The sequence below is a fragment of the Sporosarcina quadrami genome (assembly GCF_014836615.1).
GTDB lineage: Bacteria > Bacillota > Bacilli > Bacillales_A > Planococcaceae > Sporosarcina > Sporosarcina quadrami.
The window spans coordinates 57672-115342 of record NZ_JACSQN010000005.1; the positions used below are offsets into that span (position 1 = coordinate 57672).

General features: G+C 39.9%; 60 protein-coding genes (1 of these 60 only partly in view). 6 read left to right on the top strand and 54 right to left on the bottom strand.

What is annotated here, in order from left to right:
• Positions 1–108: 108 nt before the first annotated feature.
• The 12 genes from H9649_RS06720 to citZ all read right to left on the bottom strand — a co-directional run bounded on the left by H9649_RS06720 (position 109) and on the right by citZ (position 14024).
• A complete protein-coding gene (locus H9649_RS06720; protein ID WP_191693967.1) occupies positions 109–1131 on the bottom strand; it encodes a glyceraldehyde-3-phosphate dehydrogenase in 1023 nt (340 codons plus the stop codon).
• A 125-nt stretch (positions 1132–1256) separates the two neighbouring features.
• A complete protein-coding gene (coaE, locus tag H9649_RS06725; protein WP_191693968.1) occupies positions 1257–1853 on the bottom strand; it encodes a dephospho-CoA kinase in 597 nt (198 codons plus the stop codon).
• A gap of 14 nt (positions 1854–1867) precedes the next feature.
• Positions 1868–2740, bottom strand: coding sequence for a bifunctional DNA-formamidopyrimidine glycosylase/DNA-(apurinic or apyrimidinic site) lyase (gene mutM / locus H9649_RS06730; RefSeq protein ID WP_191693969.1), 873 nt, complete (start codon positions 2738–2740; stop codon positions 1868–1870).
• A gap of 9 nt (positions 2741–2749) precedes the next feature.
• Positions 2750–5377, bottom strand: coding sequence for a DNA polymerase I (polA, locus tag H9649_RS06735; protein ID WP_191693970.1), 2628 nt, complete (start codon positions 5375–5377; stop codon positions 2750–2752).
• 103 nt (positions 5378–5480) lie between these two features.
• Complete coding sequence (hflC, locus tag H9649_RS06740; protein WP_191693971.1) at positions 5481–6482, bottom strand: protease modulator HflC; 1002 nt, start codon at positions 6480–6482, stop codon at positions 5481–5483.
• Positions 6482–7450, bottom strand: a complete 969-nt coding sequence (gene hflK, locus H9649_RS06745) for an FtsH protease activity modulator HflK (RefSeq protein WP_191693972.1) — start codon at positions 7448–7450, stop codon at positions 6482–6484. Before hflK ends, hflC begins: the two co-directional genes overlap by 1 nt.
• 85 nt (positions 7451–7535) lie before the next feature.
• Positions 7536–8933, bottom strand: a complete 1398-nt coding sequence (gene pnpS, locus H9649_RS06750; protein WP_191693973.1) for a two-component system histidine kinase PnpS — start codon at positions 8931–8933, stop codon at positions 7536–7538.
• Between the two features lies 1 nt (position 8934).
• The gene (locus H9649_RS06755) at positions 8935–9630 is read right to left on the bottom strand and encodes a response regulator transcription factor (protein WP_318241663.1); all 696 of its coding nucleotides are present in this window, start codon (positions 9628–9630) and stop codon (positions 8935–8937) included.
• A gap of 32 nt (positions 9631–9662) precedes the next feature.
• A complete protein-coding gene (locus H9649_RS06760) occupies positions 9663–10136 on the bottom strand; it encodes a MaoC/PaaZ C-terminal domain-containing protein (protein WP_191694178.1) in 474 nt (157 codons plus the stop codon).
• Positions 10137–10283: 147 nt separating this feature from the next.
• Complete coding sequence (mdh, locus tag H9649_RS06765; RefSeq protein ID WP_191693974.1) at positions 10284–11222, bottom strand: malate dehydrogenase; 939 nt, start codon at positions 11220–11222, stop codon at positions 10284–10286.
• A 343-nt stretch (positions 11223–11565) separates the two neighbouring features.
• Entirely contained in the window at positions 11566–12825 is a 1260-nt protein-coding gene (gene icd / locus H9649_RS06770) for an NADP-dependent isocitrate dehydrogenase (protein ID WP_191693975.1), read from the bottom strand.
• A gap of 83 nt (positions 12826–12908) precedes the next feature.
• Positions 12909–14024, bottom strand: coding sequence for a citrate synthase (citZ, locus tag H9649_RS06775; protein ID WP_191693976.1), 1116 nt, complete (start codon positions 14022–14024; stop codon positions 12909–12911).
• Between the two features lie 180 nt (positions 14025–14204).
• On the opposite strand from citZ, the gene H9649_RS06780 reads away from it, so the two are divergent.
• A complete protein-coding gene (locus H9649_RS06780; RefSeq protein WP_191693977.1) occupies positions 14205–15176 on the top strand; it encodes an AI-2E family transporter in 972 nt (323 codons plus the stop codon).
• On the opposite strand, the gene H9649_RS06785 is transcribed toward H9649_RS06780, so the two are convergent.
• From H9649_RS06785 to H9649_RS06820, 8 genes are all read right to left on the bottom strand, one after another.
• Complete coding sequence (locus tag H9649_RS06785) at positions 15169–15552, bottom strand: FxsA family protein (protein WP_191693978.1); 384 nt, start codon at positions 15550–15552, stop codon at positions 15169–15171. The two genes, H9649_RS06780 and H9649_RS06785, sit on opposite strands and share 8 nt — an antisense overlap.
• A 121-nt stretch (positions 15553–15673) precedes the next feature.
• Entirely contained in the window at positions 15674–17434 is a 1761-nt protein-coding gene (gene pyk / locus H9649_RS06790) for a pyruvate kinase (RefSeq protein ID WP_191693979.1), read from the bottom strand.
• 27 nt (positions 17435–17461) lie between these two features.
• A complete protein-coding gene (gene pfkA / locus H9649_RS06795) occupies positions 17462–18424 on the bottom strand; it encodes a 6-phosphofructokinase (protein WP_191693980.1) in 963 nt (320 codons plus the stop codon).
• 69 nt (positions 18425–18493) lie between these two features.
• On the bottom strand, positions 18494–19447 hold the full coding sequence (locus H9649_RS06800; RefSeq protein WP_191693981.1) for an acetyl-CoA carboxylase carboxyltransferase subunit alpha: 954 nt from the start codon (positions 19445–19447) through the stop codon (positions 18494–18496).
• Complete coding sequence (accD, locus tag H9649_RS06805; RefSeq protein ID WP_191693982.1) at positions 19440–20309, bottom strand: acetyl-CoA carboxylase, carboxyltransferase subunit beta; 870 nt, start codon at positions 20307–20309, stop codon at positions 19440–19442. Before accD ends, H9649_RS06800 begins: the two co-directional genes overlap by 8 nt.
• A complete protein-coding gene (locus H9649_RS06810) occupies positions 20287–20952 on the bottom strand; it encodes a FadR/GntR family transcriptional regulator (RefSeq protein WP_191693983.1) in 666 nt (221 codons plus the stop codon). Before H9649_RS06810 ends, accD begins: the two co-directional genes overlap by 23 nt.
• A gap of 203 nt (positions 20953–21155) precedes the next feature.
• Complete coding sequence (locus H9649_RS06815; RefSeq protein WP_191693984.1) at positions 21156–24221, bottom strand: DNA polymerase III subunit alpha; 3066 nt, start codon at positions 24219–24221, stop codon at positions 21156–21158.
• Between the two features lie 25 nt (positions 24222–24246).
• The gene (locus H9649_RS06820) at positions 24247–25182 is read right to left on the bottom strand and encodes a DHH family phosphoesterase (RefSeq protein ID WP_191693985.1); all 936 of its coding nucleotides are present in this window, start codon (positions 25180–25182) and stop codon (positions 24247–24249) included.
• A 96-nt stretch (positions 25183–25278) separates the two neighbouring features.
• On the opposite strand from H9649_RS06820, the gene H9649_RS06825 reads away from it, so the two are divergent.
• Positions 25279–25599, top strand: a complete 321-nt coding sequence (locus H9649_RS06825) for a YtpI family protein (protein WP_191693986.1) — start codon at positions 25279–25281, stop codon at positions 25597–25599.
• 29 nt (positions 25600–25628) lie between these two features.
• On the opposite strand, the gene H9649_RS06830 is transcribed toward H9649_RS06825, so the two are convergent.
• Positions 25629–26936 (bottom strand): DRTGG domain-containing protein, encoded by a 1308-nt coding sequence (locus H9649_RS06830; protein WP_191693987.1) that lies wholly within the window; start codon positions 26934–26936, stop codon positions 25629–25631.
• Between the two features lie 99 nt (positions 26937–27035).
• A complete protein-coding gene (locus H9649_RS06835; RefSeq protein WP_191693988.1) occupies positions 27036–27716 on the bottom strand; it encodes a metal-dependent hydrolase in 681 nt (226 codons plus the stop codon).
• Positions 27717–27820: 104 nt separating this feature from the next.
• Between H9649_RS06835 and H9649_RS06840 the strand changes: the two genes are divergently transcribed.
• Positions 27821–28918: a M24 family metallopeptidase gene (locus H9649_RS06840; RefSeq protein WP_191693989.1), complete on the top strand. Its 1098-nt coding sequence runs from the start codon at positions 27821–27823 to the stop codon at positions 28916–28918.
• A gap of 44 nt (positions 28919–28962) precedes the next feature.
• On the opposite strand, the gene ald is transcribed toward H9649_RS06840, so the two are convergent.
• Entirely contained in the window at positions 28963–30078 is a 1116-nt protein-coding gene (gene ald / locus H9649_RS06845; RefSeq protein WP_191693990.1) for an alanine dehydrogenase, read from the bottom strand.
• 275 nt (positions 30079–30353) lie between these two features.
• On the opposite strand from ald, the gene H9649_RS06850 reads away from it, so the two are divergent.
• On the top strand, positions 30354–30806 hold the full coding sequence (locus H9649_RS06850) for a universal stress protein (RefSeq protein WP_191693991.1): 453 nt from the start codon (positions 30354–30356) through the stop codon (positions 30804–30806).
• 132 nt (positions 30807–30938) lie between these two features.
• Here H9649_RS06850 and H9649_RS06855 read toward each other — a convergent pair whose 3' ends face one another.
• The 28 genes from H9649_RS06855 to ezrA form a co-directional block, all read right to left on the bottom strand.
• Complete coding sequence (locus H9649_RS06855) at positions 30939–31475, bottom strand: GNAT family N-acetyltransferase (RefSeq protein ID WP_191693992.1); 537 nt, start codon at positions 31473–31475, stop codon at positions 30939–30941.
• A gap of 40 nt (positions 31476–31515) precedes the next feature.
• Positions 31516–31836 (bottom strand): GNAT family N-acetyltransferase, encoded by a 321-nt coding sequence (locus H9649_RS06860; protein WP_191694179.1) that lies wholly within the window; start codon positions 31834–31836, stop codon positions 31516–31518.
• Positions 31833–32177 (bottom strand): cell division protein FtsK, encoded by a 345-nt coding sequence (locus H9649_RS06865; RefSeq protein WP_191693993.1) that lies wholly within the window; start codon positions 32175–32177, stop codon positions 31833–31835. Before H9649_RS06865 ends, H9649_RS06860 begins: the two co-directional genes overlap by 4 nt.
• The gene (locus tag H9649_RS06870; protein WP_191693994.1) at positions 32174–32635 is read right to left on the bottom strand and encodes an NUDIX hydrolase; all 462 of its coding nucleotides are present in this window, start codon (positions 32633–32635) and stop codon (positions 32174–32176) included. Before H9649_RS06870 ends, H9649_RS06865 begins: the two co-directional genes overlap by 4 nt.
• A 62-nt stretch (positions 32636–32697) precedes the next feature.
• A complete protein-coding gene (locus H9649_RS06875) occupies positions 32698–33318 on the bottom strand; it encodes an AAA family ATPase (RefSeq protein ID WP_191693995.1) in 621 nt (206 codons plus the stop codon).
• Between the two features lie 135 nt (positions 33319–33453).
• Entirely contained in the window at positions 33454–33930 is a 477-nt protein-coding gene (locus H9649_RS06880; protein ID WP_225229741.1) for a DUF5412 family protein, read from the bottom strand.
• 144 nt (positions 33931–34074) lie between these two features.
• The gene (locus H9649_RS06885; protein WP_191693996.1) at positions 34075–34251 is read right to left on the bottom strand and encodes a hypothetical protein; all 177 of its coding nucleotides are present in this window, start codon (positions 34249–34251) and stop codon (positions 34075–34077) included.
• Positions 34252–34301: 50 nt separating this feature from the next.
• On the bottom strand, positions 34302–34484 hold the full coding sequence (locus H9649_RS06890) for a hypothetical protein (protein WP_191693997.1): 183 nt from the start codon (positions 34482–34484) through the stop codon (positions 34302–34304).
• Between the two features lie 14 nt (positions 34485–34498).
• Positions 34499–35515, bottom strand: a complete 1017-nt coding sequence (locus H9649_RS06895; protein ID WP_191693998.1) for a protein kinase family protein — start codon at positions 35513–35515, stop codon at positions 34499–34501.
• 16 nt (positions 35516–35531) lie between these two features.
• Positions 35532–35780 (bottom strand): hypothetical protein, encoded by a 249-nt coding sequence (locus H9649_RS06900; RefSeq protein ID WP_191693999.1) that lies wholly within the window; start codon positions 35778–35780, stop codon positions 35532–35534.
• Positions 35781–36005: 225 nt separating this feature from the next.
• Positions 36006–36611, bottom strand: coding sequence for a hypothetical protein (locus H9649_RS06905; RefSeq protein ID WP_191694000.1), 606 nt, complete (start codon positions 36609–36611; stop codon positions 36006–36008).
• 175 nt (positions 36612–36786) lie between these two features.
• Positions 36787–37824, bottom strand: a complete 1038-nt coding sequence (locus tag H9649_RS06910) for a beta-carotene 15,15'-monooxygenase (protein WP_191694001.1) — start codon at positions 37822–37824, stop codon at positions 36787–36789.
• A gap of 519 nt (positions 37825–38343) precedes the next feature.
• The gene (locus H9649_RS06915) at positions 38344–38787 is read right to left on the bottom strand and encodes a GNAT family N-acetyltransferase (RefSeq protein ID WP_318241661.1); all 444 of its coding nucleotides are present in this window, start codon (positions 38785–38787) and stop codon (positions 38344–38346) included.
• Between the two features lie 228 nt (positions 38788–39015).
• Entirely contained in the window at positions 39016–39345 is a 330-nt protein-coding gene (gene csaA, locus H9649_RS06920) for a chaperone CsaA (protein ID WP_191694181.1), read from the bottom strand.
• Positions 39346–39451: 106 nt separating this feature from the next.
• The gene (locus H9649_RS06925) at positions 39452–40051 is read right to left on the bottom strand and encodes a kinase (protein ID WP_225229728.1); all 600 of its coding nucleotides are present in this window, start codon (positions 40049–40051) and stop codon (positions 39452–39454) included.
• Between the two features lie 84 nt (positions 40052–40135).
• A complete protein-coding gene (locus H9649_RS06930; protein ID WP_191694004.1) occupies positions 40136–40330 on the bottom strand; it encodes a hypothetical protein in 195 nt (64 codons plus the stop codon).
• Positions 40331–40374: 44 nt separating this feature from the next.
• On the bottom strand, positions 40375–41139 hold the full coding sequence (gene udp / locus H9649_RS06935; RefSeq protein ID WP_191694005.1) for a uridine phosphorylase: 765 nt from the start codon (positions 41137–41139) through the stop codon (positions 40375–40377).
• A 224-nt stretch (positions 41140–41363) separates the two neighbouring features.
• Positions 41364–42275 (bottom strand): class I SAM-dependent methyltransferase, encoded by a 912-nt coding sequence (locus H9649_RS06940; RefSeq protein ID WP_191694006.1) that lies wholly within the window; start codon positions 42273–42275, stop codon positions 41364–41366.
• 118 nt (positions 42276–42393) lie between these two features.
• Positions 42394–42903 carry a thiol peroxidase gene (tpx, locus tag H9649_RS06945; RefSeq protein WP_191694007.1) on the bottom strand — a complete coding sequence of 170 codons (510 nt, stop codon included), beginning with the start codon at positions 42901–42903 and terminating at the stop codon, positions 42394–42396.
• A gap of 34 nt (positions 42904–42937) precedes the next feature.
• Complete coding sequence (locus H9649_RS06950; RefSeq protein ID WP_191694008.1) at positions 42938–43522, bottom strand: RDD family protein; 585 nt, start codon at positions 43520–43522, stop codon at positions 42938–42940.
• A 12-nt stretch (positions 43523–43534) separates the two neighbouring features.
• On the bottom strand, positions 43535–44542 hold the full coding sequence (gene sppA, locus H9649_RS06955; RefSeq protein ID WP_191694009.1) for a signal peptide peptidase SppA: 1008 nt from the start codon (positions 44540–44542) through the stop codon (positions 43535–43537).
• Positions 44543–44631: 89 nt separating this feature from the next.
• The gene (gene rarD, locus H9649_RS06960; RefSeq protein WP_191694010.1) at positions 44632–45540 is read right to left on the bottom strand and encodes an EamA family transporter RarD; all 909 of its coding nucleotides are present in this window, start codon (positions 45538–45540) and stop codon (positions 44632–44634) included.
• Positions 45541–45658: 118 nt separating this feature from the next.
• A complete protein-coding gene (gene mbcS / locus H9649_RS06965) occupies positions 45659–47236 on the bottom strand; it encodes an acyl-CoA synthetase MbcS (RefSeq protein ID WP_191694011.1) in 1578 nt (525 codons plus the stop codon).
• A gap of 186 nt (positions 47237–47422) precedes the next feature.
• Positions 47423–47626, bottom strand: a complete 204-nt coding sequence (locus tag H9649_RS06970; RefSeq protein WP_191694012.1) for an alpha/beta-type small acid-soluble spore protein — start codon at positions 47624–47626, stop codon at positions 47423–47425.
• A 198-nt stretch (positions 47627–47824) separates the two neighbouring features.
• Complete coding sequence (locus tag H9649_RS06975; protein WP_191694013.1) at positions 47825–48028, bottom strand: alpha/beta-type small acid-soluble spore protein; 204 nt, start codon at positions 48026–48028, stop codon at positions 47825–47827.
• Between the two features lie 83 nt (positions 48029–48111).
• The gene (gene thiI, locus H9649_RS06980; protein ID WP_191694014.1) at positions 48112–49320 is read right to left on the bottom strand and encodes a tRNA uracil 4-sulfurtransferase ThiI; all 1209 of its coding nucleotides are present in this window, start codon (positions 49318–49320) and stop codon (positions 48112–48114) included.
• A gap of 3 nt (positions 49321–49323) precedes the next feature.
• Positions 49324–50454, bottom strand: a complete 1131-nt coding sequence (locus tag H9649_RS06985; protein ID WP_191694015.1) for a cysteine desulfurase family protein — start codon at positions 50452–50454, stop codon at positions 49324–49326.
• Between the two features lie 111 nt (positions 50455–50565).
• The gene (gene ezrA / locus H9649_RS06990; RefSeq protein WP_191694016.1) at positions 50566–52260 is read right to left on the bottom strand and encodes a septation ring formation regulator EzrA; all 1695 of its coding nucleotides are present in this window, start codon (positions 52258–52260) and stop codon (positions 50566–50568) included.
• Positions 52261–52483: 223 nt separating this feature from the next.
• Between ezrA and H9649_RS06995 the strand changes: the two genes are divergently transcribed.
• Positions 52484–52966 (top strand): GAF domain-containing protein, encoded by a 483-nt coding sequence (locus tag H9649_RS06995; protein WP_191694017.1) that lies wholly within the window; start codon positions 52484–52486, stop codon positions 52964–52966.
• Between the two features lie 38 nt (positions 52967–53004).
• Here H9649_RS06995 and megL read toward each other — a convergent pair whose 3' ends face one another.
• Both megL and H9649_RS07005 read right to left on the bottom strand, forming a co-directional pair.
• Positions 53005–54216, bottom strand: a complete 1212-nt coding sequence (gene megL, locus H9649_RS07000) for a methionine gamma-lyase (protein ID WP_191694018.1) — start codon at positions 54214–54216, stop codon at positions 53005–53007.
• Positions 54217–54308: 92 nt separating this feature from the next.
• Positions 54309–56156: a sensor domain-containing diguanylate cyclase gene (locus H9649_RS07005; protein ID WP_191694019.1), complete on the bottom strand. Its 1848-nt coding sequence runs from the start codon at positions 56154–56156 to the stop codon at positions 54309–54311.
• Positions 56157–56500: 344 nt separating this feature from the next.
• On the opposite strand from H9649_RS07005, the gene rpsD reads away from it, so the two are divergent.
• Complete coding sequence (gene rpsD / locus H9649_RS07010; RefSeq protein WP_191694020.1) at positions 56501–57103, top strand: 30S ribosomal protein S4; 603 nt, start codon at positions 56501–56503, stop codon at positions 57101–57103.
• Positions 57104–57189: 86 nt separating this feature from the next.
• On the opposite strand, the gene H9649_RS07015 is transcribed toward rpsD, so the two are convergent.
• Positions 57190–57671 carry the final stretch of a DNA ligase D gene (locus H9649_RS07015; protein WP_191694021.1) on the bottom strand. It continues 1354 nt past the right edge of the window, so the window shows 482 of its 1836 coding nt (coding positions 1355–1836); the start codon falls outside the window, past its right edge; it ends in the stop codon at positions 57190–57192.

Here is a 57671-nt window from a genome sequence, read left to right on the forward strand (position 1 = left end):
CATGAACAAATCGTACTGATTTAAATTCAGCCTACTGCTTGCTGCTCTAGAAAAAGAAAATGGCCATGCAAGTTATCGAAATAAACTTGCACAGCCATTTACCATTATTCAGGCATTCACTTTAGTATTTAATGCATTTCCGACTTTCTTCGTTAGTTCAACGACTCTGGCAGAATAGCCCCACTCGTTATCGTACCAAGCAAGAACTTTCACTTTGCGATCGCCCATAACCATTGTCGTGAGACCGTCAATTGTCGCAGACTCAGTCGTTGTATTGAAATCAATGGAAACAAGCGGCTCAGTTGTGAAGCGAATAATGCCTTTTAACGGGCCTTCAGCAGCCTTCTTGAAAGCATTGTTCACATCTTCCGCTGTCACATCTTGTTTCACATCGACTACAAGGTCAACGAGCGAAACGTTAGGTGTAGGAACGCGTAGCGCTAATCCATGAATTTTCCCTTCAAGTTCAGGCAAGACAAGCGAGAGTGCCTTTGCCGCACCCGTTGAAGTTGGGATGATCGATTGAGCACATGCACGCGCACGACGAAGATCCTTATGCGGATTGTCCAAGTTTTTCTGATCGTTTGTATAAGCGTGAACCGTTGTCATAAGACCATTTTCAATACCGAATGAATCATTCAGCACTTTTACGACCGGCGCAAGACAGTTTGTCGTGCAGCTAGCGTTTGAAATGATATTATGTTTGTCAATGTCCAGCTTGTCATCATTGACGCCTAAAACAATTGTTACATCCTCATTTTTACCCGGTGCTGTCAAAATCACTTTTTTCGCTCCAGCTTCCAAGTGTAGTGCAGCTTTATCGCGCGCATTGAATACGCCAGTCGCTTCAATTACAACATCGACACCTAGCTTTTCCCAAGGTAATTTCAATGGATCGCGTTCAGAAAGCAATTCAACACGCTTCCCATTTACTACAAGAGCATTCTCCACCACAACGATCTCACCATCAAACACACCATGATTTGTGTCATACTTAATCAAATGTGCTAACGTTTCAGCGGGGTACGTTGCGTTCACTGCCACCACTTTCACGTCATCCTCCATGATAATTTGGCGGAAAACCATACGTCCGATGCGTCCAAACCCGTTTATCGCTATAGAAGTAGTCATGAAATAAATCCTCCTGAATAATGTTATACTTTTTATAGTTTATCCGTTGATTAGTATAGCACATTTTATTTATGTAGAAAGAGTTTGTGAACAAATTAACAATGTTCAACTTTTCAGAGTTTATATTACAATTTAACATTCCACCCAAAAAGAATTGAGTCGAGCTGTTTTTCTGTCTCTAACAAAGAACCGTCATTATGGATGACAGCGTCGGCTTGCTTCTCTTTTTCACTTACAGGTATTTGAGAAGCAATACGTGCGTCCGCTTCTGATTCCGATAGATTATTCCTCGCAATAAGACGCTCCCGTTGGATAGCCGGTTTTGCAGAAATGACGATGATCTTATCAACATACGACTGGAGTTTGCTTTCAAATAACAACGGAATATCCATGACGACTGTTTTCGCACCTTCATCAAGCCATTGTTGCTTTTGTCTGATCATCTCAGATCGGACAGCAGGATGCATAATAGCGTTCAATTTCCCGCGATCCTCTTCATTAGTAAATATGCGGGCTCCTAATTTTTCGCGATCCAATGTTCCGTCAGGACATATTACATCTTCACCAAAAACAGCAGCAATCTCTTTAAGCACCGCACTTCCGGGTTCCACGACGAGTCGGGCTATCTCATCGGCATCGACTATCGGAAATCCCTTGTTTTTCAACATCCGTGAAACAGTACTTTTTCCCGTTGCAATACTTCCAGTCAACCCAATGATCATTCAGAGCACCATCCTCACTTTTGACATTTCGTGCAGTAGACAGATGTCCTGCCTGCTATTTTCATAGTCTTCGTCTCATATCCGCAAGTTGGACAATTTTTCTTTCCATACATTTTCAACCTATCCTGCATTGAACCTGCTTCGCCGTTAATATTACGATAGTCGGAAATCGAACTTCCACCCGCTTCAATGCTTTCAAGGAGTACATCGACGATTGTCTGGAATAATTCTCTCAACCGTTTTTCACTAATTCTTGAGGCGGCCCGAGCGGGATGAATATTCATTCTGAAAAGTGCTTCTGTCGCGTAAATATTGCCGCAACCTGAAATGATCTGTCCATCCATGATCAATTCTTTAATCGGTTTACGTGCGTACTTAGTTTTTGAGGTCATCTCAAGAAAATGCTCGACAGCTAGAGTATCAAAAGGCTCAGGCGCCATTTTCAATAAAGGCAAATAATCGCCTTCTTCTCTAAGCAGTCGTAACTCTCCGAATCTCCGGATATCTGAATAGACGAGCAGACCACCGTCTTCCATCGTTAACACAACATGAATATGATCTTTAAACCGTTTTTCGGTCACTTCATCAACAGTATTGACAACAAACCACGCGCCTGTCATACCAAGATGGCTGACAAGCAAGTAGGTCTGTCCAAACTTCTCCATATGGAAATAAATATATTTACTTCTTCTCGATACATTATTAATTGTCATACCTGGCAACGCGTTAACTAAGTCTTCTAAAGCAATCCCTTTAACAATCGCTTCTTTACCAAGTTCTTTTGACTTTCTGATGACATCAGAAATGTATACTTTCGAAATAGTCCTTCCTGAAGAGGCCGGCGATAATTCTCTGACGACCCCTTCCACTTCAGGTAATTCAGGCATTGCAATTCCTCATTTCGTTTCATACCAGGATAAGCCGAACGCTGACTCCACTTTCAACGGAACGTCAAGATTTAAAGCTGACTCCATTACTTCCGGCACGATTTTGTTCAACTTGGCGATTTCATGTTCAGGTGCTTCAAAGATTAATTCATCATGAACTTGTAGAAGCATTCTCGCTTCCATCTTTTCAGCCTTTAATCTTGCATCCATGTCAATCATCGCTTTTTTAATAATATCAGCTGCTGTTCCTTGAATTGGCGTGTTCATCGCAGTTCGTTCTGCAAAGCTTCGCAAATTAAAGTTTGAGCTCGTTATTTCAGGCAAGTACCGTCTTCTGTTCATCATTGTTACGACATAGCCTTTCATTTTAGCATCAGAGACGATATCTTCCATATATTGTTTAACGCCAGGGAATGTCGCCAAATACGTATCGATAAACTTCTGCGCTTCCTTACGAGTAATATTTAAACTTTGAGAAAGCCCGTAATCACTTATTCCGTACACAATCCCAAAATTGACCGCTTTTGCAGTACGTCTCATATCAGAAGAAACGCTTTCTTTATCGACCCCGAAAACGTCCATTGCTGTTTTCGTATGGATATCCTCGTCTTCGCGAAATGCGGAAATCATTTTCTCATCTTGCGACATATGCGCGAGAACACGCAATTCGATTTGCGAGTAATCCGCTGCGTACATAATCCAACCCACTTCTGACGGGACGAAAGCTGAACGGATTTTACGCCCTTCTTCAAGTCGTATCGGTATATTTTGCAAGTTCGGGTTTATGGAACTTAATCTCCCTGTTTGTGTTAAAGCTTGCTGGAAACGTGTATGAATCTTACCATCTTCATGAATTTCTTTTGACAGTCCTTCGATGTATGTCGAATTCAGTTTGCCAAGCTGACGATACGTTAAAATGAATCCGATAATTTCATGTTCACTTTCAAGTTTTTCTAGAACATCCGCTGCAGTCGAGTAACCTGTTTTCGTCTTTTTAATAGGCGTCAAACCGATCTTCTCAAATAAGATCTCACCCAATTGTTTCGGTGAATTTATGTTAAAAGATTGTCCAGCCATCTCAAAGATAATCGACTCAAGTTCAGACAATCTCGCGGTAAGTTCAATCCCGATTTGTTGTAAAATGCTTAAGTCTGTTTTGACGCCTGTCGATTCCATCTTGCCAAGAATTTTCGCAAGCGGCATTTCAAGCTCCCGATACAATTCAAATTGCTCATTGTCCCGTAGCTTTTTTTCCATAATCGACTTCAGTTTCCAAACTGCCTGCGCTTTTCTCCCTGCATGATCAGCTAATATGCCCTCTTCTGGTAATTTTTTCTTTGCACCTTTACCATAAACGGCTTCATCGCTTTCGATATCGGAATAACCAAATTCCTTCGCAACAGATGCAACATCAGTATAGGAAGAAGAAGGATTCGCGATATATGTCGCGAGCAATAAATCGAATTCAAATCCATTCACTTCAATTCCGCATCTCAACATGGACGCATAAGCAGCTTTGGAATCAGATGTATATTTCTTCTTGCTTTCATCCACGAACCATTCTTTTAACTTTGCAGATTTTTTCACTTGTTCAATTGGTATATAGATAATTGACTCTCCGTCTGTCATACTGACACCTGAAACGTCTGATGCTAAATAGTTTTCATCATACATTTCAACATGGAAAGCCATTGCATCTGATAAATTTAAGATCTCAGTATCCATTTCAATCCGGACATTGATATCTTCAATTTGAACGTCCTCTTCATCACTAGTAGACATTTTTTCAAGAAGTGTTTTGAATTTCAATTCTTCATATAGCGTTTTCACATTTTCGTCGTCCGGTCCGTTGTACTGCAAATCGTCAATCGTAATCGTAATGGGTGCTTCGACTTCAATAGTGGCGAGTTTCTTACTCATGTAAGCCTGTTCTTCATTGTTCGTCAAATTTTCTTTAAGCTTTTTCCCGGAAATCAAATCAAGTGACTCGTACACTTTTTCTACAGAACCGTATTCTTTCAATAATTTAAGTGCAGTCTTTTCTCCGACACCAGGAACACCAGGGATGTTATCCGAAGCATCGCCCATCAGACCTTTCATATCAATGATTTGCGGAGGAGTAATACCATATTTTTCCATAATGTGTTCCGGAGTATACATTTCAAGGTCTGTAATCCCTTTTCTCGTAATGCAAACAGTCGTATGCTCGCTTGCAAGTTGGGTCAAGTCTTTATCTCCTGAAATGACGACCACTTCAATGCCTTTTGCGTCGCCCGCTTTGCTCAAAGTGCCGATAATGTCATCCGCTTCATATTGGTCGAGTTCATATTGTGTAATTTGAAAAGCATTTAGCAATTTACGCATGTAAGGGAATTGCTCAGACAGTTCAGGTGGGGTTTTCTGTCTGCCGCCTTTGTATTCGCCGAACGTTGAATGACGGAAAGTTGTCTTTCCCGCATCCCATGCGACGAGCATATGCGTTGGCTTTTCCTCATTTAAAATATTTTGCAACATCATTGTAAATCCGTAAATCGCATTTGTATGAATACCACTATCATTCGTTAGTAACGGCAACGCAAAAAACGCACGGTATGCTAAACTGTTGCCATCTAAAAGCACAATTTTTTCTTTTGACAAGTTCGATTCACTCCTTAAAGTAGGCAATAGATTATTCCAATAAAAAACGTCATCTCCATCCATCTTACCACGTAGGTCAGATGAATAGAAATGACGTCACTTGTCACTCCAAGTATCCTGTCAGTACTTTCGCATATGGCGAATCCGCTGGCATGATGATCATCGTATCATCACCAATCGTTTTCGAATAGGATTGCAATGTTCTGTACAGATTGTAGAACTCTGGATCTTTGGAGAATGCATTATTGTAAATTTTAGCAGCCTCCGCTTCCCCTTCAGCGTGGATAATTGCAGCATCTTTTTTCGCTGTTGCAAGCATTTCCTGAACTTCTCGATCCGTATTCGCTTCAATCTTTTTCTTTTCAGCGTCCCCTTCAGATAAATATGTCTGTGCAGTGGAATCACGTTCTGAAATCATTCGAGTATAGATGGAGTGTTCGTTTTCTTCTGGCAAGTCGATACGCTTCATACGTACATCGACAACCTCGATACCGAAGTTTCCTTCTTCAAGGAATTCATTCACTTTCGCTGTGACACGGTCATTCAAGCTACCACGAGAAGAGTTCTCATCGTTGACAACGTCCACATAATCCAATTGCCCCATCTCATTTCGAATGACGGAATAGATGAATTCTTCCATTCTGGATTCTGCATTTATAATATTTCTGGCGTTGGAAATCATTTTACCTGGATCGTTTATTTTCCAAATCGCATAATTATCAATGATAATACGCTTCTTATCTTTTGTATTAATTTCCGCTTCAGAAACATTGTATGTCATTTGGTTTTTCGGCAAACTTGTCACAGACTGAATGAACGGGATTTTCATATTCAATCCAGGTTCTTTGATGATTCGGGTAATTTCTCCGAACTGACGAACAACACGATATTCATCTTCTTTGACGATAAACGTATTGGCAAGAAGAATGACCGCAATTGCAAATATAACCGTCACTGTTATAGCAGCTTTAACATATTTCTTCATATTAAAAGGACGTTTTGGCGTCACGACCTTACCAGTTCCAGTTGCGGTTTTCTGTTTAGCGCGTTGACGTTCCAAAAACTTCTCTTCTATGCTCTTAAAAGGATTATTTTCATTAGACATCAGTTTCCGCCTCCTTCCGTTTTATCACTGACAGGTGGCGGAGTTCCACTCTCCAATTGGTTTAAAGGTAAGTATTTCAATGTTTCGCCGTTATCATTCATTATATAGATCTTAGCTTTAGGCAAGATTTGTTCAAGTGTTTCAATGATAAGTCTTTGACGCGTAATCGACTTATTCTTTTCATACTCCGCACTAAGATCATTGAATAATGCCACATCACCTAATGCTTGTTCAATTCTCGCAGTCTTTTGTCCTAATGCCCTCGACTGGATGGCTTCCTTTTCACCGACCGCTTCACTTTTCAGCTGATTCATATATTTTTTAGCTTCGTTAATTTTCGTCTGTTTCTTTTCCCGTGCATCTGTAACAGCTGTAAACGCTGCACGGACATCTGCATTTGGCAGTTCTACATCTTGTAACTTAACACCTTGTATTCCAATTCCGATATCATATGTTGCGATAAGATTTGTTAACAGCTCTCGTGCTTTCGCTTCAATTTCCGCTTTACCATCCGTCAGCGCTGAATCGATTTTTGAACTACCGATAACAGAACGAATCGATGCTGACGTTGCATCATGCAGTATTTCTTGTGGATTTTGAGAATTAAAAAGATATTTTTGTGGATCTATAATTTTCCACTGTACAATGAGATCGGCAAGGACAATATACTCATCACCCGTAATCATTTTTGTCTCTTTATCAAAAGAAACTAAATCTCCATCCGCATCTTGTTTGTAACCGAATTGGAGACTGAATGTCTCCTTGGATAATTTTTCAACTTGTTGAATTGGCCATGGCAACTTGAAATGCAGCCCTGAATCTGTAATTGGCGCATCCGCTTTACCGAAAGTAATGACAACAGCCTGTTCAGATTCATCAATAGTGTACCAAGTCGTAAAGGCGATGATCAGTAGCAAAATTCCTGCAATGACCATACCTGCAGCTACTGAGGCTCGGCGTGTACTCATAATTGTATTTCCCCCTTAATATATGTATCTATTAGGTATACGGACAGGGGCCTTAGAAGTTTCAAAAATTACAGATTCACTCTTTTTACATTTTACGTTCAGGAAAGAAAAAAGTGAATTTTGTTCCGATATCCTTCTCGCTTTCCACCTTTACTGTACCTCCATGAGCTTCTATTAAGTGCTTAACGATTGCAAGACCAAGACCCGTCCCCCCCGAATCCCTACTTCTTGCGCGGTCCACCCGATAAAAACGTTCAAATAGACGAGGGAGCTCTGCTTTGTCGATACCAATTCCCTCATCTTCAACAACAATTGTCGTACCTTCCATTGTTGCCGAAACTCCAACTCTAACTGTTGTCTCCTCTTTGGAATAATTGACAGCATTCGTTAAAACATTCACCATCACTTGGATAAGCCTATCTGAATCAGCAAGGATCATCGCAGTTTCGTCCACTTCGCTAATGATTCGCATTTTTTTCTTTTCCACAGCTCCAGAAACAATCTTTTTTGCATCTTCAATGATTGATGAGAGCGACACTTTTCTAATGTTTAGATCGAATCCTTCTTGTTCAATTCCCGAAAGCTCTAGCAAGTCATCAACAAGAAGATGCAAACGATCACTCTCTTTCTGAATAATTGTAAGGAAGTCTTTCAATATTAACTCGTCACTCATGGCACCATCCAACAAAGTTTCTGTAAATCCTTTAATGGACGTTATGGGTGTGCGGAGTTCATGGGAAACGTTTGCGACAAAATCTTTCCTTACTTTCTCCAATCGAATTAGTTTTGTAATATCATGGAAAACGACAATAATTCCTAACCAGTTGCCATGTCGACCGATGACAGGTGCGCCGTAAACACTTACATATGATTCATTTATCTGGATTTGACATTCATGTACTTGCTCAGTTAGAAAAACATCTTCAATAAGTCGTTCAATCCCCTCAGGCAAGCCGACCTCCTTGAACGTTTTCCCGATAATCTCCTCACGTCGGAAGGAGAACGTATTTTCAAAGACCCCATTTACTAAGTTTACTGATCCTTCTCTTCCAAACATAAGAAGGCCGCTTCCCATACTTTCAATCAAAGTTTTAAGTCGTTCTTTTTCCATTGCTCGCAAAATCGATATTTCTTGCAAGTTTCTAGCAATCTGATTGACAGCGACACCAAGGTCATTGCTATACCTATCATCAATTGGCGTTCTCGCCAGATTATCACCGTTTGCGATCATCTGTGCAGTATATGTTACTTGATCAATTGGATTCGTATATTGACGGATCACACGTGTTCCGATAAAAAGTGTAAGTAAAAATGCAACTGTAAGTATGAACGACAGGAAATACCAATATTTCAATTGGATTTGTCCTGTTATTTCAACGTCAATCAAATGGAAAAACTGGCCGAGGACAATGCCTAGACCAGCAAGAAGAATTGCTAATATCGTTGCAAAAGCGATTGATAATCGGGTATAAAGACTTTTCATGTCAATTTTTCTCCTCAAATTTATAGCCAATTCCTCTAACCGTCTTTATATAATCGGGTTTCCGAGTATTTTCTTCAATTTTTTCACGCAAATGACTTACATGTACGTCTACGATACGTGTATCACCCGCAAAGTCATAGTTCCAAACGGCACTTAGCAGTTGATCACGATTCAACACACGGTTCTTATTTTGCATGAAATAGACAAGTAGTTCGAATTCTTTTGGTGTAAAATCAAGTGATTCCCCTTTTAACTGCACTTCATACTGCTCAGGGTGTACCGTAAGCTCTCCAGACGTCAATACTTGTCCGTTCTCAATGGCATTTTCAGAACGGTCGCCCGTGCGGCGCAGCACCGCTTTAACTCGTGCAATTACTTCTCTCGGACTAAACGGCTTCGTCATATAATCATCCGCACCGATTTCTAGTCCAATCACTTTATCCGTCTCTTCACCTTTAGCTGTTAGCATTATAATCGGTGTGTTAATATTTCGTTGCCTAAGAGTTTTACATACTTCTACACCATCCATCACAGGCAACATAAGATCAAGTAAAATCAAATCCGGATTTTCAGATTCAACCATAAGAATAGCTTCTTTTCCATCCGCCGCCATGACAGTTTCATAGTTCGACTGTTTTAAATTATAGTCTAGTAATGTACGAATCGGTTGCTCATCGTCTACAATTAAAATCTTAATAACTGTTCACCCATTTCCCTCTATTTGTCTCTTTAGAAATTATCCATTGCATGAGATGTCAATTGCTCTTTAATGGCTGGCGGAATGACCGTAACAGTTCCCGAGATAACTGTGTCTCCCTTTTCGTTTTCCGCTTCAACCATAATGATAATAGATTTGTTTTCCAGTTCCACTCGAATGACTTCAAATTGAAAATTAATCGTCTCATAGTGGTAAACATGGTTAGGGAAAATCAAATGTTGCTCAGTGACATGCGAACCTGGTCCAGGCAAATATTTAGAAATCGCCGAAATGACAATACCCGTCAACATAACAGCAGGAACAATCGGTTTTTCGTAATCAGTTTGAGAGGCATAATCATGTTGAATATAGAGCGGATTCGAATCATTTGTTAGTCCTAGATATAATAGCAAATCCTTATCTTCGATTTTTTCCGTAAGCTTCAACTTTTCACCAACACTTATTTTATCCACTTCTCGTCCAAGTCTTCGCTTTTTACCTAATATCAAATTTCTTCCTCCTTCATTCATGGGGATTAACATTCGTATTATACAAAGTGTAACAATATTCACTCGAAAAGAGCAAGCAACGAGTCTAGCAGATTGCATGGAAAAACCCGAACCGCTAAAAGGCAGTCCGGGTGAATTAGTTATTTATTCTAGCACTTTCATGACAGTTTTAACTGATTCGACTGATTTTGCCAATCCTGCTTTTTCATCATCCAGCAAATCGAGTTCAATAATCTTTTCGATGCCGCCAGCACCAACTACAGTCGGTACACCTAAATAGATTCCATGCAAGTCATATTCGCCTTCAAGGTAAGCAATAGTTGGCAACACTCTTTTTTGGTCTTTTAAAATAGCTTCAGTCATTTCAACGAGTGAAGCGGCAGGTGCATAATAAGCAGAACCATTACCAAGCAAATTGACAATTTCCGCTCCCCCCTTACGCGTCCTCTCAACAATCTCTTCCAATCTAGCCGGCTCAATTAATGACGTAAGAGGAACTCCACCCGCTGTTGAATAACGAACTAAAGGCACCATGTCATCCCCATGACCTCCGAGAACAAATCCCGTCACGTCTTTCACTGAAAGATTCAGTTCTTGCGCTACAAACGTACGGAAACGGGCTGTATCCAACACGCCCGACTGTCCGATGACACGTTCCTTAGGGAAGCCGGATTCTTTGTAAACAGTATAAGTCATTGCATCAACAGGGTTTGTCAAAACAATGATTGTCGTCTGTGGTGAATGTTTTACAATATCGTTCGTCACTGCTTTCATGACTTTTTGGTTCGTTTGAACAAGATCATCCCTACTCATTCCAGGTTTGCGGGCAATTCCTGCTGTTATAATGACAATATCGGAGTCTTTTGTATCTTCGTAGTTTGAGGTACCTGTTATGTTTGCATCAAACCCAAGGACAGGTCCCGCTTCAAGCATATCAAGGGCTTTTCCCTTTGTCGGATTTTCCATTTGTGGAATGTCGACAAGTACTACGTCACAAAGTTCTTTTTGGGCGAGTAGAAATGCTGTTGTGGCACCTGTGAAACCCGATCCGATTACTGAGACTTTTTTTCGTTTCATCGTCATGAAAACCTCTCCTTTGTCGTTTCGAATAGATATAACAGTTAATCCTATCTGCTGTTAGTCTAACATAAATGAATTGGGACTTGTGCAAATTGGTTCAGACATTGCAGAATGTTGATTTGCGCTTAAGGCGGACGCTTTCCGAGGGGCGTGCGTTGAGCCAATCGAACAACAAAGGGTTCGATTGGAAAGCGTCCGGCCGGAACGCAAATCATCGTAAAAGAAAGCAATGCAGACTATTAAATTCAATTTATAGAATTGCATCTATACTCCAACAATTATTATAGAACCATATTAAAAAAATCTCCCCCACTGAATGTTCAGAGGAGGAGACTTTTGTTAGAGATTATAGGTTTTTGATCAGTTCATCTGCAAATTCAGATGTTTTCACTTCAGTTGCGCCGTCCATTAGACGTGCGAAGTCATATGTTACGACTTTTGAAGCGATTGTCTTTTCGATTGAAGCAGTGATCATGTTAGCTGCTTCATTCCATCCCATATGTTCAAGCATCATAACGCCTGAAAGCAATACTGAAGATGGGTTTACTTTATCAAGACCAGCATACTTAGGTGCTGTACCGTGAGTAGCTTCGAAGATTGCATGACCAGTTAGGTAGTTGATGTTAGCTCCTGGAGCGATACCAATACCACCAACTTGTGCTGCAAGTGCATCAGAAACATAGTCGCCGTTCAAGTTCATTGTTGCAACAACATCGAATTCTTTTGGACGAGTCAAGATCTGTTGCAAGAAGATGTCTGCGATTGAATCTTTTACGATGATTTTGCCAGCTGCTTCAGCATCTGATTGAGCTTTGTTCGCTGCATCAGTTCCTTCTGCATCTTTGATTTGATCGTATTGGTTCCAAGTGAACACTTTGTCGCCGAATTCTTGTTCAGCCACTTCGTAACCCCAGTTTTTGAAAGCTCCTTCAGTGAACTTCATGATGTTACCTTTATGAACAAGTGTAAGTGATTTACGGCCTTCATTGATTGCGTAGTTAAGCGCTCCACGTACAAGGCGTTTTGTACCTTCTTCAGAAATTGGTTTAATACCGATACCTGAAGTTTCAGGGAAGCGGATGTTTTTAACGTTCATTTCATTTTGAAGGAAATCGATCATTTTCTTCGCTTCTTCAGTGCCTTCTTTGTACTCGATACCAGCATAGATATCTTCTGTGTTTTCACGGAAGATGACCATATCGCAGTCTTCAGGACGTTTTACAGGTGAAGGAACACCTTCGAAGTAACGTACTGGACGCAGGCAAGTATATAGATCTAGTTCTTGACGAAGAGCAACGTTCAATGAACGGAAACCTCCACCGATTGGTGTAGTCAATGGTCCTTTGATTGCGATAAGGTATTCTTCGATTGTGTCAAGAGTTGCTTGTGGAAGCCATTCGCCAGTTTCGTTGAATGCTTTTTCACCTGCAAGAACTTCTTTCCATTCGATTTTCTTTTCACCATCATATGCTTTTTCAACTGCCGCTTCCAATACGCGAGAAGCTGCATGCCAAATGTCAGGGCCTGTACCATCACCGATGATGAACGGGATTGTCGCTTCGTTTGGAACGTTTAATACTCCATTGGATACTGTAATTTTAGCCATTTTAAAATTCCTCCATTTCAATATGAGAGGGCAAGTATACGATATACCGCCCCGGTTTGCCATACGTTTCCGTTACGGCATTATTATCTTTCTTCGATTGGCACATATTTCTGCATATCTGGTCCGATATACTCTGCGCGCGGACGGATCAATCTGTTGTTGGAGTATTGCTCCAAGATGTGCGCTACCCAGCCTGAGATACGGGATACTGCGAAAATAGGTGTGAAAAGGTCATGATCGATATCAAGTGAATGATATACCGAAGCTGAATAGAAATCAACGTTTGGCGGAAGATTTTTCTCACCTGTAACAATTGATTCGATTTTTTCGGACATGTTATAATACTTTTCCTCACCGCGAAGTGTCGTTAACTTCTTCGACATTTCACGAAGATGTTTTGCACGGGGATCACCTTTACGGTAAACACGGTGACCGAAGCCCATGATTTTTTCTTTATTATCAAGTTTTTCTCTGATGAATGATTCTACGTTTTCTTCAGAACCGATTTCCATGAGCATTTTCATAACTTGCTCATTTGCTCCACCATGAAGAGGTCCTTTAAGAGCGCCGATCGCTGCAGTAACGCCTGAATACATATCTGAAAGAGTTGCTACACAAACGCGTGCAGTGAATGTCGAAGCATTCAATTCATGGTCTGCATGAAGAACAAGCGCTTTATTGAAAGCTTCTACTGCAATATCTTCTGGCATTTCACCAGTTAACATATAGAGGAAGTTAGCCGCATAGCCAAGATCTGTTTTAGGAGCAATAGGTTCTTGTCCTTTACGGATACGCGAGAACGCTGTGACGATTGTTGCAATTTTTGCTTGTAGCTTAATCGCTTTCTGGTAATTAGCTTCGTCTGACATATCTTCTGCACTTTCATCGTATAATCCTATAAGAGAAATTGCTGTGCGCAATGCTGCCATCGGATGCACTTCATTAATAGGATACATTTTAAAATGATCTAGTACAGGCTGTGGTATGGACATATTGTCCGCTAGTTGTTGTTTGAGTTCAGCCAATTCTTCAGACTTAGGCAAACGTTGGTGCCAAAGCAGATAGACTACTTCCTCAAAACTTGCATTTACAGCAAGATCATCGATATCGTACCCGACGTATGTAAGGGTGTCATCAATAATGGAACTGATAGCCGACTGTGTAGCTACGATTCCTTCTAATCCTTTTGATGCTGTCATATGAATCGCTCCTTCACTGTATTTTGTCAGTATATCTACAAAATCTTGTAAATATAGACAAATCTACTTGTATTATTGTTCAGTGCGTAACGCTTACATTGACCATTATAAGCAAATATTACAGTTTTGTGAATGGAAACGCTTGTTTTCATCATAAAAAAAGTGGAAAAGGATGAAATTTTGCTAAAAAAACATACTCATAATGATACTTTACGACAGCTTTCCCTGAATTGGCTACCTGCTATTATAGCAATCATTTTCATCTACTTCGTTCCTCCTGTAGGGATTGCAATCATAGTCGCCTATTTTACGTCACCGATTTTAATTGCACTACGAATGGTTATAAGATTACCACTTACGCTCGCTACATTATTTGTTATGTTATCTATCCTTTTCATTTTTTCCACTTTCGGGTTCATTGCTTTGCACGGTTTAATGGATACAATTCCACTTGCCGAAAAACATTTATCGAACTATACCGGAAGCACAGATATTACCGGAAAATTATTTAATTTTATCGATGAAAAACTTATTGAATATGGACACGCACTGCTTGAATATGTCATTAGCATCACGACGACTCTATTTCAAAAGATCTTCAGTCTTTTCATCTTTCTCGTTGCTTACTTTTTCGCTTTGCGAGAGTCAGGAAAGGACAGATTCTGGTTTCTCATTTATTTTCCTACACGCATGAAAAAACCCGCAGAAAGGATTTTCAGGAAATCAGGGGAATTGATCGGCACCTTCTTTTTTGTAGAAGCACGCTTATTCCTCTTAACCTTCATAATTCTTGCTGTAGGCTTCTCACTAATAGGATTCCAATCGCCAATAGGTAGTGCGTTTCTCGTTTCACTTGTAGATAGCCTACCCTTACTAGGTATTGGACTATTTCTTATACCTATGACGATTTTCTTTATTTATTCTAAACAATTGGTCGTTGGTATTTCTTTGGCTCTTATTTATATTTTGGTTGTTACAACGAGACAGATGGCAGAATCGTATATGTGGGCATCCGCTTTCCGGGTTAAACCGATTCATGCATTTTTTATAACGGTCTGTTCCTTCTATCTGTTTGGTTTGCCTGGTATATTGTTAACGCCTTTTCTTCTCTTCACTGCTTTAAAAATGAAAAAACATCCTTACTTTACCTAATGACTATCTGTCCTTTTTTCATCTTTCGGTAAATCCACGCGACAATCAATGGTCTAAGTAGTTTTCTTGGCCCTTTGAACATTAACAGCACACCTGCTATATCAGTGATGAATCCAGGCATGATTAGCAAAATGCCACCGAAGAAAATACAGACACTGTCGATAATTGCATTTCCGGGAGTTTCCATAGTCGACATTCTAGACCGCAAATCCTTCCATGCTTTCAGTCCTTGACGTTTCGCCAAGTATGCCCCGCCGATCCCAGTTATAATGATTAGTAGAATCGTCGGAAAGATTCCAAGCTCACTTCCCGAATAGAGCAATAATGCTATCTCGGCAATCGGTAGTAAAATAAACGCGATTAATAGCCATCTCATTCGAATCAACTCCAGTTCTTCGGCGGCTTCATTCATTTGTTTTTAACAAAACGAATGCACGCTGAAGTTTGTGAAAAGGCCGCTTCCAATAAATCGAAAGGCGGCCTTTTAAATGTATTACTTAAAGAACTCTTGCATGTCCATTATAAATAACTCCAGATTCAGCATCCATTGTTATTTCTTTCCCGTTGATGATTGTTTCCGTCGCATTTGGAACACCAACAATAACCGGTATACCTAAACTTAGACCAACAACAGCAGCATGACTTGTCAAGCCGCCTTCTTCAGTGATCAATCCAGCACAGTTTTCAATAGCCGGCATCATGTCGCGATCTGAAGAATAGGTTACGAGTATTTTGCCTTTAACGTCATGTGCCAAAGCTTCTTCAGCATTATGAGCAATGACTGCCTGACCAAATGCTACAGACTTTCCAATACCTTGTCCTTTAGCGAGCATGTCACCGATCACATGTATTTTCATCAAGTTTGTCGTTCCTGCTTCACCAACTGGAACACCAGCAGTAATGATGACAACATCCCCATGAGTGACATATTGATGTTTAACACTTTCTTCAACAGATTCCTGTAAGATTTCATCGATTGAATTAACCCGCTCACCTATAATCGGGTAGATACCCCATACGAGCGATAATTTTCTCGAGCAAGCATCCGAAGAAGTAATGGCAATTATCGGGCAGCCAGGGCGGTATTTTGCAATCATTTTTGCAGTATGGCCACTTTCCGTTGGAGCTAATACTGCTTTTACATTTAAGTTAATAGCCGTATATGCTGCAGCTTGCCCAATAGCTTCTGTCATATTTCCTTGCTTTTCTTTGCGTCTTGTCGATACGACGGCACGATAATCGACTGCACTTTCAGCAGTTTGTGCGATACGGTCCATCGTGCGAACAGATTCAACTGGATACAAACCAGCTGCCGTTTCTCCTGAAAGCATGATGGCGTCAGATCCGTCCAATATTGCATTCGCAACATCACTCGCTTCTGCTCTTGTAGGACGTGGATTACGTTGCATCGAGTCGAGCATCTGTGTTGCAGTAATGACCGGCTTACCGACCTGGTTACATTTTTTAATCATCATTTTCTGAACAAGTGGCACTTCTTCTGCCGGAATCTCCACTCCTAAATCTCCGCGTGCAACCATCAAGCCGTCCGATACATTGATGATTTCATCCAAGTTTTCGACGCCTTCCTGATTTTCAATTTTAGGGATAATATGAATGTGTCCACCATTATTCGATTCAAGCAATTGACGGATTTCCATAACGTCAGAAGATCTACGGACAAACGATGCAGCGATGAAATCGACACCTTGTTCGATTCCAAATAGGATATCTTCTTTATCTTTGTCAGTGATTCCAGGTAATTGTACAGAAACGCCCGGTACATTAACGCCCTTTTTATTTTTCAAAGTACCTGAGTTGACAACAAGTGTATGGATAAGCCCTTTTTCAAGGTCTTTTCCGACAACCTCCAGCTGAATCAGTCCATCATCGAGTAAGATGATAGATCCTTTGTCAACATCTTCAATTAGTTTTTCGTAAGTGACCGAAAATGCTTCTGTATCGCCTTCCACTTCAGTCATTGAAATATCGATATGTTGGCCAGTAATAAGTTCGATACTACCACCTTTCATCGAATGTGTACGAATTTCAGGTCCCTTTGTATCGAGGAGGATACCGACAACTTTACCTGTTTTTTTGGAGATTTCTCTGATCGTTTCAATTCTTATACGGTGCTCTTCGTGTGAACCGTGGGAGAAGTTGAGACGAGCTACGTTCATGCCTGCATTCATAAGTTGTTCGAGTAATTCAGGTGATTCACTTGCAGGTCCAATTGTGCATACGATTTTAGTCTTTCTCATCATATAACGTCCTTTCGTCAACTGTGCTTAGATTGATAGTTCTTTAGATAATTTGTATAATTCCTTATCCAATTTGTCTTCACTTCGCTTAAATACAACGTCCAAGTCATAGTCTACCACTGTATGGTTTTGCATACCAATGGCAACTCCGCTCCGCCCTTCATGTAACACTTCTACGGCACGTGCTCCATATTGGCTTGCGATGACTCGGTCTTTTGCTGATGGCGATCCACCGCGTTGTATATGACCAAGTACAGATACCCTAGTCTCAATACCCGCTTCCGCTTTCAACGTTTCAGATAACGCTGTTGCTGACATAACACCTTCTGCAACAATAATAATACTGTGCTTCTTGCCTCGACCAGAACCACTTTGAAGTCTGGTTATTATTTCATTAAGATCAAACTTAACTTCAGGGATAAGGATTGTTTCGGCTCCACCCGCAAGGCCAGCCCAAAGTGCCAGATCACCCGCGTCCCTACCCATTACTTCAATAATAAATGTCCGTTCATGCGATGTAGCTGTATCTCGAATCTTATCGATAGCATCAATGACCGTATTGAGTGCAGAGTCAAATCCAATTGTAAACTGTGTCCCATTTATATCATTATCAATCGTGGCAGGCACACAAGCGCACGGAACACCCAATTTCACTAACTCCGCAGCCCCTCTGAATGAACCGTCCCCCCCAATTACAACGAGTCCTTCAATGCCATGCGATTTCAATTGCCTTTTCGCTTTTAGTCTGCCTTCTTCCGTCATGAACTCAGAAGAACGGGCAGATCTTAGCATCGTCCCTCCACGTTGGATAATGTCTCCGACAGATCCGAGCTGGAGCATTTCAATTTTCCCGTGAATTAATCCTTCATAGCCGTTAAAAATCCCCGCTACTTCCAAGCCTTCGAAGATTGCCTTTCGCACAACAGCACGAACTGCCGCGTTCATCCCTGGTGCGTCACCGCCACTAGTCAAAACACCTATTTTTTTCATCTCGACTCCACCTTGTCAGTTATTTTTCGGTAAAAGACGAAAAGATGCGGGAAATTGCCCGCACCTTCATTATTCGGTAAATACACCTATATTACGGAACTTCTCGTATCGTTGGTCTATTATAGCACTTTCATCGAGCTTACAAAGCTTATTTAATGATGAACGTAAAATTTCTCTCATCTCCAACGCCTGCGCTTTCGGATCACGATGTGCACCACCTAATATTTCAGGTATTATTTCATCAATAATACCCATTTCTTTTAAATGTGGAGCTGTAATTTTCATCGCTTCTGCGGCCTGTTTGGATAGACTCGGATCTTTCCACAAAATTGATGCGGCCCCTTCAGGAGATATAACTGAATACGTAGAGTGCTCAAGCATATGGATATGGTTTGCTACACCTAGTGCTAGTGCACCTCCACTTCCCCCTTCACCAATGACAATTGAGATGACAGGTACTTTTAAGCCCGCCATCTCAACAAGATTTCGGGCAATCGCTTCGCTTTGGCCTCGTTCTTCAGCAGCTTTTCCTGGATACGCTCCTTTTGTATCAATAAAACAAATGACCGGACGTCCAAATTTCTCCGCTTGTTTCATTAATCGTAAAGCTTTCCGATAGCCTTCTGGATGCGGCATACCAAAATTACGCTTCACATTCTCCTTCGTATCCTTTCCGCGCTGATGACCGATTACAGTAACAGGTTTCAATTCAAATGAACCAATACCTCCGACAATTGCAGCATCATCACCAAATGATCTGTCACCATGTAACTCCGTAAAATCTTCAATTAGTTCTTCAATATAATCCTTAGTAGTTGGACGTTGTGGGTGTCTTGCTACTTGAACACGATCCCACGGTTCCATATTACTGTATATTTCCGTTTCTAAATTGCTGAGACGGGTTTTTAAATTCGTTATTTCTTCGGACAAATCTACATCATTCGATGAGGTGAACTCTTCCAATTCGGAGATTTTCTCCCGAAGTTTTACGATCGGTTCTTCGAATGCCAATGGTTTACTCATGTCCGTTCTCCTCCCTAACATGTAGCCTTAACAATTTTGCCAATTCTGCGGTCATGTCACCTCGATGGATGACTGCGTCCACTTGCCCGTGATCCATTAAGAATTCAGCAGTCTGGAAATTATCGGGCAGTTTTTCACGTACGGTCTGCTCAATAACTCTCCGTCCAGCAAATCCGATGAGCGCTTTTGGTTCGGCAAGATTTATATCTCCGACCGAAGCAAAGCTCGCCGATACGCCGCCAGTTGTCGGATATGTCATGACGGAAATGTACAGAAGTCCTTCATTTGCATGACGCTTTAACGCCACACTTGTTTTAGCCATCTGCATTAATGATAGTACGCCTTCTTGCATGCGTGCCCCACCACTTGCTGAAAAAATGATGACAGGAATTTTCATCTCTGTTGCTTTCTCTACTGCGCGCGTAATCTTTTCTCCGACTACCGATCCCATTGAACCCATACGGAAATGAGAGTCCATTATGGCAACCGCGACTTTACAACCACCGATTTTACCAATGCCTGTAAGAACAGCCTCATTCAGACCGGTTTTTTCCGCATCCGCTTGGACTTTTTTTGTATAGGAAGGGAAATCCAAAGGGTTCTCAGTTTTCAATTCATTATCCATTGACACGAACGTATCTTCATCAAATAACAATTCTACACGTTCCCATGCAGTCATCTTGAAATGATGATCACATTTTGGACATACTTTGCCTGTTTTCATAAGATCTCTCGTCAAAATGATTTGTTTACATTCTGGACATTTCGTCATGATGCCTTCAGGCACATCATTTTTTGCATCTTCAGAAGGCATCGTTATTGCTTTTTTACTATTCTTTTTAAACAACTCTCGAATCATCATTCATTTCCCCCTCGATTACTTCAATCCAGCGATCATAGGATACAATCGCTTCTACAACATGTCCGGAAATCATATTTTCCAGTAACGCTATGAGCATGCCATTTTCGTTTTCATTTGTCATTTCACCGTAAGGGACTCTACTATATTGCTTTAATAGGAACCAGATTTTTAAAGACAACCTGTTATCCGTAGCTATAATCATTTCCCTCATTATATCCTCCCGTAATACAGTTCCTTCATCATTAATTATCATAATTAAGCTTTGCCAAACGGGCAGTTCTCTTTTGACTGGATCATTGCAAATTTCTTCAATCGCCGCTTTTTCATGAATGACTCTCGTTTTCTTTACGTCCACCGCAGAGTTCGGTTGTTGCATGATAAAAGTGGACAACACTTCTACAAGTTGATGTTTTTTAAAATCAGCTAAAAATGTACCTTCTCCTCGGCGAGTTTCTATGAGACCAAGTAATTCGAGACTTCTGAGCGCTTCACGGATAGTGGAACGTCCTACTTGAAGCCGTTCAGCCAAAACACGTTCAGATGGCAATTTATCACCTACAGTGATGCCCTCCGCATTTATCATCAACTTCAATTCTTCAACGATATCCAGAAACATCTTAGATGACGGTTTTGTCGTTTGCATTGCGGTGCCCCTTTAAAAACTATAATCGAAAAGTGGTCAGACCACTACTGTTTATAAGCATACAGAAAAGTCGGTTGACCGTAAAGTATAAAGTTGCTTTTCTGCTAGTAAAAATAAAAACTGTCTTGTAAGACTTAACAGATAGGGAGTGAAAGAGTAATCCAATCACTAACCATATGCTTCACCTTACAGACAGTTTCAATTCAAATCTTCAACACTTGTTGGACAATCATTTGAAACTGCCCATTTCGCTCCTCGACAGTACCTTCTACTTGTACCATTGTCAGATCCTGCAACTGCACATTAGAAACGGCATACGTTTTAGGAAACAGTGTACATGATAACTCACCAGTTTCGTCTTGAAGCGTCATAAAAGCCATCGCTTCTCCTTTTTTCGTCCTAATTCGCTTCACTTCCTGGATGAGTCCTACAACTCGGATCGTTTGCCGAGTTGGAACTTTTTCAACTTCAGACAGATCGACTAGTTGTCCTGTATTCATTTTCTTCATTTCAAGAGCCGGATGTTCAGATAAATAAAACCCGAGCACTTCCCTTTCGAATTCAAGCATCGCGAGACGAGGCATTGTGCCTCCAGGGGAATATTTCGGTTTTGCAATAGAGAATATGACATCATGAAGCAGGTCATCTTCTTCAGGACTTACAAATACCGCATGATTCGCGGCTGCGTCAATCGATGCAAGCAGAACAGAGCGGTTTTCTCCGAATTCATCCAATGCGCCTGATTTCACAAGCGGAACAATGGCTTTTTCCGTGAAATGAGCGCCTCCGATCGCTGCAGCAAAATCGAAAAGGTTTTGCCATGGTTTCGACGTCTTTGCATCTTTAATAATTTCATAAAATGACGGAGCGACCCCTTTTACAGCCCCTAGTCCTATACGGATCGATGAGCCTTCTACAACAGTTCCATAACGGCTCTTCTGAATGGAAGGAGGAAGAACAGGAATTCCTTTTGAACGGATTTCATGGATGAGCTCCATTGTTTTCTCCTGATTACCGGTCGCCATCGCTAAAAGAGCAGCATAGAAGTAGATAGGTTCATTAGCTTTAATATATGCCAACTGATATGAAATCAAAGAATAAGCAACCGCGTGGCTTTTAGGGAACCCATAATCAGCAAATTTCACGATAAGATCATAAATCTCTCTCGCGGACTTTTCCGGAAAACCTTTTTTTATGGCATTATTCACAAAATGATTCTGCTCCTGCTGCAAAATCTCACGTTTCTTCTTACTGACCGCTCTTCTTAACAAATCGGCTTCCGCCATTGAAAACCCAGCAATCTGTACAGCAATTTGCATAATTTGTTCTTGATAAACGATGATTCCCTCTGTTTCCTTTAAAATAGGCTCGAGTAGTGGATGAATATAGTCGACTTTTTCTTTTCCGTTTTTCCTTCTACTGTATAACGCTATATTTTCCATCGGCCCAGGTCGATAGAGAGCATTGATCGCATAAAGATCTTTGAATTCATCCGGTCTAATTAACCGCAACGCGTCTCTCATTCCGTCCGATTCAAATTGAAATATCCCGGTCATGTCGCCTTCTTTGAACAAGTCAAATGTTTTTGTGTCATCCATCGGAAATTCTTCAAATTTCAATCTGACTTTTCTATCGTATTCAATCATCGATCTAATCCGGTCCAATAATGTTAAATTTCGCAATCCAAGAAAATCCATCTTCAATAAACCAACTTCTTCAACATCTCCCATTGCCCATTGAGTTAAATAGAAATCGTCGCCACCAATCTGCACTGGTACATTTTCAACAAGTGGGACTGGGGAAAGGATGACACCAGCAGCATGCGTAGAGGCATTACGAGGTAATCCTTCCAAGGCAATTGCCGCTTGAAGCCATTTTGTACGATTGGGATCCAAGGCAATCCAATCTTGCAACGGTTTAGAACGTTTGACGGATTCTGCCAAGTCTCTATGTTGCCCCTCTTTGATTTGTCTAGAGATGAAAGTCATTTCATCAGCAGAAAAATCAAAAACCCTCGCAACATTCCTTGCTACGGATTTTGCTGATAACGTTCCAAATGTAATGATTTGTGCAACATGGGATTTCCCATATTTTCTTGCAACGTATTCAATTACTTCTGAACGTCGGTTATCTGCAAAATCGATATCAATATCGGGCATCGTAATCCTGCCCGGATTAAGAAACCGTTCAAAAATGAGTCCGTATTTTATCGGGTCCACATCTGTTATCCCCAGTGTATATGCAACGAGAGAACCTGCTGAGGATCCACGACCTGGTCCCGTTAGAATTCCTTGCTCCTTTGCGTAAGCCATGAAATCTTCGACGATGAGAAAATAATCGGAAAAACCCATCTTTTCGATAATTGTTAACTCATAATGAAGACGGTTAGTATACTCATCGCCAAATTGACTAACTCTACTTTTCAGACCTTTTTCGCAATGACGTTTAAGCAAATCTGCTGCGGTTGTATTCTGAGGCAAGGGAAAAGCAGGCATTAGCGTGCGACTCGGTGGTAATTCCGCTGTACAGGAGATAAGCATGTCTGCCATTGTTTCTAGCCATTGTGGACGATCAGAAAACCATTGTTGGAGCTCCTCTTCTTCTGGCACATACGCATTATAGATATCTTGTTGCGGTCTTGACGGATCATTTAGCTTGTAGCCCGCCCTAATAGCAGTTGCTACTTCATAAGAAAAAGCATCCTCTTTTGCTAAATACCTTGATTCGTGTGTAGCTGAAATTGATAATCCACAAGCAGTTGCAGTTTCTTCAATTAATGATTCATCTTCATGCCTTACTCCACCTGCTCTGGATATGCCGACAAATACAGTTTCACACGCGTCTGAAATAAGTTGCAGCGTTTCAGTTTGCCTTACAAGATCCCAAGTTTTATCGGTCATCGGGCAGATGAAAATGCACCCTTCACTATAGGCTTTCAACCATTTTAGCGGTAGTGTTTCTTTTTCGCTAATAGCAATGGCACTGCTAATTTTCAATAAGTTGCTATAGCCTCTATCATCTTTCGCATATCCATAAAGTAGAACTGTCCGTTCATCGTCAAGCGCTAAGTGGATGGAAAGACCGATAGCTGTATGTATGTCATATTTTTTCATCGTTTTACAAAATGAACGCACGCCATACATTCTGGAATTGACGATCCCTACAGTTTTAGCCCCTCTTCTTTTTAGAAGTGGGGCTAAATGGTCTAGTTTAATAATTCCGCGCAGGAGATCTGCGCCGGTTATAATTTGCGGATAGACAAGTACCAACGTAGTTCCCCCCTGCAAATCAGTTTCAAGCGCATAACGCTTTCAATTTCTCGATGATTTCGTCCGCCTGTTGCCAATTGTATACGGATGCTCCAGAAGCAAGCGGATGCCCTCCGCCATTATATTGTGCTGCAAGCCCATTAATGACGGGGCCTTTTGAACGTAGTCTTACTCGAATCTGATCATCCTCTTCAACGAAAATAACCCATGCACAAATACCACGCACATCACCTAGTACCCCGACAAGTTGAGAAGTTTCACTAGCAGAAACGTTGAATTCTTGTAAAATTTTCTTATCAATCTTTATATAGGCCATTCCTTGATCATTCATGATGAAGTTCTGATAAATATATCCTTTAAGATGAAGAATGCGACGGTCCTCTTCATACATTCCAGCATAAAGCTTTGTCCTGTCAAAATTGTATTTGATCAGCTCGCTTGCTACTTCAAATGTTCGCACAGTCGCGCTAGGGAAGATGAACCGACCCGTATCACCAACGATACCCGCAAATAGTAGGCGCGCACTCGCATCAGACATCTGCCATCCATAATGTTTACGGCCTTCTTCAAACAATTCATAAATCATTTCTGATGTTGAACTTGAATCCGTATCCACCCATCGTAGATCACCGTAAGGATCGACATTTGGATGATGATCGATCTTCACACAGTAACTGCCAGATCCAAAGAACTCTGCGTCTATACGTTCTGTATTGCCCGTATCTGTCACAATGACCAATGCTCCATTGTAATCCTCTTCACTTACTACATCTTGTTCCGCAAGATAACTGAGTAAATCGTCATGCCTACCAGAAGCAAACACCTGCTTATTTGGATAATTCTTTTTGATCAGTTCCTTCAGGCCTACTTGGGAACCGTATGCATCCGGATCAGGTCTGACATGACGGTGGATGATGATTTTATCATATTGTTCAATTGTGTCGATGATTTGTCTTTTCATTGTCGTTTTCCTCCGGTAGTCAGTGATTTCTGTTCGCATTCCTTAAAAAAAGCCGATACAATGGGAAGAAGTTCTTTGATGGAGGGTCTTTTAAAAATGAAAACACTCAATTTCTTTCTCGTCTTTTTCATTGTCGCATCTGGCGTGTTTTATTTCTATTTTAAAACTCGGCAGTTCAGGACTAGTCAAGTATTTCCGATTCGGAAGAAAATGTTCGCAAGCCAGGCAGGTATTTATTTAGGAACTTTCCTTTTCTTCTTCGGTATTAACCAACTTATCCTATTCAGTGGTATTGCAACATATGTAGTTGGCGCATTGTTCATTCTTTTCGGTGCTTATGTACTTGTTTATAATTATAAAGCGGCAAGACATTACAAACAATTCATTGCCGAAGAAACTGAACTTAACACAAACTGATGAGGGGTTCCTCATCAGTTTTTTATTGTTCATCGCTCGAACAATTGATACATCACCATCGCTTTTGCAATGAGTTCCGAATCGGAAAAGAGATCGAAATCCACCTTTACGAATCGCCTGCTCATTTGAAGGATCCTTGGTTCCACAATGATCGTACTACCCAATTGAACATGTTTGATGAAATAGATGGTCATATTTTCAGGGACACTTTCTCCACGTTTACGCATTTTAATGGCGCGGTTGCCGACATCAGTCAAAAGTGTTGTCAGTGCTCCGTAGGATAATGAACCAAATTGGTTCGTCATCTGGGGTGCAACTGTGAACTCAATATTTTGCGGCTGATCAGGCACTGATTTCATTTGATTCTTCACAATATCATCGATTTTCTCGCCTTGTTGGGGCTGTCGTTGTGCCATTTGAAAAGCTTTTAGCACATCCTGTCGACTAATGATGCCGCTTAAAAGGCCATTATCGCCAACAACAGGCAATAGATCTAATCCTTCCCAAATCATGCTATGCCCCGCTGAAGCAACACTTGTTTTACCATCCACTGTTATCGGATGTGTTGTCATCACTTTCCCAATCAACTCATTTTCGTGCTTACCGACTGCATCACGCGAAGTAACAATTCCTGTAAGCTTGCCATTCTTCTCGATGACAGGATAACCCGAATGGGATGTTTTGCGATTCACTTCATTGAAATGAGCTACATTATCTTCTGGGAAGAACGTGATTGTCTCTGCTAGCGGTGTCACGATATCTTCAACGAGCAAAATTTCTTTTTCAATTAGTTGATCGTAAATTGCCCTGTTCAACATCGTTGCCACTGTAAAGGAATCGTAACTGGACGAAATGATCGGCAAGTTCAATTCATTCGCAAGCCTTTTTGCATCATCCGCTGCATCGAAGCCCCCTGTCACCAACACTGCCGCTCCTGCGCTTAAAGCAAGTTCATGAGCTTTCTGACGGTTTCCGACGATCAGCAGGCTTCCTGCATCTATATAACGTCGCATATCATCCAGTTGCATGGCGCCAATAACAAATTTCGTCAACGTCTTATGCAAGCCGTCACGTCCTCCAAGCACAACGCCATCGACAATATTAACAACTTCTGCGAATGTGAGCCGTTCAATATTCTCTTTCTTCTTCTTTTCAATACGAATAGTGCCTACTCGCTCTATCGTATTGACAAGCTTTTGGTTTTCAGCTTCCTTTATGGCTCTGTATGCCGTTCCTTCGCTCACTGATAGAGCCCTGGCCACTTGCCTGACTGAAATTTTCTCCCCAACAGCCAGACCTTCTATATACCGTAATATCAACTCATGTTTTGTCGACATCTCTTCACCTTTTTCTCTTACTGCCTACCCTCATTTTATCATATATTGACAAGAATGGCGTATTACAGACGTATCCTTCACTAAATCCTTTATAATCTGTTAAAACTCTATCGTTTCACCTGGTTTCATAATGTTCACTTCATAACCTTTAACGAGGTCTTTGAACGTTTCAGGATTTTGTTTTATCGGGGGAAACGTATCGTAATGCACAGGCACGACTACTTTTGGTTTCAATAACTCCACAGCAATCGCCGCATCTTCCGGTCCCATTGTAAAATTATCGCCAATCGGCAGGAATGCAATATCAATCGCATGTTTTTTCCCAATGAGCGCCATGTCTCCAAACAGAGATGTATCTCCAGCATGATAAATTGTTTTCCCCTCTGCTTCAAAAACAATTCCTGCTGGCATGCCCGTATAGATGATTTCATTTTCATCTGTCGTGTACGAAGAGCTGTGGAACGCTTGAGTATATGTCACTTTTCCGAAATCGAATGTATAAGACCCGCCGATATTCATGCCATGAGTATTGAAATCCTGCCATCCTAGATAGACGGCAAGTTCATTCGGTCCGACGATAAGCGGGTTGCATCTTTTTGCAATGTCCATCGTATCTCCAACATGATCATTATGTCCATGTGTCAATAAAATAACGTCCGGCTTTTGGTCGGATACCTCTAAATCCGTTAAACTATTACCTGTAATGAACGGATCTATTAAAATTGTATGGCTATCTGTTTTGATTTTCACAACTGAATGTCCATGATAAGAAATCTTCATCTGTAAACCCCTCCAGTATTTTCCTCATTATTATCTAGTTCGTCATTTAACCATAATACCCTCTTTTTTGATATGATTACTCTATGCAAAGAGGAGGTTTTATCATGGAAAAGGTTACTGAAATTAAGCACTATTTACAACAAAACGATATTGATGGGGCTTTCATTACAACGCCTGACAATGTTTTTTATGTATCAGGTTTCAAAAGTGAACCGCATGAACGTCTACTAGGAGTCATGATTTTTAAAGACGCGGAGCCTTTCGTCATTTGTCCTCATATGGAAGTTCCTGACCTAAAAGCTAGTGGCTGGTCTTTTGAATCAGTCGGTCATAAAGACACGGATGATGCTTGGGAAATTCTTGCTGCAGCAGCTGCTAAACGCAACGTCGAACTTAACACAATTGCTATTGAAAAAGCACATTTGACTGTTGAACGTCTTGAACGGATGGAGACCTTATTCACTAACTCGAAATTCTCCCGTCTTGATGAGCAACTGAACGATATGAGAAAAATCAAAAGTGAAGATGAGCTCGTTAAATTGCGGAAAGCAGCTGAACTAGCTGACCACGCTATTGAAATCGGCTGCAAAGAAATCGCAGAAGGCAAATCGGAACTTGAAATCCTCATGGCTATTGAATTTGAAATGAAACGCATGGGTGCAGAAAAGATGTCCTTTGACACGATGGTATTATCAGGTCCTAAAACGGCTTCTCCACATGGAACTCCAGGAGAACGCAAAATTCAAAAAGGTGATTTTATCCTTTTCGATCTAGGTGTCGTTTATGATGGCTATTGTTCAGACATCACAAGAACTGTCGCTTTCGGTGAACCTTCAAAAGAACAACGAGAAATTTATGAAACTGTCAAAAAAGCAGAACAAGCCGCAATCGATCTCGTTCGTCCAGGTGTGAAAGCGATGGATCTTGATAAAGCGGCAAGAGACGTCATTACCGAAGCTGGTTTCGGTGAGTACTTCACACACCGTCTCGGGCATGGTCTTGGAATCTCTGTACATGAATTCCCTTCCATTACAGGAACGAACGAAATGGAAATGCAAGAAGGAATGGTCTTTACAATCGAGCCCGGTATTTATCATCCAGAAATTACCGGTGTAAGAATTGAAGACGACGTTGTTGTTACAGCAGACGGAGTCGAAGTATTGACGAAGTTCCCGAAAGAATTGAAGATTATCGAAGCATAATAAAAACGCTGTCCAGGTATGTACTTGGACAGCGTTTTTTTGTGTTATTTGTTCAACAACGTTTCCGCAGCAACATACTCAATACCTTGAGCGTCTGCAACCGCTTTATACGTTACATGGCCTTCCAACGTGTTCAAACCCTTTTGTAATGCAAGATTATCAAGGCAAGCTTGCTTATAACCTTTGTTCGCAATTTGCAATGCGTATGGAACTGTTACGTTCGTCAATGCCATAGTAGATGTACGAGGTACTGCACCCGGCATGTTCGCTACTGCATAATGCACAACGCCATGCTTCTCATACGTTGGGTTATCATGCGTAGTGATACGATCAGAAGTTTCAAAGATTCCACCTTGGTCAATAGCGATATCAACAATAACAGATCCTGGCTTCATTGACTTGACCATTTCTTCAGAAACTAGTTTAGGAGCTTTTGCACCAGGAATCAATACACAGCCGATTACTAGGTCTGAATCTTTTACGGATTCAGCGATATTGAATGGGTTAGACACTAATGTTTGAACATCATTACCAAACATCTCATCCAACTGACGAAGACGGTCAACAGATAAGTCAAGAACAGTTACTCTTGCGCCCATTCCGATTGCGATTTTCGCAGCGTTCGTTCCTGCTTGTCCTCCACCGATAACTGTTACATTACCGCGTGAAACGCCTGGTACTCCTGAAAGAAGGATCCCTTTACCACCTTGAATTTTTTCAAGGTATTGTGCACCGATTTGAGTAGCCATACGTCCTGCAACTTCACTCATAGGAGCAAGCAACGGTAGTGAGTTATTGATTTGAACGGTTTCATAAGCAATTCCAACAACTTTATTGTCAAGCATTGCTTTTGTCAATTCCAATTCAGGCGCAAGGTGAAGATATGTGAATAAAATCAACCCTTCGCGGAAATAACCAAACTCAGAAGCTAGTGGTTCTTTTACTTTCATGACCATGTCTGCATCCCAAGCTTCTTTTGCAGTCGCAACGATTTTCGCGCCAGCTTCGATATAGTCTTCGTCTGTAAAACTTGAACCTAATCCAGCTCCTGTTTCAACGAAAACTTCGTGACCTGATGATTTCAAGTTGAAAGCACCTGCTGGTGTCATCGCAACTCGATTTTCATTATTCTTGACCTCTTTTGGAATACCAATACGCATTTCTAATCCCCCTAAATATAAGAAAATTTGTTGGTCGACACCGAAAAATTCGAATCGGCCAATGTACTGTCAATTCTAGCAGATATATTACATATTTGCTCACATTATAATTATCGTAGAATTTTCAGTTTCTCTATCTCTTTATTTTAGTTGTAACAATTTAGACGCAATATAACATTTTTCTTTTATATTCCCATAATAAAAGAGGTGTTTCGTTTTATTTATCGAAGTTATAATAGTGTAGAGATAAATAATTCTAGAATGGAGTGGTATGTATGGATTTGAAATATAAACAGATTATCGTGGCGGTGGACGGTTCAAAAGAATCACGCTGGGCATTTAAAAAGGCTATGGCAATCTCACAAAGGAACAATGCAACACTGAACTTAGTGAACATCATTGACACACGTTCTTACGCTGCAGTCGAAGCGTATGACCGTTCAATTGCTGAACGTGCGCAGAAATTCGCTGAAGAGCTGCTTGCGGAATATAAAGCCGAGGCTGAAGCAGCAGGACTTCAAAATGTGAATGTCCATGTTGAATATGGTTCTCCGAAAACAATGATTTCACGTGACTTGTCCAAAAAACTTGTTGCAGATTTAATAATTTGTGGCGCAACTGGATTAAACAAAGTTGAACGCTTCCTGATCGGTAGTGTATCTGAAAACATCGTTCGCTCTTCGACTTGCGACGTACTTGTCGTACGCACTCCTGAAGAGGAAATCTGATTCACGGATAATGTAAACAGTGTATCCAGCCCACTGAGTCAGAATGCAAAAGAGAGTCCGAATTCGGACTCTCTTTTGTGTTTATGTCTTATAGGAAGGAATTACAGAAAATAGTAAGTTAACGAGGTATAGCTAAGAATTTCGCTTATACTTTCTTTTTAAAAGCCCCATTAAAACAACATCATGCCAAGCGCCATTCCGATACAGTTGTTCCTTCAATCTTCCTTCTTCCTCAAAGCTGAGTTTTTGATAGAGTTTTATCGCTCGTTCATTGAAGGAAAACACCCGCAAAACTACCTTATGCAAGTTTAGCTCTTTGAAGGCGAATTCCAATAGCAGCTGGAAAGCTTCTCGGCCAAAACCTTTGCTCCAATAATCCTTGTCACCGATGTCAATGATGCACTCAGCGTTGCGGTTAGTAAAATCGATGTTAATAAGGGATGTGATGCCAATAGGCTTCCCAGTTTTTATTTCCTCAATGATATAGCTCTTTGAAGTAGTAGATTCGGCGATACTGGTAATGAAGCTTTCAGTATCGGCCAATGTAAAAACATCTAGTGATGGGCTTGTATAGTGCATGACCTCTAGATCGTTTCTCCATTCATGGTACGTACCAGCATCTTCACTGGACAGTTTCCTTAAACGAACTCTTTCTCCTATAAAAAGCATTGAAAAACACCCTTTCAAATAATTGATCGAATGAAATTCCCTATTTCTCGAACCATTCATGATCCAACAAGCTGTATAAAAGAGAATCACGCCAGCCATCTTTAATCAATAAATCCTCACGCATCCTGCCTTCTTTTGTCATTCCCACTTTTTCCAGCACTCTGATGGAGCCACAATTTCTAGGATCACATGTTGCATAGAGGCGATGGAAATTCAATTGACTAAATCCGAAGGAAATCAACAAGTTGGCTACTTCAGTTGCAAGCCCCATCCCCCAATAGTCAGGGTTCAATATGTATGCGATCTCGCCAGCTCGATTGGCGTTATTTCGAACATTTATTTCACCGGCATGTTGGATCAGAAAATCAGATTATGCCCTTCTCCGGCAATAAACATAATCAAGCCAATCAATGAAAGTACGATTCCTATATAAAACGTCCAGGGATTGTCCTCTTTCTCTTTATCGAACGTAAAAACCGTCACCATGCAAAAGACTACACCCAAAATCGGGATCAAACCGTATTTCGGTCCAAACGTAAATGCCGCTCCACCAAGGATCAGTCCAATCAGTCCATACGGATTTTGAGAAGGCGCTTGGTCGATGTATTCTTTTTCCTTATCGGTTAGCCCTTTTCTTCGGCCAGTCCAATCCATCTCTTTCAATCGATTTAGAAATCCGATGAACGTCCAGAATTTATTCATCTCATACAACCGTTTCTAACATAATCGAGAACTTTCCGATCCACCTCGTCTACATAGCCAATACTCTCTTTCAAATCCCATAATTGAATAGCGGACGTTTCGCTATTTTCCTGAAAAGGACGAAGTGTCTCAAGGGTGGCAGTGAAGACAGGATTATATTTAATGCTGTCATTCGATATGTTCTTCTTTTTAATCAACCCTATAAATTCAATATAAGAAACCCTTTGACCGGTTTCTTCGAAAAGCTCTCGCAAGGCGCATTCCTTTGGCGTTTCATCCACTTCCCGATGACCCGCTGGCAATTCCCATTGATCCCTTAATGTGTTATAGCATAAAAGGTATTTCCCATTTGACGTAATGACAGCGAAAGAGCCGCCGAGAGGTTGAAACTTGTCTATTTCCATTTCATTCACTTCAATAAAATCCAAAAATGCATAACCGTTATTTTTTGTACTCATATGCTCCTCCTATACACACGACACCATAGTTGCGAACCATTTTCAAAGAACAAAACCGTCTATTAGATAAAGGAATGGATCTGTTTTGCATAAGACTCCCAATCTTTATGATCAGTATTTATTTCAAGTGTAGGAATGATTGATTTCTCAGCATGAAGTCTATACTCTTGTTGTTGTTCTACTAATTGTTCACAAGCTAACTTCATATCTTCTACTGTTTTTCCTTCCCATTCTTTTGGATTTCTACTACTAATTCTTTGCGGTAAATTCTCTGGAGATACAGTTAACAGAATACATCTTGCCCCCATTTCAAACAACTGGGCTTCTAATTCCTCTATTTCATCAGATAATAAATGCGAAAATGCCACCCGATGATTCAAATGAAACCTTTCCAATATAAAGTACAAGCCTTTTGAAGGTTGGGTTTGTCCAATTTCTATTGCCCAATTATTTAACCTTTTCAGCATTGCGACTCGGTCTTTTAAGATTTGCAGATGTTCTTCACAACTTAACTTCTTTAGTTCACCTTGTACTTTGTATAAGACTTGAGAATAATGCTCACTTAGTACGACAACACTGCGCTCGGCGTCCTCACTCACGTGGAGTTGTTTTAATGCTTTTAAGACTGATGTCTTCCCTGCATGTGAGTATCCTTCTAAAATGATCCCTCTAAATTTACTCATTTCCGCCCCCTGGCCATTGCTATTAAGCATTTTCATTTTTTTATATGTTTGTTTTAAGTTGTTTCTCTTCGATGATTAAGCCTTTAATAAACATTTTCCTTCATTACTATTTTTCTAATATTCACCAATGCGAAATCATTTTTGATAACATCTTTCATACTCCTCTTTCATCAGCCAACTTCGGCACGCTAATCCCCGGTCATGATAAATTTCCGCTTCCACATCCAATTTGACACTGTTGTTGTACGGCCCTGCATTCGTTATGAATAACGTATTTTCATCTACCCAATCCAATTGGATATTATCATTTGCATCGCTGTAATAGATTATCTTTTTAGAGTTGTCATTCCTTCGATTTGTTAATTCAACCCAAACATTAACCCCTCCAGCTGCCCCGCCGTATGGCTCAAAATAAGCGCTGACCGAATAGGCCTCATCTGGAGATAGAACAGGACCAGGCCCATCTTGCATGTAAGTTTTATCAATCGTATCAAATGTATAAAAGTAAACCTTATACACATAAATAGAAGCCACCAGTACAACGCCAATTAACATTGCAATAAATGACTTCTTTGGAAACGGCTTCTTTTTAATGCAAGAAATAATGAACATAACAGCAACAATGAAAAAAAGAATGATGGTAATAAAAGCGATGAAGATACCTAACAAAATTAATATAATTCTCACCTCGGCCGGAAGATATTTCAGGATCTACTCATCAACGGTCTCCATTATTAAAATAAATAGGAAGAAACCCTAAGCTGGTTTCCACCACTTAGAGAGGAATAAACATACACTGCCTAGTAGTAACAATGGCAACGTCGGAATGATGGCATAGGTGAATGAAAAAGTATAAAACACTCCGATTGCTCCGAGTAAAAAGAATAGCAAGCTTGTGATCAAGAGAAAACTAGAGGCAAATTCTTTCATCATTTTAATCCTCTCCTATGAAACGGTATATTAATTATTTTTTTCATTATTAATTATCTTTTCACGGCTTTGCCTGCTCTTCCTCCTACCAACAACATAGGCCACAATCCAAAAGAAAACAACAAACCGTAGGCATAGATGAATCCGGTTGGATGAAATCTCCATATAAGAAAGATGCCTATCGCAGATACAGAAATTGATGCGAGCCAATACCCCTTGCCTTTTGTTTTCTTCAAACGATGTAGCCCCCTTACACATCCACTAGCGGTCGAGATAAATTATTATAAATTCCTTCCAGCAACTTTCCAACCTGATCGGTTTCATTCCGCTCAACCAGCTTTTCTAGTGCATTTTCGTTGTACTTAATCTTGGTAAACCAAAAGGCGGATGAGATGGAATAAATGTCACCGAACACTTTCTTCTCATCATCTGAGAGAGGTCTCTCCGTTTGATATCCTTCTACAAAACGCCGGAACAGATCGATTCGGACATTGTCTGTTACCCCTTTAGCCAACTCCATTTCATTGGCCGTCAAAAGTCCCTCAAGCACCATATCACCGATGAGCGTTTCATCCCCAGCGATATTATAATCAAAGATTCCAAGAGTCCCATTGACCATCGATAAATTATTGATCGAAATATCGCCTTGCGTTGCGAACCGCGGCAACCTGCCCCAAACTCGCCTGACTCTCTCAAATCTCTCCGTGTATAGCTCTTTAATCTTCAAGTACATTGTTGAATCAATTTTCCCAGCTTCGCCAAGTTCACAAAATGCCGCATACCCGCTCACTTCGTTATATCCACAAAAATTGAATATTGTATTGCTACCAATCAGACAGTTGCCGTCTTCCGAAATCCTATGGATTTTCCCTAGCAATTGACCAATTTTATAGGATTGGGTTAAGTCGATCGCTTTTAGTTCTTCGCCTAAAAAGTCTTCCACGGTCACGCCCACTTCCAAGTTATTCAACTGATAGTGGGCACAATACTTCCCATCGCTGGCATACCTTTTTGGAGTCAAAACACCTTGACTCCTTATATATTCAGAAAATCCACTTTGGGCTTCAATTTTATGAAAAGGATGTTCATTTTCTTTAGTGATTTTCACAACAAGCGGACTTCGATCTGTGAACTCCACCTTGGCAACAATCTTCACTTCGGCACTTTTCTCATCATAATAATGTATGAAATCATGGATGGCCGATAGTTCCCCTTGTATCTTGTAAAGTGATAAAATCTCATTCATCATGTCAAAACTGATATTCATAGCAATCTTTCTCCAGTCATTTCTTTGCCCTTTCCATTTCTATTGTTTCCTTCTTAAAAATCCCAAAGCCAGTGATCATAGATAGCACAAACAGCAACAGCAACCTCATCCAATCCATGGTCAGCCAGAAATCGCCTCCATTAACGATAGCTGGGCTGAGATTGTATTCATCCACAAAAATCCCGAAGTTCCAAAATAGTTTAAGTGAGATGAGTAAGGACGCGAAGCTTATAATAAATAACATAATCATTTGCACTCTCTTCATAGTTGTACCGCCTTTCTGATTTACTACAGTATTGAAATATTATGACGATTTCACTTGTGAAGAGGTTGCTGTTAATAGACTTAGTGGTCTAGCTGCTTTTGGAAATGCCGGCGGAGGAGAACGGTTAGGATCAATAAAACAAATCGAGGTCTAAGATCTAACAAAAAACTGAGGGATATTTATTCTAAATAAATACAAGGAACTCGGCAGACTGGCATTCACTTGTCAATGATGAAATGTGACATAATACATTAAAGCTACGAAAAATAGTAAGGTCTCAAGATTGACGATAATAGGGTTGGGCCTTACTTTTGATAAAAATCTCAATCGTTTTGTTAAAGTCGCATCTAGCATTATCAAAATGTAATAAAAGATAAATAGTGTGAATGTAAACATAATACTAGACATAAATATTTCGCCGTTTTGCCAAAAAGCTATCCCTAAAAACAGTGCCCAAATACATTTAAAGATATTTAAAAGACTTTCTAGAGGATTCGTTAAAGTTGCCATCATATAATCTCCCATTTTATTAGAGATTGTATGATCTTCATTATTCTTAACAAAAAATGCAATGTGACCAGTTTGTAGAACCATAGAAATAACTAAAGAGAACAAATACGCTAATCCAAACAGAGTTCCTGCAAGCAATACGTGTGTATTTTGCAATTGATATAGTAATATCGGTAACGGAAACCACATGGAGTACATAATCGCCATCAACATATGTAATAGAGCAAACTCATTGTTCCTCATCATCTTCTGAAAAGTGATAACAATTATTAAAAATATCGCTATTCCTATCCACCCTAATATAATCGAAGAATATAACATTCTGTCCTCCATCCGCTGATATCTTCTTTAAACTTAAGTTAAAGAGTTAATAGGTATGATTAATTTCAATGAAATATCTTGTTTCTTATATTAAAATTAGATGAATACGATGTATACAAAATTCATCATATAAATGCTTAACTAAAACGCTTGTGGCATCTTATGCATATTGTAATTATAATCTTGATCTTAGTGTTTGTTTAAATCTTTCCGGTTCATCTACTCGAATGGCAACTCGTTCATATTTTTTCTTCACACCCATTAATAAAGTCGCTTCTACAGGGTACTTAAATTTGATAATGATATCCGGATAGACCTTTTCTAAGTCGCGTGTTACAAATTCAATAGTGTCTTTTTGAAGCCTTCTCTCTAATATAGAACGATCTTCTATAATTTCTTCAATATCATCCCATCGTATTTCCATACGCTTCATTAAGCCTAGAGAAATATACATACGATCAGCTTCAATTTGCAGAGGGTTGAAGCGAACTGCTTGAATATCGCCTAAAAATAAAACGATAGAATAAAGATTAATAACTAACAAAACTAAAGATAGAACCAAAGATTTTTCATGTAACCACCAATGAATACCGAGTGTTTCAACTACGATTGCGTGGATTATCATTACTTGAAATGCAATATAACTTGACTTTCTATGAAGGGTAAATGTATTTTCTTTGTAGACAGGCTCCCGTTTCCAAAGACAAACCGCATAATAGAACATAAGCATCTCAGAACATATTACTTGTATAAGAGGATGTTTTTTCACTTTTTGATCTACTGCATTTGAAAAAGAGAATAATTGTGGCAAAGAACTCTTCTTTACAGTTTGGATAATTTGAGGCAAATATTTAAAAAGGGTCAACAATAATAATATTTCTAGTAAGACAATTGCACCCTCCATTGCAAAACCTAGTAGCGTGAACATCTTAAATGGAGCTAGATATTCCATCGGGATTATAAAGCGAGCAAGAATTAGTCCTCCTGCCATTAGCGAAAGGAAATACTTCCAGTTTAATTTTCTGCGCCAAGCTAAAAATAAAACGGGCGCAACGATAGTTAGGTCAATTAAAGATCCGATGACTACAGGATTTGAATTAGATGGCAATATGTCGATTCCGAATGAAGATCGATATAAAGCAATATTGGAAACAAGTACGATTAATAATAAGGTTGGCCATATCAAATGAATTGCTTTGTTCTTAAATACCATGAATTCACACCTCATTCTTTCGGTATATTTTATATCGATGGAACCGCTTCCCATCTGCAAGTGCGCTGGCCAATTACAGTGGAATTAGTTAATAAAAAACATGTACAAGAATGGAAATGCTAACGCTGCTCCACAACATATTAAAGCAAACATTTTCGATTGTTTCGTAATTCTTTCATCACCTTTATGTAGATTTTCAATGAACGAAAGAGTGAAATGGAAACTAAAAAAAGTAAACACTACGGATATAAATATAATTCCTACCCATCCCATCAACTCTATACCACTCCCTTAATATATATCAATTAAATTTCACAATTTGAACCGATTGTAACATAATAATTTGCCATTATAGCCCCGGTTTACGATATAGATCCCTGTCATTTTACTCTTTCAAATGAAACTGATTCGTCTGCGAAATGAAATAGCAAGCTTCCGCCAGAAGAGAATGTCACTTCAAAAGAGAGCATTGCATCGTCTACCGGCAAAAACTCCTCGAATACCCTTTCCCATAAATCCTTACAAACTTTTTTCAAGAATTATTTTCAAATCACCACTTTTTTCTGTATATGTTCCAGTGACATCAAAACCATTTTTAATATTTAAAATAAGCATATTGCGCCAACTGTTTTTCGTTTTAGTTTGAACACTTTTATAACCTTTTTCTTTTAGGTACAAATGTTGTTCGTGCATTAGTTTAGATGCAATGCCTTTATTCCTGTTATTTTCATTCACGCCACCAAGCCAACTGTAAAAGCAGTCGGAGTTAAGCTCATAACCAATCTTATATCCTACAACTTCATCTTTTTCTAATCCTATTGTAAATAAAAGCTTTGTTTTAGTTTGAGCTTTGCTAACAAGTAGATGAGAGTCACTAAAAATGTGTTCATGCAAAATTAGTACTTGTTTAAGCTTCTCGGCATCGGGCAAACCCTCTATATTCAAAAAATCCAAAAACCTCACCTTCCTTTATCTCGCAAAAGAGCTTATAAATGAATTGGTGCATATTATTAACATGAAAATCAGGACTATCAATCATTTTCGGAAAGCAGAAGAACAATAGTAAACATCATAGTTGCTACTTCAGTTCCTTACCCTTTTTTATAGTATGTCAATTATGTAATGAAATTCAGAATGGAAAACAACATTACTGTTAATTTCGTGAAATCTTCCTGAAATCACAATTCGATTTTATAATATAGGTGTGCCATTTTTCACGGGTTGATCTGGTTTTAAAAGTACTACATCACCGTCTTCAGGCACTCCACCAATCACTAATACTTCGGATTTAAAGCCTGCGATGCGTCGAGAAGGGAAATTCACTACTGCTACCACCTGATTTCCAACAAGTTGATCTGGAGTATATCTTTTTGTGATTTGTGCTGAAGAATTTTTAATACCAAGTTCCCCAAAATCAATTTCTAGTTTTATTGCAGGTTTTCGCGCTTCTGGAAAAGGTTCAGCTTTAATAATCGTGCCTATCCGAATATCCAAGTTCAAAAAGTCATCAATTGTCGCCATTATAATAACCTCCAAATTTCCTAAAAAATATTTTATAAAATCAAATTTTTCATCATCCATTTCGTCTATATATCCAATATTATTCTTAAATACCAAGAAGTGCATTTTAATTGGCTCTTATTACTAAATCTGCAATGGTTGCAGGTTTAACTGTGCGAATGTAATGTCTTTCTCCTACCCAGTATCTTTCGGTATATTTTTTTAATCGGACTTGGATATCTCCTATGTAAGAATCACGATATAATACCCTTTGTCGTCTTACTTCAAAAGGACAATCTACAAAAACTATAAAATCAAAAAAGCTCTTCCATTCTTTCCTTTGTAGAAATATACCTTCGATGATCACTATACTATTTGCTAATATATCAATCCGTTTGGTAGAAATTGAATCAGTAGACTTATCATAAAACGGTAAAAGTGTTTGATGACAATTATGCAGAGGCTCCAGTAGGTTAGTTATTATTCTTTTAATATCCCATTGCAAGTAATAATATTCGTACCATTCTTCGTGTCCAGTTTGATAACGTTTGCTCATCTCAACAATGTGATCATCAAGATGAAAAATAGTAACATTATAATCAGCCTCTATTAAAGCTCGAGCTACTTTTTTAGAAAAGGTTGTTTTACCCGCACCTCCTAATCCATCCACCCCCACGATAAAAGCTCGATCTTTATTAGAACGATTAAGAAATTGATCATTTAGCATGGCTGTTGTTTCCTTTATACACATCTATATCATTCCTTTTATTTAAAGGTGGGTCGTTACTGACATGTCAATCCATATATTCCTCTACTCGGTAATGATGCTATAAGAAATATTAAGCTTGCGCCATACCCATGCTTCAAAGATTCTATGCACTTCAAGCGCTAATTCTCTTTCATTCAATTTCTCATCAATCTTTAATTCTTCAAAAGTAAATGTTTCTGTTGCCCCAGTACCTTCAAATACATGACTTGTAAATGAAAAAGTTATCGTTTTAACCATTTCACTCAACTCCTCACTGTTATCTGATCCTTTATTAATTCACTTCATTTCTCATCTTCAATTAACTTCTTAACTGCATTAATCGCAACTTGAATAGCTGGTTCAATGTCATGAATCACGTGATTCGACAGACCTACTCTTTCCCGTTCTTGGTTTGCAACTGTTAAAAGAATCGTGCCACATCTTACTTTTAGGTAACTAGCAACCGTAAATAACGATGCTGATTCCATTTCCGAACCTAGACACCCTAGCTCTATCCAAGCTTTCCATTTGCCTTGTAATTCATTACTGACAGGCATCGACTCTGGAAAACGCTGTCCATAAAAAGAGTCCTTACAATGTACGACACCTACATGTGATTTTATCTGAGCCTCTTTCGCTGCTTGTATTAGTGCGCTGACAATCTCATAGTCTGCAACCGCTGGAAACTCGATTGGTGCATATTCTTTACTAGTACCTTCCATACGAATTGCACCGGTTGCAACAATCAAATCGCCACCTTGCACGTTTAAATCCATTCCTCCGCAAGTACCTACACGAATAAATGTATCTGCACCTGCATCTACCAGCTCCTGCATTGCAATAGCCGCACTTGGACCTCCGATTCCCGTTGAGGTGACACTTACCTTTACACCATCTAAATAACCTGTATACGTTATGTATTCTCTCTCATCAGCAATTTTCACAGCGTTATCTAAGTACTTTGCGATAAGTTCGCAGCGTTTAGGATCTCCAGGTAGAAGGACATATTTTCCTACTTCTCCGTGACGTACACCAATATGGAACTGCTTCCCGTCTGAATTTTTCATTATCTTCTCCTCTTTTCTATTTATATTAGTTATGGGCTATATCATCGGATAATATTTCTACTCCCCAAACACCCATATGAACACTTCCTGACTTTAAAATATAATCTTTAAAAAATTCAATACTCCAACAATAATATACCATAGTTAACCATAATAGTTATAAATGAAAAAAAGCATCGCGACATGCGATGCTCCAAAAACCAACTATTTGTTTGTTACTTTTTTCACTCTTCAACCCACTCATCGAATCTTTGAAGAAATGCACTCATCGCTTGCTTACTCGACAAGTTAGGCACTTTCGTCAACAATACATCACGCTTACCTACTATCTGTTCTGATGGTTTCTGCACGATCATAATGCTTTTTTCATGGACTGCATTTTTGAATAAAGAATCCGGTAACTGAATAACTGCACGGATAACCGCGTTCTTTTTCAAATACTTATGCAATATGTCTGACTGATCTGATTCAAACAACGTTGCAGGAACAAGATAAATACCATAACCGCCATCTTTCAAATGGTTCATGGACTGCTCGATGAAAAGATGGTGCGAGAAAGCATGGCCTTCTTCTGCCATCATTTCAAAATTGACTGCATTTTCATCATCTGGATAATAACCGACAGGCAAATCACAGACAACCATGTCAACAGGGTCAATCATTAAAGGACGTAGCGCGTCTTGCACGAAGAAATGAACCGGTTGTTCCATCAAATCTGCTGAAACAGCTGATAATCTGACTAATAGCTCGTCAATTTCAACACTAAATGCAGATACATTATCGCCGATTGAATTCATGACTGTGAACAATAAATTACCTGTTCCGGCTGCAGGATCAAGCAATGTAACCGATTCCTCTTGGACGAGTTTCGCAGCAAAATGTCCAATTAGCATTCCAATCGCGTCAGGTGTCATCTGATGATGAGATTGTACTTGCTGTTTCATCCCTTTTAATACAGCTAACTGGATACCACGTCTAATTTCTTCTTTTGATACGGTTGCAGTCAATTGAGGTAGTTGTTCACCCGAAAGCCATCTATTGCAAGCATCGATTACAGACTCCAAGTAGAGTCCTTCATTATTGGTTGCAGCAAAAGTATCGATAAACGTAAAAATATTTTCAGTATTTGTCGCCATTAATATCCCTCTTATCAAAGAATACCTTCAGATCATATTTGGATGCTGAAGGCTTCATCAGTAGTAGATTTTCAAACATTCAAAAGCCCACCCGTTTCCGAGTGGGCTGGAGTATCAGTTATTCGTTTGTAAGCTTCTTAACTTCCTCAATCGCTTTATCATAGTCAGGATGATTTGTTACTTCCTGAACGTATTCGACATACGCCACTTTATCATCTTTACCAATGACAAAAATGGATCGAGCCAATAATCGAAGTTCTTTAATGGCCACTCCATACGCTTCGCCGAACGAAAGATCGCGATGATCGGATAATGTCTTCACATTTTTCACATCTTCAGCTGCTGTCCATCTCGCTTGTGCGAAAGGAAGGTCAACGGAAATTGTCAATACTTCCACGTCATCACCTAGTGATAGCGCTTCTTCGTTGAATTTACGGGTTTGTTCAGAACACACCCCTGTATCAAGTGAAGGGACTACACTGATGAGCCTAATTTTACCTTTTGAATCATTTAGCGTAACTGGTTTCAAATCATTGGATAGAACTGTGAAATCGGGAGCTTTGTCTCCTGCTGCTACTTCCGTACCTAGCAATGTTACTGGGTTTTCTTTAAAAGTGACATGTACCAAATAAGACGCCTCCTTATCATTTCACTTTATTCTACTAAACAATTGTTCCACCTTGCAACTCATCACTCTTAAGCTCACGCTTGTATGTCACAACTTCCCTTTCAAAAGTCTGTTCATGAATAACATGCGTATCTGCGAACAGGTCATGTACAGCTTCCTTTTTAGGCATGAAGATGACGAGCAGATAAGGGATTGTAAGCAACTTCGAAATAAAACGGCCGATTACTTCGCGGAATAAAATATTCCCCCACGTTAAGCGGCTTCCATTTGTGCTCACAACTTTTATGCCTAAGATCATTTTACCGACTGTCTGACTGAATATTTTTGTCATGACCGCAAAATAGGAAAGGAACAAAATGAGTAAAACAACTTTATACGGACTAAATAGAAGAAAACCTGGATTGCTAATCGGGATATCGATAATTCTAAATAACGGCTTGATTATGATACCACTAATTGCGGAGACGATTAATAAATCTATTAAATATGCCCAAAATCGTGTCCAAAATCCAGCAAATTTCGGTCGGAATTTTTCAGTTTGAACGCTTTCGTAAACAGGTGGCAGCACAGGATCAGGAAGTTGTGCCGGTTCTTGTGTATGCTCAATATGATCCGTCATTCAAACCCCTCCTTATCTTTCACCATATAAATACATCATGCGCGGAGCATTGTGATCAGTTAGAATTTTAGCAATCAATTCAGATTCCACGTCACGGCCGAACATATTCCCAACTTTCACACCGAAAATCGAACTGAAACTATCCATAGGAGAGTATTCGAAAACTGTCGCATTTTCTAACTCATGATCCACTTTAATGGCATCGATTACGTCACCGATTTTGCCAAACTCATCGGCAAGGCCTGCTTCAATTGCTTGCCTTCCGTTCATGACACGGCCATCCGCGACTTTTTTCACTTCTGCAGTCGTCATATCGCGACCTTCAGCAATAATGTCGACAAAGCGTTCGTAGGAATCATTGATCATGTCTTGGAGCATAGTGCGCTCTTCTTTTGTCATTTCACGTGAACTGCTCATCATGTCTTTATATGGACCTGTTTTAATTGTATTAAAATCAATTCCAATTTTGTCCGCAAGTTTTGCATAATTGATACTCTCCATTATGACACCAATGGATCCGGTAATCGTTTCCGGATGGACAAAGATTTTTTCCGCAGGTGCTGATACATAATAGCCACCTGAAGCAGCCATTCCGCCCATGGAGACATATATAGGGATTTCCTTTTCAATTTGAATTGCTCGGATTGTATCATATATATCCGATGATTCCAGTACACCTCCACCAGGCGTGTCTACGGACAGAACGACGCCTTTGACAGTCGGATCTTCCAAGACATCAAACAATTGAGACATGAACATTTGATGGTTGTAACCGACTGCGCCAAATAATGTTCCCCCGCCAGTATCTTGAATGACACCATTTAACGACAAAACAGCTATCCGATCCCGCCCTGCACCTTGCTCAATGACCAATTCTTCATATCCGGTATTTGCAGCAGTCAAATTTTCAAACATACTGTTAAAGTCCCTTGTAAATATGTACGATAGCGAGTTCACTCCGACTGATATGAAAACTAGAACGGACGCAACTATAATGGCTATCACTCGTTTAATCGGCATTAAATTTTTCCCCTTTCGTTATACACCCATTATATACGTTTCAACAAGTAGAAATGTTTCATTTATCTGTACGACAACGATTTTCACTATTAAGAATGCGCATTTCTTCTTACCAACACTGATTCGTACACTTTTGAAACAGTGAAAATGATAAGTGCCAACCATATGATTGAAAACGACATAAACTCCATTTTTCCAAACGACTCATCGTATACAAAAACACCAATAATGAGCATCATCGTTGGAGCAATGTATTGTATAAAACCTGCAACATATAACGGAATCATCTGCACACCTTTTGCATACATGACGAGTGGCAGTGCAGTTGCGATTCCTGTTAAGATGAGCAATAGATCCGTTTTCAAATCGGCATGTAAAAATACAGCGTCTTGTCGAGCGAACAACCATAAATAATATCCTGCTGCAAACGGCACAATGAAGCACGTCTCAATTGCCAATCCACGTAAAGCGTCCAAACGTATACTTTTCTTAATAAAACCATAAAAAGAAAACGACAATGCCAGTCCTATAGCAATCCATGGAATTGTACCATATGAAATTGCTAATATGACGACGCCGACTACCGCTAATAAAAACGCTGATTTTTGTGCAGGCGACAGTTTTTCTTTCAAAAAGAATACGCCAAGCAAAACAGAAACAAGTGGGTTTATGTAATAGCCTAAACTGGTTTGAACAATAAAGTCATGATTGACTGCCCATATATATATGAACCAATTCGTCGTAATGAGTATAGATGCCAGATAAAGTCCCCAAAACTGCTTTTTTGTTTTCCATAATTCTTTAAAGTCCATAAACAATTGTTTGTGATCTTTGAGTATGACGACTGCCAAGATGGTAAATATGAATGCCCAAACGATACGTCCTGTTAAAATTTCACTGCTTTGCACATGGTTCAGATGCTTCCAATAAATCGGCATGAAGCCCCAAATCAGAAAAGATCCAACAACCCACACCACACCGTTCTTTTCCGATTGCATTGATGTTCCTCCTTACTCTTTTAAAGAATAGTCCAAGTATAGACCGTTCATTAGATGACGTAAAGATATTAAAAAACCGCCGTTAAATCGTAGACGATTTGAACGGGCGGTAACATCATTATTTTTCTTGTTCAAGTCTTCTAAGTTGAACTCGCATAATCTTTCCTGATGCAGTTTTCGGCAACTCCTCAACAAATTCAATTTTCCTTGGATATTTATAAGGAGCGGTCATTTCTTTTACATGATCTTGCAGCTCTTGGACGAGACTGTCGTTACATGCCGCCATTGTTGGATTCCTCAATACGATAAATGCTTTGACAATGCTTCCTCTCGTTTCATCCGGACTACCGATTACCGCACATTCCCTTACAGCGGGATGTTTCGTTAGTGCATCTTCCACTTCAAACGGTCCAATTGTATATCCTGAACTAATAATAATATCGTCTCCACGACCTTCAAACCAGAAGTATCCGTCTTCATCGAGTTTGGCTCTGTCACCAGTGACATAGTATCCATTTCTGAATTGCATTTTCGTCCGTTCAGGATCATTCAAATACTCTTTGAATAACGCTGGAGTCGACATATGGACCGCGATATCTCCAACTTCTCCTGGAGTTACAGGTCTACCTTCTTCATCTATGATTTCCACACGGTTCCCTGGAGTTGGCTTGCCCATCGACCCAGGTTTTGCTTCCATTCCGAGCATCGTTCCGACTAGCAACGTATTTTCGGTCTGGCCATAACCATCCCTTACCGAAAGATTGAACGTACGCTTGAAAATATCAATAACTTCACGGTTAAGCGGTTCGCCAGCTGACACTGCACTGCGCAATGAAGATAGATCGTATTCCGCAAGATTTTCTGCTTTAGCCATGAATCTGTATTCTGTAGGTGTACAACAAAGGACATTTACTTCATATTTTTTAATCATTTCTAAATAGACATTGGTGTCAAACTTGCCATCGTATACTAACCCGGTGGCACCACTACCTAGAACCGATAAGAAAGGTGTCCATATCCACTTCTGCCATCCAGGAGCGGCAGTAGCCCACACGATATCACTTTGCTGTATGCCTAACCAATTTGGTCCCGTCGTCCGCAAATGAGCATAACCCCATCCATGTGAATGTACAACGCCTTTCGGTTTACCCGTCGTGCCTGAAGTATAAGATAAAAAAGCCATATCGGAATTTGCGGTGTCTGTCGTTTTAAAATCTGCAGACGCGTTTTCCATTAGCTCCGTCAATGATTTCTGTCCTTTTTCCGCTTTCCCAATGACAAATAGCTGTACATCATTTAAGTTACTGACAGATTCCAACTGATCTGTGAAAGCGTCGTACGCAACAATCGCTTTCGCTCCACTATGTTCCAATCTGTATTCCATATCTGAAGCACGTAACATTTCAGAACTTGGAATGACGACGATTCCGGCTTTTAAAGCGCCGATATATGTACTATAAGCCTCAATAAGACGCGGCACCATTATGAGGATGACATCCCCTTTTTTCAAGCCATTTGCCATAAGAACATTTGCCACTCTGTTAGCAGAAGCTATCAGTTCTTCATATGTTATCGTTTTTTCATTTCCCGCAGCATCAACATGAATCAGCGCTTGCTTGTTTGCATCTTCCGCATACTTTTCGAATTCGGAAACAATATTGTATTCTTTCGGTGCTAACAACTCTTCTCGGTTCATATGCGTTCTCCCCCTTTACGTATGAGACAATTATACAAACTGACACCTGAAATTTCAAAACAAACAAACTCTTCTTTTTCCTTTTTCCGAATAGTTCTTTGTTAGTTCGTCGATACTAATCAATAATGAACAATGAAATTGAAAAACCGCCCCGGAAGATTTCCGGAGCGATTCTCAGAGCGTTTTTTATTTCTGGTAACCGTTCATTTGTGATTGAGCTTGACGCACTAATCGCTTAGTAATTTCTCCGCCGACGGATCCGTTGGCACGCGATGAAGCATCAGGTCCAAGTTGCACACCAAATTCCTGTGCAATTTCATACTTCATTTGGTCAATAGCTTGTTGTACCCCTGGTACGAGGAGTTGGTTTGAACTGTTGTTGTTTGTCATGTCGTTGTCACCTCCTTGTAACTATAGAATGCTCGGTATTCGAAAAATCATGCAGAAGTATTCTTAAATTTTTTTCGTATCCAGACTCCTACGTAAATGTGGCTTAAATTTTTATTGTAGTCAATACTACAGGCGAAAAGAACTTTAATTGAAAAATCGCCCCGGGAAATTCCCAGAGCGATTCTTCCTTGCTACTAATTATTTTTGGTAACCGTTCATTTGTGATTGAGCTTGACGCACTAATCGCTTAGTAATTTCTCCGCCGACGGATCCGTTGGCACGCGATGATGCATCAGGTCCAAGTTGTACACCAAATTCTTGTGCAATTTCATACTTCATTTGGTCAAGAGCTTGTTGTACTCCTGGTACGAGGAGTTGGTTTGAACTGTTGTTGTTTGGCATGTCGTTGTCACCTCCTTGTGACTATAGAATGGTCTCTATTTAAAAAATCATGCAGGAGGATTCATTGGTAATTACTAACATATTCACAACAAATCATCAAATACTTCAACGTCTTCATGTAACTCGGAAGCTTCAATGACTGTCCGGTTTTTGACAGCCTCTTCAATCAACTCATGGAAGTCGAGGAAACTTTCATAGTAATGGACTTTCTCAAGTTTCGGTTTCGTTTTCGGACTGGAAGGCGTAAATATTGTACAGCAGTCTTCATAAGGTCTGATGGATATATCATACGTTCCGATTTGTTGTGAAATTGCGATGATTTCAAGTTTATCCATAGCAATAAGAGGACGCAAAATCGGTGTGGACGTCACTTCATTTATAGCTGTCATACTTTCAAGTGTCTGACTTGCGACTTGCCCCAAACTTTCACCCGTTATTATACCGTGCGCCTTAATCTCTTCTCTAACACGATCTGCAACTTGCAGCATCATCCTTCTCGTCGTCGTCATCGAGATGTTAGCAGGAACCTGTTTCACAACCGCTTGTTGAAGCTCTGTAAAAGGGATGATATGCAATCTTACAGACGCACCGAATGTACATAACTTCTCTGCAAGATCCATCACTTTCCGTTGCGCCAACTCGCTTGTATATGGAGGGCTTGCAAAGTGGATTGCATCAATCGACATGCCGCGCTTCATCATTTGATAACCTGCAACTGGACTGTCTATACCACCTGACAACATTAATAATGAATTGCCATTTGAACCTACTGGCATTCCACCAGCACCTTTTATTACTTCAGATGTCAGGAATGCTCCTTCTTTGCGAATATCGACGAGCAACACGATATCTGGCTTTTTCATTTGAACAATTAAACCTGGACAATGACTTAATACATATCCGCCAACTTCTCGTTGGATTTCAGAAGTGACCAGTGGAAACTCTTTATCTTGTCGTTTAACTTCAACTTTGAATGTCTTGCCTTCAGTTGGACTTGAACCAATCACTTCTACCGCTTTTTGCTGGATGGTTTTTAAATCAGCTTTACATTGAGCTACAGGACTGAACGATTGGATGCCGAACACGTGCGGTAGCCGTTCAAGTGCTTTTTTCAACTCATCCGATTCCTCAGCCATTAAAAACATGCGATCACGCTCTGCACGTAAATGAATTGACTTCAAATCCATCATTGCACTAGTAATATTATTTTTTAACTTACGGATAAACAAGCTGCGATTACGTCCTTTTAGTGAGATTTCACCGTAACGTATTAATATCTCATTCCATTCCATCTCTTACATCCCTTTCTCAATCAAATCCATAAAACTTTTCAAGACATTCACTGTTTTATCTATTTGTTCTTTTGTAGTAGTGTTACCAAAACTGATACGGATGACCCCACTTTTGAAATTGTCCTTCAATCCGAGTGCTTCTATTACATGTCCGACATTTTTACTTTTAGAAGAGCATGCGCTTGATGTGGATATGATGACACCATGTTCTTGAAAGAAATTAACGGCTACTTCGCCCTTAATCGACTTAAATGCGAGGGCTATTATGTGTGGCGCAGCATGATCAGGACAAATCACTTGAATGTTTTCATAATCTTGGCATACTACTTTTAAATGATCGCGCCATATACGAAAGTCTGACCTCTCACTATCTACAGCACTTAATCTAAACGCCTTTGCTAATGCTACTGCATGAGGAAGAGAAACAGTTCCGCTTCTAATACCATTCTCCTGTCCACCACCAAAATTAATTGGTTGCAGTTTCACACCTTTTTTCAGAAGCAATGCACCTGAATTTTTTAAACCATTTATTTTATGACTTGAAACTGTAATTGCGTCCACACCTAGCTGATTTATTGAAACGGGTAGTTTACCTAAACTTTGTACACAGTCCGAATGGAAAATAGCACGACTTCCTGTTTTTATAATTTGAGCACATTCACGGATTGGCTGGATTGTTCCAATTTCATTGTTTACATGCATGATGCTTACAAGTATCGTATCTTGACTAAGTTTTGTTTTCAGTTCCTCTAAAGATATTAAGCCGGAGTCATCTACAGATAAATAATCTACAACAAATCCGATTGTTTCCAAATGGCGACATGCATTCAACACTGATGGATGCTCTATACTTGTCGTTATTATATGATTACCTCTTGACGCATACTCTTGCGCAAATCCGAGTATTGCTAAATTGTTTGATTCAGTTCCACCGGAAGTCAAAATGACTTCACCATCTTCATTTTCAACAACTGTCAGCATTTGTTGTTTTGACCGTTCAAGGAAATTTTCCGCTTCTCTCCCCATGCAATGTAAGGATGCGGGATTCGCATAATATTTTTCATTGACAGCAATAAATGATTCCATGACTGCCTGATCTGGTTGTGTAGTTGAGCTATTGTCTAAATAAATCATCTGCATGCTCCTTTCGCATTTGTGGATTGTATACTTGTCACCATGGAAATTGACGTGATAAAGCCACCTGCAAACAGTATGCCGGTGGCTTTATCATTTCAAATTACTGAATTACGCATGCTCTTTTAACATTTCTTGAATACGTTTCATTGCTCCAGGCTCCACCGCTTCTACTGCTGTAGCTGCTTCTTCCAATGCTTTTGCATAGCGGAATTGCCTGAAGGACTCTTCTGCATTAAGCAGGCTTTCATGCATAGCAGAGTTTGAAGCACGGTAACGGTTGCCATATTGAATGATGCGCTCAATGAGCATCACATTCTCAAGAAGCTCTTCCACTTTCCCATTTACATCCTTAACGACAGCTTCTGCAGTCGCCAAGTAGCTTTCTGCCGCCGCGATATTAAGTGGGACTTCTTGTAAACTTTGACTAACAAGATACAATTGCTCATCCGCTTCTTCCAAGCGAGCATCCATCTCATCAGGAATGCCTGGTATATTACCACGATGCAATTTGCGATCTGCTGCTTGAAGTTGTCGTGCCAGTTCATCCAATTGTGTTCTTACATTATTTTCATCAATTCGCAAGTTTTTCATTCGACTTGCAAGGCTTTGCTGTTCATTTGCAATCGTTTCGAGCTCCTCTGATATTTGCTTTAGCTCTTCTTGGAGCGCAGAATATGCAGAGCCTTCCTCTTCAATCATGACTACTAGTGTATCGTAGCGTTTTTGAAGTACTTCCAGTTTTTTAATGTTTGCTCCTGGCAGTTGGGCTTCTTTTTCATCAAGTCTATAGCTTTGCTGCACATAAACGGCTTCATCGGATGTCTCTCTCGTAAACTGAGCAATATTCATTAAATCTTCTCCGATTTCATTGAAGTTTCTATCCACATAGTGTCTGGAATTCACTTCATTTTCAAGCGCTTCATAGAAAGAATCGATTCTGTCATTCATCTCTGTTACCTTTTGAAGGACTGAGTCAATCTCTAACGCTGACAGCTTGATAAGTTGTTCTGCAATTTCAGATTCGATTTCATGTAGTTGCTTCGGTAATTCTAAATGTTCAAGATTGTATGACTGACTTTCCATTTCCTTGCTTCCGTTACGAAGTTCACGGATAGCTGTTGGAATCTTGTTTTGTAAATCCGTCAGCAAGGAAGGGATATCGTGAATAAGCGCTGACAGCTGATCGCCTTTAGAAGCTAATGAAATGACGATTTCGCGTGCAAGCAAATAATTTCCGTTCGCTGTCAATTCATCATACTCTTCAAACTTCGGCGTGAAGGATTCTAGTTCTCGCTCTAGAGGTTCCACTGTTGTACCGAATGCATGCTGATGGGCTAAGATTGTTTTTCTTGCCAGACGGTATTGTTCACGCAGCTTTTCCATTTCTATGCGGTTTTTTTCTTCACTTCCAACCAATTCGTTCAGTTCTGATAGGATTTCATCTTTCTTTTTTTCACACTGACGAATTCTTTCATGTATATCTTTCTCCGCCTGTGTAGCTTTCTTAAACTTGAATCGATCGATCATATCTTCTACGTCGAATAAAAGCGAATCAATTTTAGGCATATGTATATCGATGACTTCTGTCCATTCATTGCGCCATCTTTCAAATTTCTCTTCAGTCTCGCCAGTCATATTCAGTTGCTTCACTTTCATCATCTCTTCAAAAATCGGTTTGTTCTGGATTTGCAGTTTTTCATTTTCCAATATACCAATCTCACGTATATGTTTTCTTCTGAACAAGAAAGCGATCGTCACAAGTACGAGTAAAATAATTATTGGAATGATGAAGTATTTCACCATTGTGATCCCCCTATTCCAAAGTCACTGATATGTTTATGTCGGTTAACTGTTTATGCAGTTAAAATTATATTATCTTATATAATAACATGTTTAAAGTATTTTCATACTGAAAACGACGTAATTATATAGATTTTGGTTTATTATCAGCTAAAAACACGTTATTTGTAGAATTATGACATGAGACGTATACTACTAATGACTACATACCTTTGGAGGTGCCGCATTGTTCACTTCAACAACTTATTCTACTATTCCTACAGAAAAATACGCACAGTTGGCAAAACAAGCTGACGCACTCATGTCAGGTGAGACAAATAGATACGCCAATTTAAGTAATGCTTCCGCATTGCTTAATCAATTTTTCGATCGTATCAACTGGGTTGGTTTCTATTTGATGGATGGCGACGATGAGCTTGTCCTTGGTCCTTTCCAAGGTCTGCCGGCTTGCATTAGAATTCCGCTCGGCAAAGGAGTTTGCGGAACTTCAGCTTTAACAAAGGAAAGCATGCTTGTTCGGGATGTAAATGCTTTTCCAGGGCATATCGCATGTGATGCAGCATCACGTTCCGAAGTCGTCATTCCTTTAATTCAAAACGAGAAAGTAATTGGTGTTCTTGATGTCGATAGCCCTGAGTTAGATCGATTCAGTGAACAGGATGTGCGAGGACTTGAAGAGTTTGCAGCAGTTCTTATTAAGCATATTTAACAGAAATCGCCCGACGGATATGACCGTCGGGCGATTTTTCATGCATGTGTCGAACTGTGCTGTCCTACAGCAGCGAATGCTAATTGAAGATCCGCAACCAGGTCATCCGCATACTCCAGTCCAACTGATAGACGGAGTAATGAATCCGTTATCCCCATTTGCTCGCGTTCCTGCTTTGGTACTCCGGAATGCGTCATCGTTGAAGGATGTTGGATAAGTGTCTCAGCATCTCCTAGACTGACAGCAATTTTAATTAGCTCAAGCTTATCCATAAACAACTGAGCACTTTCTTTTCCACCTTTTATCGTGAAGGAGATGAGTCCTCCACCCGCTTTCATTTGGCGCTTTGCAATTTCAAATTGTGGGTTGCCATTATCGAAAGGATAATAGATGTCTTCCACCAGCTTTTGAGACTTCAAAAAGGCTAACAACTTTTCTGCATTGGCCGTGTGCTTTTCCATACGGACGGGTAATGTCTTCAGTCCTCTTATTAATAACCAAGCATCAAATGGCGACATGATCGCACCATAGTCTTTTTGCACCGTCATGCGCAATGTCTGTATTTCTTCAGCATCCTTACCTATGAGTAAACCTGCAATAACGTCCCCATGCCCGTTTATATATTTTGTCGCACTGTGCAAAACAAAATCAGCACCGATGTCAATCGGATTTTGCAAATAAGGAGATGTAAATGTGTTGTCGACGACCACTTTCAATCCGTGTTTCTTCGCAACTTTTACTACAGCTTCTAAATCGACGAGTTCCATCGTCGGATTAATTGGCGTTTCTACATAGATGCATACTGTTTCGGGTTTCACTGCTTTCTCAATTTCCTCTTCTGTCGTCATACTAATTAGGTTATGCGTAATAGCGTATTTCTCTTTCATTAATCCTAACAAGCCAAATGTGCAGCCATAAATCCCTCTCGAACATAAAATATGATCTCCAGCCTTTGTCAGATGCACGAGTATTGAACTGACAGCTGCCATCCCTGATCCGAAAGCGAGCGCTCCTGCCCCATTTTCAAGCGCAGCCATCCTCTCTTCCAAAACGCGTACGGTTGGATTCCCAAGGCGTGAATAAATGTTACCTGCCTCTTCCCCTGAAAAGCGTCTTTCTCCTTGAACGGCATTCTCAAATGAATAGGTGGAAGTCTGATAGAGTGGTACAGTTAAACTACCATGATGTAAATTATCATCGTAACCTTCATGAATGACTAACGTATCTTTGTGTAGAGATTTCTTATTCATTTCCATTCCGCCCTTCGTTTTTGTAAGCACTTACATTCCCTATTTTCATCTTACCTCTTTTTGCCTAAAAGAAAAAGAGCAACTTCACGTTATCATTGCGTCGAAGTTGCTTTGTTTATGACTAACCGGTTTTTGCCTTCTTTTTTAGCGCTGTACATTGCCTTATCCGTCTTTTGAAATATTTCATTATAAGACTTAATCATTATCTCATCGGAACACGTCAACCCCATCGAAACGGTTACTCGCGGTTCCGTCTTACTAGGGATGGAATCCACTAATGAGCGGGCTAATTTGACTCCCTCTTTACACGACACAGATGGTAGATAAATTGCGATTTCTTCGCCACCCCATCTACTAGCAATGCCTATTCCATCTATCCGATCAGTGATATGGTCAGAAATCTGTTGCAATACTTCATCTCCGGCCTTATGTCCATAAGCATCGTTCACCATTTTAAAGTCATCCACATCTAAGAGAATGAACACACCCGTTCGGCCCTGTTCAATGTCTGAGACGACGATTTCATCCAAATACTTTCGTGTAAACAATTTTGTCAGATTGTCTTTGTCAACGAGTTCTTGCAACTGATCACGTAACAAGATATTTGAAATGGCAAGCGATGAGTGGCTAATCAATGATCTCATCAATTTAAAGTTATCGAAAGAAAAATAGTATTCTTCTTTATGCAATAGTATGACAAACCCCAGCATATCTTCTCGATTCGTTATCGGAAGTGCAATTCGTGATTTAAAATAATCGGATCCGACTGATTCCGCCCCATCAAAAATAGTTTCCTGACTGCGCATAAAGTGTTTTACAATCGGCATGACCATTTGTTCTCCGATATCTTCATGGAAATAATCTGTACTATGAGTAGATATCGTATACGTATTGTTTTCTTTATAAAATACGAAAGCCATTTCATCGGGATCAAAAGCTTTCATAAACTGTATTTTCAAGTAAGAAATTACTTCATCCAGTGTTAAGTTGTTGTTCAGTTTCCTTGCAGCTTCATTAACCAATTGCAAATCGTTTACAAGTCGATGCGATTGATCGTAAAGACTCGCATTTTCAAGTGCAATACCCGCAGCATTTGTAATCATGCGAATGAAATCCTTTTGAGTCCTTGTAAAATCAGTAGCTACAGAAGCGATAATCTGTACAACACCATAAATGCCTTGTCTCCCACGAATCGGAGCATTTAATAGATTCACACCGTTCTCTATATTTTTTTCAAGTGTCAGTTCACCGCTCAAAAAGGCTTCTACAGCTGACGTTCGTTCGTTAGAATAATTAAATAAACGATAGTCTTTGGAAAGCCCTCTTTGGTCTTGGGAAAGCAACAGCTGGATATCATATCCTTCAAATGAGCCTGTCACCGCTTTTAACATGGCATCCAGTATGATATTCGTTTCCATTGTCGAATTGAAAAGCTCCGCCATCTCGAATAGTCGTCGGTACGTCTTTTCCTGTTCAGTTATGAGTTCCATCTGAATTTCCTGCCCGAAATATGAGCCTAACACCGTCTTTAACTCTTTTAAACTAGGAGATAGAGCAAAGTCATTCCACTTTTCAGATGCTTCAAATAATATGGCACCAAGTGGAACAAGCTTTTTATCGCGAATTATTAAAGAATCATCTGCATATGTCCTACCTTCTTCATTTTGTGACAGAAATGAAGCCCTGAACAGCGGATTAATAGCTGTCATCTGTTCTTCTGCAATACCAGAATGTATATATGCCTTGCCAGGTTCGTGAATAGGGACAAAACGATTATTTTCATAAAGTAGAATCTCTGCAAATTCAATTTCAAAACAGTTCATGAAGCTTTTTTTCAATGCCGCTAGATTCTTTTGAAGAGGAGGACGGCTTGAAGGACTTGAAAACAATTCGAAAATTGCCGACTTCATTTTGTATATGGTCATTTCATGCGTATTCATTACATCATCCTCATCTCGCGTTGTCAGTCTAAATAAATAACATTCATACTATTCTAATGCATATCGACTATTTTTAACAGTGTTTTAGATAGGACTAATTACCATTAACGTATAAATGAATGATACTTGACTCAAGGTGAACATCTTGTTATGATGGAACTTGTGTAAAATAGTTGCAGCAGTTGTATGATCCATGCTGCTCAGTCCATTCCTTTTAAGAAGGTGTATCACGTAACCTCGTGGCTGCTGAGGCGAAGATACAAGATAATGGAATGACACACGGATTGAATGCATCTGGTCTTATTTTACAACAAAATAAAACCAAATCAGAGGAGGAGTCTCTCATGGCTCGTTATACAGGTCCATCTTGGAAACTTTCCCGTCGTCTTGGCGTTTCGCTAAGCGGTACTGGAAAAGAAATCGAAAAACGCCCTTACGCACCAGGACAACACGGTCCTACACAACGTAAAAAACTTTCCGAATACGGAATGCAATTACAAGAAAAGCAAAAGCTTCGTTTCATGTTCGGCGTGAACGAGCGTCAATTTAAAACAGTGTTCAACAAAGCTGGTAAAATGCCAGGTAAGCATGGTGAAAACTTCATGATCCTTCTTGAAACTCGCCTTGACAACCTAGTATACCGCATGGGTCTTGCACGCACTCGTCGTGCTTCACGCCAACTTGTTAACCACGGTCATATTTTGGTTGATGGCAAGCGCGTAGACATCCCTTCTTACAGTGTTAAGCCTGGTCAAGAGATCTCACTTCGTGAAAAGTCTCAAAACCTTGATGTTGTAAACGCATCTCTTGAAGTGAACAGCTATGTTCCTGAGTTCGTTACATTCAACGCTGACACTAAAGTCGGTACTTTCGTACGTATGCCTGAGCGCAGCGAACTTGCTGCTGAAATCAACGAAGCTCTTATCGTTGAATATTACTCACGTTAATAAGTTTTTAAACCTCTTCAGCATTTTGCTGAAGAGGTTTTTTTATTTTACAAAGTGCAACCAATCTGCACGTTTTAATAGGTTTTTCATTTTAAAATAGCTTTCAATTGTTCCAACACCACTTTGAACTGTTGCTGTTCCCCAGCCTCACGGAATTCTCTGAAAGGATTTCCGCCAGTTTGGATCCTTTCCATTACTGTCGGCAATGTGAACATTTTTGGGTTCAATGAATGGTTGACTTCTTCCCATTGTAATGGTGTTGCGACGGTAGCGAATTCATTGCCTCTAGGGGAGAATGGTGCCACGATTGTCTTTCCTGATTGATGCTGTACATAGTCTAGATATAATTTATTGTTCCTGTTCTTCTTCAGTCTTTCTGTTGTAAACCACTGCGGTTGCTGTTCGCAGAGGAAATCACAGATGAATTTTGTGAATAGCCTGGTATCTTCATATGAGAAAGTGTCTACAAGCAATGGAATGTAAATTTGCAGCCCTTTTCCTCCTGACGTTTTGACGAAAGACTTTAATTGTAATTCATCAAATACCACTTTCATCATCGATGCCGCTT

Bases quoted from the DNA above. Each gene is read 5' to 3' on its own strand.
- H9649_RS06720 (WP_191693967.1), bottom strand. From the start codon at position 1,131: ATGACTACTTCTATAGCGATAAACGGGTTTGGACGCATCGGACGTATG.
- coaE (WP_191693968.1), bottom strand. From the start codon at position 1,853: ATGATCATTGGGTTGACTGGAAGTATTGCAACGGGAAAAAGTACTGTT.
- mutM (WP_191693969.1), bottom strand. From the start codon at position 2,740: ATGCCTGAATTACCTGAAGTGGAAGGGGTCGTCAGAGAATTATCGCCG.
- hflC (WP_191693971.1), bottom strand. From the start codon at position 6,482: ATGTCTAATGAAAATAATCCTTTTAAGAGCATAGAAGAGAAGTTTTTG.
- hflK (WP_191693972.1), bottom strand. From the start codon at position 7,450: ATGAGTACACGCCGAGCCTCAGTAGCTGCAGGTATGGTCATTGCAGGA.
- pnpS (WP_191693973.1), bottom strand. From the start codon at position 8,933: ATGAAAAGTCTTTATACCCGATTATCAATCGCTTTTGCAACGATATTA.
- mdh (WP_191693974.1), bottom strand. From the start codon at position 11,222: ATGACGATGAAACGAAAAAAAGTCTCAGTAATCGGATCGGGTTTCACA.
- icd (WP_191693975.1), bottom strand. From the start codon at position 12,825: ATGGCTAAAATTACAGTATCCAATGGAGTATTAAACGTTCCAAACGAA.
- citZ (WP_191693976.1), bottom strand. From the start codon at position 14,024: ATGACAGCATCAAAAGGATTAGAAGGAATCGTAGCTACACAGTCGGCT.
- H9649_RS06785 (WP_191693978.1), bottom strand. From the start codon at position 15,552: ATGAGATGGCTATTAATCGCGTTTATTTTACTACCGATTGCCGAGATA.
- pyk (WP_191693979.1), bottom strand. From the start codon at position 17,434: ATGAGAAAGACTAAAATCGTATGCACAATTGGACCTGCAAGTGAATCA.
- pfkA (WP_191693980.1), bottom strand. From the start codon at position 18,424: ATGAAAAAAATAGGTGTTTTGACTAGTGGCGGTGACGCACCAGGGATG.
- H9649_RS06800 (WP_191693981.1), bottom strand. From the start codon at position 19,447: ATGAGTAAACCATTGGCATTCGAAGAACCGATCGTAAAACTTCGGGAG.
- accD (WP_191693982.1), bottom strand. From the start codon at position 20,309: ATGATGATTCGAGAGTTGTTTAAAAAGAATAGTAAAAAAGCAATAACG.
- H9649_RS06810 (WP_191693983.1), bottom strand. From the start codon at position 20,952: ATGCAAACGACAAAACCGTCATCTAAGATGTTTCTGGATATCGTTGAA.
- H9649_RS06820 (WP_191693985.1), bottom strand. From the start codon at position 25,182: ATGAAAAGACAAATCATCGACACAATTGAACAATATGATAAAATCATC.
- H9649_RS06825 (WP_191693986.1), top strand. From the start codon at position 25,279: ATGAAAACACTCAATTTCTTTCTCGTCTTTTTCATTGTCGCATCTGGC.
- H9649_RS06830 (WP_191693987.1), bottom strand. From the start codon at position 26,936: ATGTCGACAAAACATGAGTTGATATTACGGTATATAGAAGGTCTGGCT.
- H9649_RS06835 (WP_191693988.1), bottom strand. From the start codon at position 27,716: ATGAAGATTTCTTATCATGGACATTCAGTTGTGAAAATCAAAACAGAT.
- H9649_RS06840 (WP_191693989.1), top strand. From the start codon at position 27,821: ATGGAAAAGGTTACTGAAATTAAGCACTATTTACAACAAAACGATATT.
- ald (WP_191693990.1), bottom strand. From the start codon at position 30,078: ATGCGTATTGGTATTCCAAAAGAGGTCAAGAATAATGAAAATCGAGTT.
- H9649_RS06850 (WP_191693991.1), top strand. From the start codon at position 30,354: ATGGATTTGAAATATAAACAGATTATCGTGGCGGTGGACGGTTCAAAA.
- H9649_RS06855 (WP_191693992.1), bottom strand. From the start codon at position 31,475: ATGCTTTTTATAGGAGAAAGAGTTCGTTTAAGGAAACTGTCCAGTGAA.
- H9649_RS06865 (WP_191693993.1), bottom strand. From the start codon at position 32,177: ATGAATAAATTCTGGACGTTCATCGGATTTCTAAATCGATTGAAAGAG.
- H9649_RS06870 (WP_191693994.1), bottom strand. From the start codon at position 32,635: ATGAGTACAAAAAATAACGGTTATGCATTTTTGGATTTTATTGAAGTG.
- H9649_RS06875 (WP_191693995.1), bottom strand. From the start codon at position 33,318: ATGAGTAAATTTAGAGGGATCATTTTAGAAGGATACTCACATGCAGGG.
- H9649_RS06880 (WP_225229741.1), bottom strand. From the start codon at position 33,930: ATGTTCATTATTTCTTGCATTAAAAAGAAGCCGTTTCCAAAGAAGTCA.
- H9649_RS06885 (WP_191693996.1), bottom strand. From the start codon at position 34,251: ATGATGAAAGAATTTGCCTCTAGTTTTCTCTTGATCACAAGCTTGCTA.
- H9649_RS06895 (WP_191693998.1), bottom strand. From the start codon at position 35,515: ATGAATATCAGTTTTGACATGATGAATGAGATTTTATCACTTTACAAG.
- H9649_RS06900 (WP_191693999.1), bottom strand. From the start codon at position 35,780: ATGAAGAGAGTGCAAATGATTATGTTATTTATTATAAGCTTCGCGTCC.
- H9649_RS06905 (WP_191694000.1), bottom strand. From the start codon at position 36,611: ATGTTATATTCTTCGATTATATTAGGGTGGATAGGAATAGCGATATTT.
- H9649_RS06910 (WP_191694001.1), bottom strand. From the start codon at position 37,824: ATGGTATTTAAGAACAAAGCAATTCATTTGATATGGCCAACCTTATTA.
- csaA (WP_191694181.1), bottom strand. From the start codon at position 39,345: ATGGCGACAATTGATGACTTTTTGAACTTGGATATTCGGATAGGCACG.
- H9649_RS06925 (WP_225229728.1), bottom strand. From the start codon at position 40,051: ATGCTAAATGATCAATTTCTTAATCGTTCTAATAAAGATCGAGCTTTT.
- H9649_RS06930 (WP_191694004.1), bottom strand. From the start codon at position 40,330: ATGGTTAAAACGATAACTTTTTCATTTACAAGTCATGTATTTGAAGGT.
- udp (WP_191694005.1), bottom strand. From the start codon at position 41,139: ATGAAAAATTCAGACGGGAAGCAGTTCCATATTGGTGTACGTCACGGA.
- H9649_RS06940 (WP_191694006.1), bottom strand. From the start codon at position 42,275: ATGGCGACAAATACTGAAAATATTTTTACGTTTATCGATACTTTTGCT.
- H9649_RS06950 (WP_191694008.1), bottom strand. From the start codon at position 43,522: ATGACGGATCATATTGAGCATACACAAGAACCGGCACAACTTCCTGAT.
- sppA (WP_191694009.1), bottom strand. From the start codon at position 44,542: ATGCCGATTAAACGAGTGATAGCCATTATAGTTGCGTCCGTTCTAGTT.
- rarD (WP_191694010.1), bottom strand. From the start codon at position 45,540: ATGCAATCGGAAAAGAACGGTGTGGTGTGGGTTGTTGGATCTTTTCTG.
- mbcS (WP_191694011.1), bottom strand. From the start codon at position 47,236: ATGAACCGAGAAGAGTTGTTAGCACCGAAAGAATACAATATTGTTTCC.
- H9649_RS06970 (WP_191694012.1), bottom strand. From the start codon at position 47,626: ATGACAAACAACAACAGTTCAAACCAACTCCTCGTACCAGGGGTACAA.
- H9649_RS06975 (WP_191694013.1), bottom strand. From the start codon at position 48,028: ATGCCAAACAACAACAGTTCAAACCAACTCCTCGTACCAGGAGTACAA.
- thiI (WP_191694014.1), bottom strand. From the start codon at position 49,320: ATGGAATGGAATGAGATATTAATACGTTACGGTGAAATCTCACTAAAA.
- H9649_RS06985 (WP_191694015.1), bottom strand. From the start codon at position 50,454: ATGATTTATTTAGACAATAGCTCAACTACACAACCAGATCAGGCAGTC.
- ezrA (WP_191694016.1), bottom strand. From the start codon at position 52,260: ATGGTGAAATACTTCATCATTCCAATAATTATTTTACTCGTACTTGTG.
- megL (WP_191694018.1), bottom strand. From the start codon at position 54,216: ATGAATAAGAAATCTCTACACAAAGATACGTTAGTCATTCATGAAGGT.
- H9649_RS07005 (WP_191694019.1), bottom strand. From the start codon at position 56,156: ATGAATACGCATGAAATGACCATATACAAAATGAAGTCGGCAATTTTC.
- rpsD (WP_191694020.1), top strand. From the start codon at position 56,501: ATGGCTCGTTATACAGGTCCATCTTGGAAACTTTCCCGTCGTCTTGGC.